The organism is Flavobacterium aquidurense, assembly GCF_031458035.1.
In the GTDB taxonomy this organism is placed as follows: domain Bacteria; phylum Bacteroidota; class Bacteroidia; order Flavobacteriales; family Flavobacteriaceae; genus Flavobacterium; species Flavobacterium aquidurense_C.
The window spans coordinates 115,344-173,014 of sequence record NZ_JAVDXR010000009.1 but is presented as its reverse complement, the minus strand read 5'-3'; the positions used below and the strand labels follow the sequence as shown (position 1 = coordinate 173,014).

Sequence of the window (57,671 nt, the reverse complement as noted above, 5' to 3'; positions counted from 1 at the left end):
TTTATTGGCTTCAAGCGGTTTATCAGTACGGCGAAAGTCATCTCTAAAAAAAGTGATGTCTAAATATCCTAAAGAAATTTCCGGAGTCTGATATTCGTTTTCTAGTATTTGTTTTAAACGTTCCGCTAAAAAAACGCCTCTTGGCTGAATTCCGACTAAAATAGTATCAGAGAAATCAAGATGTTTTTCGATTAACTGACAAGCCAAACGATGGAGTATGATAGTAACTTCTTTTGAATTAAGTAATACTTTTTGGCTCATAATTAAGTGTGATGTTTGGTTGGGCAAATATACGAAATCAGAATTTATTTGTTGGGGTGTTGGGGATAGAAATATTTCTTTTGAATTTAGCAGAGGAATCTTGATTTGGAATACGTTTATTTTCAATATTACATAATGCTTTTAGAAAATAAAATCTTACTCTTTATAAGTATATTTACTTTAAAAAATATACTTTAGCAAAGTAAGCTTTTTTTTTGCAATTATAGAGAATTGTTTTAATTAACAAGATAGATATTATTTCTTAAAACTATACAATCAAGAACCATAATTAAATGTAAATCATATTAACAAACTCTATGATAGAAGATTTTAAAGAGGAACTGTTATCAAACCCAACTTCATTTATTTGTTCAAAGTGGATATTGGATAGGGTTCCATTTATTTTCAATAACGATCGTATTGCGTATATAAAATGGAAAGAAGAACTTGCGTCTAAATTAGGTATAGATAGTAAAGCTATTTCACTAACTGGCAGTTCAAGTTGTGGTTTTAGTTTAAGTCCAACAAAGTTATTCCGAAATTTTAATAAGCATTCAGACATCGATATTGCCATTATTTCTGAATTACATTTTAATATAGCTTGGAGTGAATTACGTAATTTAGGATCAAAGCAATTAAGTTTGACTTCAAAGCAAAAAAACAGTTATCACGATCATAAAACTAGATTAATTTATTGGGGAACAATTGCTACGGATCAAATTTTGGAAATTCTTCCTTTTGGAGTATCTTGGTCATTAAATTTACTGGAAATGTCTAACTTAGCTCCTGCAAATGGGAGAACGATCAACATTAGACTTTACAAAGATTACGAAGCATTAAGAGCATATCAAGTAGCTAATTTAGATAAAATTAGAATTTCACTTTTGGAAAAAATACAAACATTATGATTAATTATTTAACTACAACAATTAGAAATGTCGCTTGGTTTAAGGGTGCCCTTGATCGTGGAGAGCTTGACATGAAACCTCCTTTCCAACGAAATCCTGTATGGGTTACAAGGCAAAAAAGTTATTTAATTGATACTATATTAAACAGTTATCCGATTCCTGAAATTTATATGCAAGAAACTGTAGATGAAAGCGGGAAAGCTAAATACATAATTGTTGATGGACAACAAAGATCAAGAGCCGTTCTGGAATATTTGGAAGGGAAATTTTGCATCGACGCCAAAGAAAGCCCAGCTTTTGCAGATCTTTATTTTAACAATCTATCTGCAGAACAAAAGAAAACATTTTATCAGTATAATTTTGTTATAAGACTTTTACCTGATGTTCCTGATGTTGAATTAAGAACAATTTTTCAAAGGCTTAATAAAAACGTTGTTTCTCTAAATAAACAAGAATTACGACAAGCAACTTATTGGGGACCATTTATCAAAACTATGAATCATATTTCTGATAGAGAATATTGGACAAAAATTGGATTATATACTCCCAATGATATACGCAGAATGTTAGACGTAGAATATATAAGTGAATTAGCAATATATGCTCTTCATGGAGTTCAAAACAAGAAAGATAATCTAGATAAATATTATGAATTGTATGAAGAAGAATTTGACAGAGAAAGAGAACTTAGCGAAAGTTTCGATACTGTTGTTGGAGAAATATTAAAGATTATTCCAGAAATATCTTATACAAGATGGAGCAAAAAATCTGATTTTTACACTCTTTTTGGCGTCTTTGTAAAACACAAAAAAAATCTACCATTATCAAAAGATAAAAGAGAGCTTGCAAAAAAACAATTGTTACAATTTGCAGAAGAAATTGATTATTTTGTAAAAACAGACAAAGGCGATCATCTCGTTGCTATTGACGAAGCAACAAAAGAGTACGGAAAAGGAATTAGAGCTACAACAGATCTTGGAAGTAGAAAAGTTAGAGAAACTGGTTTAGAAACAAAACTTGAAGGAATTTGGTCATAAGCGATATAATAAAACCTACAAACTAGGACCTTTAAAATATAAAGCCACAGCATAAGGAGACAATAACCATTTTTCTTATATTTAATAAACAAAAAACCAAACATCATGAGAAAAATAATCGTCATAACCATGATTACAATCGATGGCGTAATGCAGGCGCCTGGTGGTCCTGAAGAAGATACTTCGGGCGGTTTTAAATACGGAGGATGGGTGGCGCCTTTTGGAGATGAAGAATACGGCAATGTTATGCAGGAACAAATGAAACCTGCAGATATTCTTTTGGGCAGAAAAACATTTGATATTTTTGAAGATTATTGGCCCAAACATGCAGAAGGCTGGCCGGGAATTAATGAGGTTACCAAATACGTTTTGTCCTCCACCAGAAATAACTCTGATTGGGAAAATACCGAATTCCTTTCCACTGTAGAAGACATTAAAAAACTCAAAAATTCAGAAGGCGGAGACATTAAAGTTTGGGGCAGCGCAACACTAGTTCAGCTTTTGCTGCAACATGATTTAGTTGATGAACTTGGACTTTTAATTTATCCTGTAATTTTGGGTAGAGGCAAAAAATTATTTGATGATAGTTCGACTCCGTCAGGATTTACTTTAATAGAAAGTACAGTTACGCCTAAAGGTGTTATTTCTGTGAGTTATAAACGAGATGGAGATGTTAAAACAGGGACTATTGGCGAATAAAAATAGCGACAACACTAAGTCCCAGCGGGACACTATATTTATAGGAAAATATAAACCGGATTTATAAAAACCCCATCGGGGTGATATTTTTGGTATTTGATAAAAGACTGCATATCGCTCCTCCGGAGCTTTGTTTTTGACAGAATAAATTAGCTACAAATATTTTGCTCCTCCGGAGCTTTAAAATATAAATACCTTAAATTACTAACTTACTTAAAAAAAACACCAATCTCTAAATCATAGAACTTTTCAACCAAATTATGTAAGACGCTTTTTTGCTGATTGAAGTAATTTTATTCTACGCTAATTAGAATACTAGATTCTTTTTAAATCATTTAAAACAGCAAAATCATGCAAAAGAACATTACACGTTTGTTAATGGTATTCGTAATACTATTTTCATTTACCAGCTGCGAAGTTATTGGAGACATTTTTAAAGCCGGAATGGGATTCGGGATATTTATTGTAGTGTTTATTATTGCAATAATTATTTTCATTTTCGCTAAGCTTTTCGGCAGAAAATAAAACATAAAAAAATCCCAAATTTCACTTTTAATTGGAATTTGGGATTTTTAATATTGTAATTTATATACTAAAGATTGTACATTTTCTTTCTTTGTTCCTGAATTTTTTCATCATCAAGATATTCATCAAACGTCATGTAACGATCGATAACTCCATTTGGCGTTAACTCCACTACTCTATTACCAACAGTTTGGGCAAACTCGTGATCATGCGTTGTAAAAATCACAGAACCTTTAAAGTTTTTAAGAGAGTTGTTGAAAGCTGTAATCGACTCCAAATCCAGGTGATTCGTTGGCTCATCAAGCATCAAAATATTAGCGCGTTCCATCATCATTCTTGACAACATACAACGTACTTTTTCTCCCCCTGATAATACACGGCTTGTTTTTAAAGCTTCTTCTCCAGAGAAAATCATTTTCCCCAAGAAACCTCTAATGAAAACCTCATCACGCTCTTCTTCTGTTTTTGCGTATTGACGTAACCAGTCTACCAATGTTAAATCATTTTCAAAGAAAGAGTGGTTTTCTGCCGGTAAATACGCTTGGTTTGTTGTAATTCCCCAATCGAAAGTTCCAGAATCTGCTTTTTGATTGTTGTTCAAAATTTCGTAGAAAGCTGTTGTAGCACGAGAATCTTTAGAGAAAAGAACGATTTTATCGCCTTTTGCCATATTCAAATCAACATCTTTAAACAAAACATCACCATCGATTGAAGCTGCTAAACCTTCAACATTCAAAATCTGATCTCCTGCTTCACGATCCTGATCAAAAATAATCGCAGGATAACGACGGCTGGAAGGTTTGATTTCAGAAATATTCAATTTAGAAATCATTTTTTTACGAGATGTTGCTTGTTTAGACTTCGCAACGTTCGCACTAAAACGACGAATAAATTCTTCAAGCTCTTGTTTCTTCTCTTCTGCTTTTTTGTTTTGCTGTGCACGTTGTTTCGCCGCTAATTGACTAGACTCGTACCAGAAAGTATAGTTTCCTGAGTAATGATTGATTTTTCCAAAATCGATATCAGAAATATGTGTACAAACCGCATCTAAAAAGTGACGGTCGTGAGATACTACGATTACAGTATTTTCATAATTTGCCAGGAAGTTTTCTAACCAGGCAATTGTCTCGAAATCCAAGTCGTTGGTCGGCTCATCCATAATAAGCAAATCCGGGTTTCCAAAAAGTGCCTGTGCCAAAAGCACACGAACTTTAATTTTCCCCTCTAAATCGCCCATTAAAGTATAATGATGCTCTTCGTTGATTCCTAAGTTCGATAACATCGCAGCAGCGTCAGAATCAGCATTCCAACCGTTCATTTCTTCGAACTGAACCTGAAGCTCTCCAATTCTGTCCGCGTTTTTATCGTTGTAATCTAAGTAAAGTTCATCCATTTCTTTTTTAACAGCGTACAATACTTTATTCCCCATCAAAACGGTTTCCAAAACAGTATGCTCATCGAACATGTTGTGATTTTGGTTCAAAACCGACATACGTTTTCCCGGTTCTAAATGAATGTGGCCAGAAGTTGGGTCGATATCGCCCGAAATGATTTTAAGAAAAGTAGATTTTCCAGCACCATTGGCTCCAATAACGCCGTAAATATTTCCGTGTGTGAATGTGGTATTTACTTCGTCAAACAAAATTCGTTTGCCAAATTGAACTGATAAATTATTGACTGTTAACATGAATGTCTTTTTAATTAATTTGGTGCAAAAGTACGGAAAAAGGTTCTAAGTTGCAAAGGTGCTAATGTGCTAAGTTTTTTTATTCTGCGCTTATATTTTTCCACCATATAAGTGATGTAAGTTCATTTAAACTAAGCTTGTAATTGCAGTACGACTTTAGTACATATAAACTTTATATATATTTAAGCTAGACTTACATTTCTTATAATACTTATATGGTTAAAAAAACTACAGTTTACTTTCTTTTGCCAGCGCCACTTCAAGACTTTCAAAATTGGGCAAAACTTTCGCAATCAAACCTTCTTTGTTTAGAATGAAATGTGTTGGGAAAGCATTTAAATCCAGTGTTTCATTCATATAAATTTTCATGTCTGGAATTACGGAATATAACAATGGTTTTCTCGCTAAAAAAACCTTCAATTGTTCTGCAGAATCTTCAGCTAAACTTACAAAGAGAATGTCTTTTCTGTCTTTATATTCTTCCACTAAACGATTTACCTGCGGGAATTCTTTTATACACGGCGTGCAGTGAATGTACCAGCATTTAATCACAATAATTTTTCCTTTCATGGTTTCGTTTGAAACTTCATTTCCGTCCAAATCTTTAAATGAAAATTTCGGAAAAGCTGTGCCTTCCTTTTTATAGTTTTTTAGTGCATCAAAACCTATTTGATTGATGGTTGCCTTTATACTTGAATCGGAATCTTTTTGAATCGCAAACAATTTGTAATAATAAATTGAATCATCTGATTTTAATCGCAACGGAATAAAATTCCCGTTTGTCAATTGCTCTAAAAATGATTCTTTTGAGATTTCTTTTGATAAAACATCCAAAGCAATAAAATCTCTCGAAAGCATTATTTTTTCACTTTGATATACTGACCACTCACTAAAATTTCTCTGAATTTGAAAGGGATCAACTTCTGGTTTTCCGAATTTGGTTTGACCAAAAGTTGACGTAAAAATTAAAAATGTTATAATAAAGATGATTGACTTTTTCATGAAGTTTAAAGCGATAATTGGAAATCAAAATTAGTCAAAAATTAATTTTAAAAATTCTTTTAATTTTACTTATATTCGCAAAAAAATTCTGACTAAAATGATATTCCCTTTTCAATTTGAAATCTTTGGAAAAACTTTTTACTGGCATTTCATATTTGAAACTTTAGCTTTTTTTATTGGGATAAGAGTTTATTACTTTCGAAGAAAAAGGGTTCAGGATCCAATATCGGATACTAATCGTTTAATCATTATGATTGGAGCAATGATTGGAGCTTTAATAGGATCAAGATTTATTGCTTTATTAGAAACTCCATCAGCAATTACGCATCAGACTTTTTTAACCTTATATCAAAACAAAACAGTTGCCGGAGGATTCTTGGGAGGATTATTTGGTGTTGAACTTATTAAAAAAGTTATTGGAGTAAAAATAGCTTCGGGAGATTTATATGTAATTCCACTTATTACAGCTTTGTTTATTGGCAGAATCGGTTGTTTTTCGATGGGAATTGCCGAGCCAACTTATGGTATTGAAACTACTTTTTTTACCGGAATGAATTTAGGCGACGGCCTGAAAAGACATCCTGTTTCTTTGTATGAAATGCTATTTATGATTTTACTTTTTGTTTTATTTCAAAGTATAAAAAACAAAAGTTTAATTAATGGAGATCGATTTAAACTCTTTATGGTTTTATATTTTTTATTTCGATTTTTAGTAGAATTTCTAAAACCGTACCAACCCATATTTCTTAATTTAAGCAGTATACAATGGAGTTCAATTTTAATTTTTATTTATTATTGGAAGTTCCTCCGCAGAATATTTAGCTGTAAAAACATATAAAATCTTATTTTCACTTTAAAAATATCATAATGAAAACTCGTGATTACATATTTTACGATTACACCAAAAGTTTATGCCATCATTGTTTGGCTCTTGTAGACACAAAAATAGTCTTTCAGGATGATAAGGTCTGGATGCTGAAACATTGCAAAACGCATGGTGAAATGAAATCGATGATTGCAGATGATGTCAATTATTACAAGCAGTTACGAAATTATAATAAGCAATCTGAAATGCCTTTAAAATTCAACACAAAAGTGCATTATGGTTGTCCTTACGATTGCGGATTATGCACAGATCATGAACAGCATTCGTGCTTGACGATTGTAGAAGTAACAGATCGATGCAATTTAGCCTGCCCAACTTGTTATGCCAATTCAGCTCCAAATTATGGCAGGCATCGCACATTGGAAGAGATTGAAAATATGTTTGACACCGTTGTTGCTAATGAAGGAGAGCCTGATGTTGTTCAGATTTCGGGATGAGAACCAACTGTGCATCCTGAGTTTTTCAAAATACTAGATATTGCCAAAAGCAAACCAATCAAGCATTTGATGCTCAATACAAACGGTATCAGAATTGCAAAAGACATCAAATTTGTGGAGACTCTTGCTACGTATATGCCTGATTTTGAAATTTATTTGCAATTCGACAGTTTTAGACCTGAAGTATTGGAAAAATTGCGTGGCGAAGATTTAACGGAAGTACGCAAAAAAGCGATCGAACATTTGAATCAATTTAATATTTCGACAACCTTGGTTATCACACTTCAAAAAGGAGAAAATGACGATGAAATTGGTAAAATAATAGAGTATGCTTTACAGCAAAAATGCGTTCGTGGTGTAACTTTTCAGCCAACACAAGTAGCCGGTAGAAATGATAATTACGATGATTTTTCAGGAAGAATAACGCTTACGGAAGTACGCAGAAAAATTTACGAGCAATATCCACTTTTCACACCACAGGATTTAATTCCTGTACCATGTAATCCAGATGCATTATGTATGGCTTATGCACTGAAAATTGACGGCGAAGTTTTTCCAATGACCCATTTGATTAATCCGGAAGATCTATTAAATAACTCGAAAAACACGATCGTCTTTGAACATGATGAGAAACTAAAAACACATATGCTTAATTTATTCAGTACCGGTATTTCTGTAGATTGTGCTGAAGATGAATTTAGCGAATTAATGTGCTGTTTGCCAAGAGTTCAGTCGGACACCTTAAATTACAATAACCTGTTCCGAATTTTGATTATGAATTTTATGGATGCACACGATTTTGATGTTAGAGCGGTTAAAAAATCCTGCGTTCATATTGTAAGCGATAAGATGAAAATTATTCCTTTTGAGACGATGAATCTTTTCTACCGCGATAATAAAATCGATCAGATACGACAAAAACTAAATGTTTAATTTTTAAAATAAATTTAAGAGATGGAACTTCTTATATTATTGGGATTTATTTTGTTTGTAATGTTTCTAATTGGCTTTTTTGGTTTAATTTTTAGCAAAGAAAACAAAAAGACTTTTTTAACACTTTTATTGATTCCTATAATTGTTGTTGTTATAGGATTTGGAACATGTGTAGCTATTTTAAGTAATTCATAATTCGAAAAAATTCATAAAAAAATGGAAGATTTTTTAGTTGTAATTGGAGGTTTAGCAGCTTTTATAAGTGTTATCGCTTTTTTAGTTGGAGTATTACGTTTAATATTTATATCTGATGATAAAAAAACTTCATTGAAAATTATCCTCTTTTCAATAATAGCTTTTGTAATTGGATTTGGAACATGTGCCGCAAATTTTTCATTGGGCAATATGCACTAAATAAAAAACCTGGCAATAAAATTACCAGGTTCATAATGCTCTCCTTTTGATGAAAACCAAATAACAAATCATCTCAATTCGATACATTTATTTCGAAATAAAAATTCAGATTAAAAAATAAATAACCAAACTCAATTTTAACCGTCCCAATATTCTATTTCTAATTTTTATTGCTTCTTTAATTTGAAAACTTGAAACTTTACTATAATTACCTCTACCGGAAAATATCTGGTAGAGATAATTAAACTTCAAATAATGGTAACTTCAACATACTAAACACTAATTCAAATTAAATTCAATTATATTAATTTTTTTAAGCCAGCATAAACTGCGAGTTCAACATCTGCGTGGTCTTTTGTATTGCATTCTTCGATTAATTTCCTCAAATCATCAGCTTTTAAAGTCGATTTATTGTTTAGAGCCAAAAGTATTTGTTCTGATGCATCACTTAATTTTTTTGCCAAAGGAAGAACTGGCTGAACCAATGGAGCACTTGCGCTTAATTCATTCAATCCTCTATTTACGGCAATCCATTTATTTAGAAATGACTCTACTTTAGCTTTATTTTCCGGCGATTTATTACTGATATATTGATTCACCGCATCATTAAAAACTAAAGCATCTTTAGCATCGGCAGTACAAGCGTCTGCGAAAAGCGTTAACGGAGAATACATTTGGTATTCAGTTCCGCCACTATTTCGCGTATATCCTTTTAAAGGCTCACAAACATTCGAAAATTCGTTTAATGATTTGATGTTTTGATTGTTGGCAATGTTTCTTAAAATGACCGCTCTGTTGCGAATGTGTGTCAATCCAAGTTCTTCTAATCTAAATGAAACAACATCCAAGCGCTTGCGCATGCTTGCCACATCCGTAATATCTTCTGCTGACCAAAGTCTCTCAGCAATTGCAGCAGTTCTTGGCCAAACTCTCGAATCTATTGTTGTTGACGACACGAGTTCTGTCCACATTGTTGCTTCTCCACCCAAAATTCTTGCTTTTTCTTCAGTTGATAAATTCACGCCTTTTGGCATTGGATCATTCAAATAATGACTTTCAACCGGATACATCAAATCGAGATAATATCCGTTTGATAAAACTGTCTTATATCCTTTTTTTACAGCATCTACCAATGATTGACCGGCAGCCATTCCTTCATTGGCGCCTCTCCAAGAATGAATAATCGCTTCTTTAGACATGTTTTTTGTGAGGATTTCTTCCCATCCCATCAATTGTTTACCGTGTTTCTTTAACATCGGAACTAATTGCATGGTAAAATACGTCTGCAATTCGTGGTTGGTAGCCAAATTGTTTTTCTTTTTAAACTCCTGAATTTTAGGATTTGCATCCCAGTCCTTCCCTTCATTTTCATCTCCTCCAATATGGAAATAAGCACCCGAAAATAATGGGCAAACCTCATCAAATATTTCACTTAATATTTGGTATGTTTTAGGATTTGAAGGATCTAATGTTGGCGAAAAAATACCTGCATTTCTTTCAACTCCGTAGGTTGCAATTGCGGTTCCCTGAATATTTTTTTCTGAAATTCCGCCGTTCAATGTAATCACTTTACTTCCAATTTCTGGGAAAGCCGTCAGTATTGCAGATCCGTGCCCGGGAACATCTATTTCCGGAACTACCAAAATACCGCGCTCATCAGCATATTTTACGATATTTTTGATTTCTTCCTGTGTATAATATTGCCCATCCGAAGCTAATTCGATTAGCTTTTTATTCTTTTTCATTTCGATTCTCCAACCCTGATCATCAACTAAATGCCAGTGAAAGACATTCATTTTCATCGCAGCTAATCCGTCAATATTTCTTTTGATTACATCAATAGGCTGAAAATGTCTTGAAGCGTCAATCATTAAGCCTCTCCATGTAAATCTCGGAAAATCTGAAATTTGTGAGTTCGGAAAATAAAATGATGTGTTGTTGTTTTGCAACAGCTGCAATAAGGTTTCAAGACCATGTAAAGCACCTAAATCGCTGGTTGCGTTTATTGTAATTTTGTTTTGTTTGATATCTAAATGGTAACTTTCATCCTCATACAAACCAATTTTTCCTCCAGTAGTACAATTTATCTGAAGTTCAGCATTAGGAACTTCATTTAACTTTGTAATAAAACCCTGCTCGAAAAAAATACCGGCTCTACCATCTAATCGTCGTAAAAAACGCGTAACACCTCCAAAAATTCTTGGATTAGGATTCCCGGTAATGTTTACTTTAAAATTTTTAGTTAAAGTAAAATTCCCGTCATTTAAAACAACACTTTGAGGCCAGGGCATAAGATTTAGCTGCTCTTTCTGAATTTGAGCAGTAGACGTTAAACCCGCTAATAGTAGGACTAGTAAATATTTCATTCTATTGTGTTTAATAAAGATGTTACACTAAGATAACATTAATAAATTGATAAAGGCAAAACTCAGAGTGACTTCTATTGACCCCCACAAATCGCTATAAAATCAAACTGAATTGCAACTTGGTTCTGTTACGAACCTTAAACTAAATTTTAGTAATCAAAACGTTTAAAAGCTTCAATCGCTTCATATTCAGCCAATCCTAATTCATCATATAAAATGGCTGTATTTTTATTACGGTCTTCGGCTCTCACCCAAAACTCTCTCGAATCATTTCCTTGAAACATCACTCTGTCTTTTTGAGATTGATGGTATAAAATCGCATGGCGTTTAAGCAATACTTCAGATGGAGAAAGCGGAACGGCCATATCAATTTCGTGAATATCCCATTCGTGCCAAGCTCCTCTGTACAGCCATAACCAACAATCATCCATGTATTTTTCCGGTTTTAATTCCTTCATCGCAGCAAATACGGCATTTAAGCAAACTTCATGAGTTCCGTGCGGATCAGCAAGATCTCCGGCAGCAAATACCTGATGCGGTTTTATTTTGGCAATAATATCTTTTACGATTGCAATATCTTCCGGACCTAACGGATTTTTCTTAACCTGTCCCGTTTCATAAAAAGGAAGATCTAAGAAATGTGTGTTTTCATCTTTTAGTCCGATGTACCTTGTTGCTGCGTAAGATTCTCTTCTTCTGATAAGTCCTTTTAATTTTCGAACTTCCAAAGAATCAATTTGATTTTCTGATTTATTATTCAAAAATTCAATTACAGATTTGAAATTGATTTTTGTGTTTTCATCCGTTACAAAATCACTACAAACTTCTGCAAATTTCAATGCTTCATCGTCTGTAACAGCTATATTTCCAGAGGTTTGATATACTACGTGTACATCGTGGCCTTGTTTTATCAATTTTGAAAAAGTTCCTCCCATAGAAATCACATCATCATCAGGATGCGGACTAAAAAGAATCACTCGTTTTTTTGCAGGATTTGCTCTTTCCGGGCGATGAGAATCGTCGGTATTTGGCTTTCCGCCTGGCCACCCTGTAATGGTGTGCTGCAACACATTAAACATATTGATGTTCAAATCGTAAGCAGAACCTTCTTGCGCCAAAAGATCAGACATTCCGTTATTATTATAATCACGGTCTGTTAATTTTAAAATAGATTGTTTTGTTTTTTGGCATAACCAAACAATCGCTTTGCTTTTTAATTCTTGTGTCCAGATGCATTCACCAACTAACCAAGGTGTTTTGAAACGTGTTAATTCTGAAGCTGCAGACTGATCCAAAACGAAAGTTGCGTTTGGATGATTTTGTAAAAAGGTTGCAGGAACTTCTGAAGTGATATCACCCTGAACTGTTCTTTTGATGATATCGGCTTTGTTTTGTCCCCAAGCCATTAATACGATTCTTTTAGATCTCATAATGGTAGAAACCCCCATTGTAATAGCTCTTTTCGGAACATTATCAATACCATTAAAGTCAGATGAAGCATCTACTCTTGTAATATGATCTAAAGTAATAATTCTGGTACCAGAGTTGATGTGCGATCCCGGTTCATTGAAACCTACGTGACCTGTACGACCAATACCTAATAATTGAAAATCAAGACCTCCTGCGTTTTTGATATTCATTTCATAATCGATACAGTATTGATTTAATTCATCAATCGCTACAGTACCATCAGGAATATTTACATTTTCAGGCTTGATATCAATATGATTAAAAAGATGCTGATGCATGAAATAATGATAGCTCTGATTGTTTTCCTTTGTCATCGGATAATATTCATCCAGATTAAAAGTGATTACATTGCTAAAACTTAGGCCTTCTTCTTTGTGCATTCTCACTAATTCCTCATAAACTTTTATAGGAGAAGAACCTGTTGCCAAACCTAGTACACAAGATTTATTTTTTTCTTGTTTAGATCTAATTAACTGAGCGATTTCCTGCGCTACAATTACTGAAGCTTCTGCAGAACTTTTGAAGATTTCATTATGGATTTTTTCAAATCTTGTCTCTTCAAATTTTCCTGCACTTTTATAGCTGATATCAGGTTTTATTTCTAAAGCACTTTTCATTTTTTTCTTTTTTGGAAATTATTAAGTTGGTTTTAAAATGGTATAAGCAATTTGCATCGCTTATACCATCTACTAACCCAACTAAAATTCTATTTAATCTTTATTTTCTTAGAAGTTTGCTTTGTTAACATCCCACCAAACTCTGGTTCCTCCATTATCAGGACCGCCAAGTTTTGAAACTCCAGTAGCAACACCGCCAGCATTAGCGGCTTTCTCAGATGTAACATAATTAATTCTTCTTACACCAAATTCAGTAGTAATTGTTCCTCCACTATAGTTTTTAAGTACAGGAAATAATTTAGGATATCCAGTTCTTCTATAATCAGACCATGCTTCTTGTCCTTCAGGAAAGCCGGCAATCCATTTTTGAGTAATAATTTTCTGCAATTTAACTTCATTGGTAGCAGCTGCATCCCAAGCAACGGTTACATTATTTACAGCTGTTGCATTGTTTACAGGGAAATTTGGATCTTTATAGTCAATAGGTTTTTTTGTATTATCAGCAATATAAGCGGCTGCACCTGAGGCGCCTCTTTGCTCAAATGAAACGGCAATACCTGATTCATACAATGCTTTAGCATCACCACCCATATTCCAACCTCTTAAAGCACCTTCAGCTCTTAAGAAATAAGCTTCAGCAGTAGTCATTAAGACAGTTTCTTTAGATCTTACAACCGCACCAATTCCAGAAAAATCCTGATGGTCTCCTTTACCAGAAATTTCAATACCAGTACGAACTCCTTTATATTCATTAGGAAACTGTGTAGAAGTATCAAAATAAGTGGCAATTCTAGGATCTTCGTATCCTTTTAAGATAGATTCCATATCAGCAGACATACGAATATCTAACCATGAACCACTAATTGTTGCAATTGGATTAGTATATACAGGAGATACAATTTTAAATAAATCAGCATTTGTAGTAAATACACCAAATTTTTGTGCTACTGCCTTTTCAGCTTGTGTTTTAGCTAGGGCAGGATCAATTTTAACAATACGCATTGCTAATCTTAAACGTAAAGTATTTGCAAATTTAACCCAAGCTTTATAATCTCCTTTGTACCCAGATAAATCTGTTGAAGTAAAAACACTTGCTTCACCTGAATCTACTCTTTTTGTCAATTCAGCAACAGCAAAATCTAATTCACTGAACATTTGCGTATAGATTTCTTGCTGTGAGTCATAAGCAATAGTAGTTTCCGGCGAACCAAATTTAGAATAAATAATTGGCCCCCATGTATCAGTTACCCTATGCATTCCTTCTACTTTTAATATCAATGACAAAGCATAGAACTGATCATATTTGCCTTTAGATTTATTTGCGATATCGAAGGCATTAAACATCACATTTGAATAAGCATAATCCCAACCATAAACATTCCAGTTATCAACTAATGCATAAGTAGTATTATTTATACCTCCGGCAAAACCAGTTGGAGTAGCCATGTAACCTGACCAAATATCACCACTTAACCCTTGTTGCAATTGGTAAACCCATTCTGGGGTTAATACTTGAATATTATTAAACATTGGTGCGAATCCACCTTTAATATGATTAAAATCCTGCTCCAATAATTCTGGTGTAATACCGTTCGGGTTGGTATTTATTTCATCAAAATTACTTGTACAGCTTACGGCCGCTAATAACGACATACAAAAAGCCGCTTTTGTTATTTTATTTAGTTTCATGATTTTTAGTATTAGAAAGTTACATTTAAATTAAGACCGATACTTCTGGTAGATGGTAAACCATAAATATCTACGCCTTGTAAACCTTGACCAGTACTTAATGCAATATTTGGATCAAATGGAGCGTCTTTGTAAATAAAGAATAAGTTTCTAGCAATTAGCGAAACGCTAGCTGTATTGATGAAAGGTATTGTTTTAGGATTAAAATTATATCCTATAGAAACTTCTCTAACACTTACATTTGTTGCAGAATAAACGTATTCTCCTGTGATTCCAGCTCTTCCACCAACTTGAGTATAATAAGATTTTGCATCCATAGTTGTAACTGGTGTTCCATCACTTGCTCTAACGGCATTAATAGCTACACCACCAGCATTTCTAGCATCACCAGTAGCTTTAGAAACTCCAAAAGAGTCATTTTGAGCTTCTGTTAAACTCATTACATCACCGCCAAAACGACCGTCAAGTAATACTGTTGCAAAGAAAGAACCTAGTTTAAATGTGTTAGAAAAACCTAACATAAAATCTGGATTTGAATTTCCAATTTCTTCAAAATCAGTTCTTTGAATTGTTCCATCATCATTCAGTAAAATGCGTCCTTGTTCATCTTTTTTAAAGTTTATTCCTTCAATAACTCCATAAGGTCTTCCTTCAATCAAAGCATATCTGTAGCCATTTACTCCAGCTTCAGTCAAATTAACCCTATTTCCAATGTTACTTGGAAGTTCTTTTACTTTATTTTTATTTTGTGAGAAGTTAACAGATGAGTCCCATGAGAATTTATCTCCTCTTATAATACCAGCATTTAACACTACCTCGATACCTTTATTTTCAATACTTCCAGCATTAAATCCATAGTATTTCACTCCTTCTGCATTTCCAACTGGTGCGATAACTTGTAAGTATTGATTTTTTGTTTCTGAATTATAGTATGAAATTTCAAAACCAAGTCTGTTATTAAACATTCTCCATTCTGTACCAAATTCAAATTCAGATTTTAATTCTGGTTTTAAAGTAGTTCCCGTTTTTGGTCCCGCATTTGGTTTAGGATCTGTAACGCCAGGAGCATAGCTGTACGTTGGATTTGTGATAAAAGGATAAATATCATTACCTACTTCTGCATAAGTTCCACGTACTTTACCAAAATTAATCCATTCCGGTAACGTTGTCATTTCACTTATAAGAGCAGTTACTCCGACAGATGGATAGAAATATGAATCTGAAACTGTAGATGACCAGTCATTACGTCCAGCCAAATCTAAGAACAACATATCTTTGTAACCAAATGTTGTAGCTGCAAATACAGATTGAACTTCTCTTCTTGAATCTAATGTTTGATAATTTCCTGAATTATTTACAAAGTTAGCTAATGTAAACCAGTTAGCATAAGTTAAACCTGAACTAATACCTGAATCCAAAATTGTTTTTTGATTGGTTAAAGTATTTGTAACACTTGTTCCAATGTTTGCAGTGAAATTAAAATTATCTCCAATTTTTGTGTTGATTGTGGCAATTAAGTCAGCATAACGTTGTGTACTTAACGAATTCTCACTTATATATCTACCATTAATATTTGAAAGAGTTCCCTGAGTTGTAGCATATATTTTTTTATCATATAAACTTGTAATTCTGTTATAACTATATCTAGATGCAATAGTTAACCAATTATTTGCTTTGTATGATAAAGATAATGCTCCATTAAAAAAGTCATTTTTATCTTCAGACTTATTTCTGTTAATTGCCCAATATGGATTTTGCATAATATCTCTATTTGTCATCCAGTTTTGTGCCATTAAATTTCTTGTTGGATCAAAAACTTCAAAGGTATCTTTGTAAGCATTAAAATCATTTCCTCTTGGCATTAAATAAACACCAGTAAGAGGATTAAAATAAAATCCGTTTACCGGTTTATTATTAATTGTTTGAGATGTATAATTTGCATTTGCTGCAAAAGTTAATTTGTTGTCAAAAAATTTAGCCGTTTGACGAACTCCAAAGTTATTTTTCTTTAAGCTATTACCTGGAATAATACCACTCGCAGAAGTATTAGCATAAGAAAATGCTGTTGAAGAATTTTCAGATCCTAAAGAATATCCAACTGAAGTAATTTGAGTTGTACCTGTAGTAAAGAAATCCTCTACATGATCTGGTGATTTTTGTTTAGCTCCCCAAGATTCATCAGCGCCCGGAGCAGCAATATAATCCGTTTGAAATTTAGGCAGGTAAGCAGCAGTTTCAAAAGTAGTTACAGATGATGCGGCGATGTTTGCTTTTCCTTCCTTAGCTTTTTTAGAAGATAATAAAATTACACCATTAGCACCTTGAGAACCATATAATACTGAAGCGGCAGCACCTTTAAGAACTGTCATTCCTTCATAATCATCAGGATTTACTAAAGATATTACGTCGCCCCCATCACGGTTACCTCCTGATAAACTTCCAAATGTATCATTAGGTTGACCTGAACCTGAATTTAACATCGGAATTCCATCAATAACATATAAAGGCTGGCTATTAGAAACAGACGAGTTACCACGAATAAGAACTTTTGTTGATCCACCTGTTCCACCCGAACTTTTTGTTACTGCAACACCGGCAATTTTACCGGCAATTGTATTGATAACGTTAGCATCCTTTACACGAGTCAACTCCTCACCTTTAAGCTCTTGAGCTGCATAAGTTAAAGATTTTCTAGTCTTCTTAATACCTAATGAAGTTACAACAACTTCACTTAATGCATTAGTTGATGCAGTATTCATTTTTACATTAATTGTAGCAGCATCTCCTACAACTATACTTTGCGTTTCAAGACCAACATAGCTAAAAACTAAAGTTTGCCCTTTTTGCGCTTCAATTGAGTACAAACCGTCAAAATCAGTAGTAGTACCTTTTTGACTTCCTTGTACTGCAACAGATGCCCCTGGTAACGGCATCCCTTCAGAATCAGTAATCACACCTTTGACACTTTTTACCTGAGCAAGCGAAACTTGCGCTGTAAAAACAATCATAAAGATTAAGAAAATTTTTTTCATGTTTATTTATTTTGTTAGTTATGATGTAAATTTATTCTTAACGTATTGTTAAAAAAAATAAATTATACGAACAGCAATAAATTTTAAACCAACGACATAAAACAATCAATAATACGTTTTTCGAAATCGTTTTCTTATAAAAATATTTACCAATTTTAGGTTTTTATTGATTTTTTCTTCAAAAGAATTGCGTTTTACCAACTAATTGTTTAAAGTTGCAGAATAATACGGTACTTTACCAAACATCTCTAATCCCCTATAAATTAAGTTGAACGAAATTCGAAAACTAAACTTTGACATAAAACTTCAAAATCATATTTGGTTTTGGGGGACTTATTTTACTTTGAATTTTTTAAGATGGGGCGCTTACTTTAATGATTACCCGTATTCATTCAAATCGAATTTAATAGAGTTTTCATTACACATTCCTCTCGTTTATTTTAATCTTTTCGTTTTAGTTCCTCGTTATGTTCTGAAACAGAAATACATAAATTACACATTCTCTCTTTTAGCGAGTCTATTTGCTATTTATTTACTCAAAACAGCACTTACCTATTATATAATATCTGAAAATATATGGCCCGAAGCCAACCGGGAATATCACCCCTTCGAGATCAATCATATTGTGGCCGTTTGTATTGGCGAATTATATGTTCTTGCAATGGCCTCGTCAGTTTATTTAACTCTTACATGGTTACGCGAGCGCGAAAGAAACAGGTCACTAAGAGAAAATCAGTTTAAAATCAAATTGAAATATCTCGAAAATCAGATTCAGCCACATTTTTTCTTTAATACCTTAAATAATTTGTATGCGCTGTCATTAGAATCTTCAGACAAGGTTCCGAATGTCATCATCAAATTATCTGATTTAATGGAATATGTACTGTATGATGTAAAAGGAACCAAATTTGTGCCCTTAATAAAAGAAATCAATTATATTCAAAATTATATCGAAATTGAGAAACTTCGTTTTGAAAATGTAGAAGTAACTATTAATCTTGAATCTGATATTGAAGATATTGATGTGCCTCCTTTAATATTTATCTCATTAGTCGAAAATGCCTTTAAACACGGATCTTTAAACAATCGAAACTTAAAAATTAAGATCAATTGTAAAGTTGTCGACAATAAATTGTTAGATTTTGAAATCATAAATAATTTTGTAATTTCACAAAATCTTAACTCAAAAGGAGGAATTGGCCTGACTAATACCAAGAAGAGACTAAAGTTAATTTACAAAAACAATTTTAGTTTAAAACAAACAACAAAACTAAATTACTATATAATCCGTCTGCAAATACCTATTCACGATGAAGATTAAATGCGTGTTGATTGATGATGAACCACTAGCTATCAAAGTTCTGCAAAATTACTTTACTAATTTTCCTGATTTTGAAGTTATTGCAACCTTCAATAATTCTCTTGAAGCACTTGATTTCATAAACAGCACACCAGTCGACGCCGTATTTCTAGATATTAATATGCCTATGATGACGGGGTTTGAACTTATTAGTTTAATCGAAAATAAAACCAAAGTAATCATAACAACGGCATTTAGGGAATTCGCTGCCGAAAGCTACGATCTGGATGTTTTAGATTATTTAGTAAAACCTATTCCGCTGCCGAGATTTATAAAATGCATCAATAAAATATCGACCGAATTCAATTTAAAAAATAATATCAAGGTAGAAACTGTAAAAAGTGATGCTCATATTTTCATCAAAGTTGATAAAAAAATGATGAAAATTAATATTGATGAAATTCTATTCATTGAAGGAATGAAAGAATATATTAAAGTGGTAACTCCGGACAAAACCTACATTACTCATAAATCTTTGACTTCATTATCTGAAGAATTACCTGCAGAACGCTTTCTTCGCATACATAAATCCTATGTTATTGCACTTAATAAGGTAAAATCTATTGAAGGAAACAGAGTTCAGATCCAATCCTACACCATTCCTATTGGCAGAAACTATAGTAAAGATGTAAAAAGCAAAATTCTGGCATAAACTCCAAATTATCATTTCGTTTTCTAACTCAATATAAATTAACACATTGTTGAAAAAATAGTGCTGTTGGTTTAAATTTAACATTATTTGTACCTTTTTATTTTTTTTTGATAATTGTAACAAATATATTTACGGTCTTCAAAAAACAATAAATTAAAAAATTAACCTTATCACATTATGAGTTCAGAAAATGTACAAACCAAATGGGGACAGTTTATCCCATTAGTTATCGTATTCTTCTTTTGGGGCTTTGTTGCTGCCAGTAACGACATTCTAATTCCTGTTTTCAAAACAGCATTTAGTTTATCTCAAGGAGAAAGTCAATTAGTATCACTTGCTTTTTATATAGCATATACAGTAGGATCGCTAATTTATATGGGAATTTCCGTTTTGATTAAAGAAGATTTAGTTAACAGAATCGGATATAAAAATGGTTTATCATTAGGTTTGTTAATTTCTGCACTTGGAACTTTATTATTTTATCCTGCTGCCAATACAGGTTCATTTCCTTTGATGTTATCCGGACTATTCATTGTTGCATTAGGTTTTTCATTACAACAGACTGTAGCAAATCCTTTAGCGATTGCTTTAGGCCCTATTACTACAGGATCTCAACGTTTAACTTTAGCAGGAGGAATTAATAATTTAGGTACTACGATAGGACCACTAATTGTAAGTTTTGCAATTTTTGGATCAAGCACAGGTTCATCTACTTTAAGTATCGAGAGTGTGAAAATTCCGTATTTAATCTTAGGACTAGCGTTTTTATTGGTAGCGATTTTATTAAAATTCTCTTCGTTACCTGATAGACCAGCCTTAATTGAAGAAGAAATCGCTCACGACGGAGCTACTGCAAAAAAATCTGCATTGCAATATCCACAATTAGTTATGGGGATGATTGCTATATTCTTATACGTAGGAGTTGAAGTTTCTACTGCCAGTAATTTACCTGCTTACATGGAAAGTAAATTAGGATTTTTAACTCAGGAAGTAGCACCTTATATCTCATTATATTGGGCGAGTTTAATGATTGGTCGTTGGACAGGAGCTATCGAAGCTTTTACTGATAAAGCAAGCTTACAACAAATCTTGCGTTTTGTGGCACCATATTTAGCTTTTGGAGTATTTTTAGCTGTAAATGCAATTGCAAAACATGATTTAACTCCATTTTATATCTACGGATTAATTATATTAGTATTAATTGCGGCTGACATTGCAAGTAAAGGAAATCCTGCCAGAATGTTGCTTATATTTTCTGCATTAGGAATTGTTGCGTTATTAATCGGAATGTCAACTAGTGGAATTGTGAGTGTTTATGCATTTACTAGTGTTGGTTTATTCTGTAGTACGCTTTGGCCATGTATTTTCACGTTAGCAGTAAGCGGATTAGGGAAAAACACCAGCCAGGGAAGTAGTTTCTTAATCATGATGATTATGGGTGGTGGAGTTATCAGCTGGTTACAAGGTTTTGTATCAGAATTCATAGGTATTCAATCTAGTTATATCGTTGGTGTCTTATGTTTTGCATACTTAGCATTTTATGCTTGGAGCGTAAGCGGAATCCTGAAAAAACAAGGAATAAATTTTGACAAAAAACTATCTGGAGGTCACTAAAACCTAAAAATAAAACAATAAAAAATCCCAAATTCCAATCTTATCAATTGGGATTTGGGATTTTTTTATTGTTATTAATTACCTTATTTAGCAGTAATAATATTATTCAGGTTTTTCTTAAAAACAGCTTTATTTTGTTCAGTTAATGTATAAACAACATCTTTATCACCATGAACTATAACCTTAGCAATATTGGCAGCTAAAAGTGCTTTCGGGTCTTTAATTTTTAAGGTGCAGGCACCATCAAAAAAACCATCTTCCTCAATTGTTGGCCTGGCATCAATTACAGTTCCGTCAGTTAAGACAGCAGAAATAGTCATTTCACTATTTAATGTTTTCGAATAAAATCCATCCATAACTAACAACAAACGGTAGATATTTTTCAATTCAGGGCCTTTAAATTCATGGCGCGTAATATTGTAGCGCAAACCTTTGGCAAGCGTCTGAAACTTGGTTGTACAATCTAATTCAAAAGTGGCGACATCGCCCGCTTCATTTACTGATTTTAAAACTCTAGCCTGTGCATTTACCTGCAACCCAGCTACTAAAAACACAAACATTACTAGTACTTTTTTCATATGTAGGTTAATTTTATGAATAAAAATAATAAAAAAAGCGTCATCTTTACAAGAAAAGATGACGCTTACAAAAAATAATGTTTAAATCTATTATTTATTCCCTTTTTCGAAATCAGCCACAAACTGCGCTAATCCGATATCAGTTAAAGGATGTTTCAACAATCCTGCAATAGCAGAAAGCGGTCCTGTCATAACATCAGCACCAATTTTAGCACAGTTTACAATATGCATTGTATGACGCACAGAAGCAGCTAAAATTTGAGTTTCATATCCGTAATTATCGTAAATCAATCTAATTTCCTCAATTAGATTCAAACCATCTGTCGAAATATCATCTAAACGACCAATAAAAGGAGAAACATAAGTTGCGCCAGCTTTTGCAGCCAATAAAGCCTGACCAGCAGAAAATACAAGCGTAACATTTGTTTTGATTCCTTTATCAGAAAAATATTTTGCTGCCATTACACCTTCTTTTGTCATAGGTAACTTCACAACAATTTGATCATGCAATTCAGCTAATTCCTCACCTTCCTTAATCATTCCATCATAATCCAACGCATTTACCTCAGCACTTACATCACCTTCCACAAGATTACAGATGTCAACATAATGCTTCAAAATGTTATTTTTTCCAGTAATACCTTCTTTCGCCATCAACGATGGGTTCGTTGTTACACCATCTAAAACACCTAATGCCTGTGCTTCCTTAATTTGTGCTAAATTAGCTGTGTCAATAAAAAATTTCATAATATATTTAAATTAATTGTGTTGATTATATGGGCGTGTTCGCCACTGCGAACGGGCTTTCAGCTTTATCTTTTGTTCCGTTCCGTTCCACTTCACAAAAGAATACCGCCTCAAATATATTCACTGAACTCCTATAACTAATAAAAGTTTAGTGAAGTAATCCCTCACGCAAAATTCGGTGCAAAATTACAACTTATAATGATTCATTAACATTTTTTCATAAACTTTATCCGGAAGCGCACGTTTAAGCACAATCGAGAACTTTTGCATAAAAGCCCCTACTTTATAATGCACTTTTGGACTTTTTTGCTGCATTATTTTAAAAATTGCCTCCGCCATTTCATTCGGATTACCTCCTGCATCAACATGTTCGTTCATTGTTGCAAGCGTATCGCCATAAACTTTTTCATAAGCAGAACCCTGAATTACAGGCGCATGAAAACGTCCTGAAGCAATATTGGTCGCAAAATCTCCAGGAGCTACATTGGTAATCTCAATACCAAATGGCTTCACTTCCATTCTTAACGCTTCAGTAATCAATTCCAAAGCTCCTTTGGAAGCCGAATAAACACTTCGGTAAGGCAACCCCATATAACCAGCAATAGAAGTTATATTGATAATCAAACCTGATTTTTGCGCACGCATTTGTGGCAAAACAGCTTTCATTACTTCAATTGGACCAAAAAAATTAGTTTCGAAGTTGTTTTTGATTTCCTCCATCGGAATTTCTTCTAACGGTCCGGTAATTCCAACACCAGCATTATTAATCACAACATCAAGTCGTCCTGAAACCTCGATCACTTTTGCTATCGCAGATTGAATCGATTCCGCATTTCTAACATCTAAAGCTAAAAGAGGAAAAATAGAATTCAATACTTTTTCAGGATTTCTACTCGTTCCGTAAACAACGAAACCTCTTTTATGTAAAAATTCTCCAATCGATTTTCCGATCCCTGAAGATCCTCCGGTAATTAAGACTACTTTATTCATTTTTCTGGTTAGATGTTAAATGTTATAGGTTAAATGCGATTGTCTGCGTGTAGAATTTGATGTTTCAGGTAAAAACTTATAACCTATCACATATAACTTCTAAAATACGACAGGTCCAAAAATAAAAAAATCCTCCCGAAGGAAGACTACTTTTGTATTAATTCTAAAAAATAAAAAATGGCAAGCGACCTACATCGCACCGCTCAACCACGTACCCTTGCTATGTTCCCATCCTGGGGGAGTCTGCAGGAGCTGGTCGTGTAGGACTTGCCGGTGCAAATATACAATCTTTTTATATTTTTGCAAGAGCTTTGTTGCTATAAAAATATCGTCGTATATTGGCTTATTCAAATTTTAAACTATGAAAAAACATAACTTCCTAACTGCCATTTTATTAGGAATCACATTAATTGGATGTGGAGATAAAAATAAAGGTGAAAATTCTTTTTTTACTATCGATGATTCTGCTTTTCCGGCTCATTTTTCGTCTCAGGAATCGGTTTCGATCGGAATTTTAAACCAAAATAATAAAAGAATTGACAGCATTATCTTCTTTGTTAATGATAAAAAAGTAGGTGCTGTAAATGGAATTGCTCCACTTAAATTTGAATTAAAAAATCAAAAATTAGGGTATCAATACCTAAAAGCAGCAGTTTATTTTGATGGAAACTCGAATCCATCTGATGCTGCTAAACGAATTGAATTAACTTCAAACGTTGAACCAAAATTATTAAAATATAAAATTGTAAATACTTATCCACACGATACAAAAGCTTTCACCGAAGGTTTAGAATTTCACGAAGGTGTTTTATTTGAAAGTACAGGTCAAAAAGCAGATTCTTATTTTAGATCTGTTGATTATAAAACCGGAAAAGTGATTAAACAGGTTAATCTTCCTAAAGAATATTTTGGTGAAGGAATTACTTTTATCAACGGTAAAATTTATCAATTAACATGGCAGGAAAAAACAGGTTTTATCTATGATGCAAAAACATTAAAACTGGAAAAAAAGTTTACCTACGATAAAGAAATTGAAGGATGGGGAATGACACATGACAATAAATATATCTATCGCTCTGACGGAACAGAGAAAATCTGGAAAATGGATCCTGAAACCCAAAAAATGATTGATTATATTAATGTTTATTCGGGAACTTCAAAAATTAAGGTTCTGAATGAATTGGAATATATTAATGGAAAAATTTATGCTAATGTTTGGCAAAAAGATGCTATTGCAGTTGTAAATCCAACTTCTGGTGCTGTTGAAGGAATTTTAAATATGTCAGGATTACGTAAATTCATCAAACATCCTGAAGCAGAGGTTTTAAACGGAATTGCCTATAATCCGTCAACTAAAACCATATTTGTAACTGGAAAATACTGGGAAAAAATGTTTGAAATAACAGTTTCCGAATAATTTAGACAAAACTCTAATATTTTAAATTCCAAATTCCAATATTAAACACGAATTTCACAGATTTCACGAATTGTTTAGTGATAATTTGTGAAATTTGTGTTTTATAGCATTACTTAAAATAACTAAATCAATTTTAATGATCACATTAATTACCAATATAAAAGAACTGCTTCAGGTTCGCGAAACTTCACTTTCTAAAGTTTCCGGAGCTGAAATGGCCATTCTTCCAACTATTAAAAATGCGTTTTTAATTTTAAAAGACAATTTGATTGAAGATTTCGGAGCAATGGAAAATCTCCCTGAAATCAAAGCAGATACAATTATTGATGCAACAGGGCGAATTATTTTACCTTCTTGGTGTGACAGTCATACACACATTGTATACGCGGGAAATCGCGAACAGGAATTTGTCGACAGAATCAACGGATTTACATACGAAGAAATTGCTAATCGTGGTGGTGGAATCTTAAATTCGGCTAAAAAACTAAATGAAACATCTGAAGAAGATATTTACGAGCAGTCAAAATTTCGACTAGAAGAAGTTATGCATTTAGGAACCGGAGCTGTCGAAATAAAATCGGGTTACGGATTAACAATTGAAGGAGAACTAAAAATGCTTCGTGTTATTAAAAAACTGGCAGAAAATTATCCAATTTCTATTAAAGCCACTTTTTTGGGCGCACATGCTTTTCCATTCCATTACAAAGAAAACAAAGCAGGTTATATTGACGAAATCATCACTAAAATGCTGCCTGAAATAGCCAAAAACAAACTGGCCGATTATATAGATATTTTCTGTGAAACCGGTTATTTTTCAACTGAAGAAACGGAGAAAATTATGGAAGCGGGAATTGAATTTGGCTTAAAACCAAAAATTCACGTGAATCAATTTAACTCTATTGGCGGAATTCAGTCTGGAATCAAATTTAAAGCGCTTTCTGTAGATCATCTCGAAATTATGAACCCTGAAGACATTGAAGCTTTAAAAGACACGGAAACGATGCCTGTTGCGTTACCGTCTTGTTCTTATTTTTTAAGCATTCCCTACACACCTGCCCGTGAAATGATAAAAGCAGGACTTCCTTTAGCTTTAGCAACAGATTTTAACCCTGGCTCTACTCCGTCGGGAAATATGAATTTTGTCGTTGCAACAGCCTGCATTAAAATGAAAATGACTCCGGAAGAAGCCATCAATGCTGCCACTATAAACGGCGCTTACGCAATGGGACTTTCCGAAACTCACGGAAGCATTACAAAGGGTAAAAAGGCTAATTTAATCCTAACCAAACCTATTTCTTCTTATTATCAGATACCTTATGCTTTTGGAAGTAATTTAATTGAAAGCGTTTTTCTGGAAGGAAAAATTATCTAAAAAATTTATTCTAAATTAAACAATAAAAAAAGGTCTGTGAGAACTCACAGACCTTTAATATTTTAGTGGTATTATTACCCTCTGGCAATTATTATCTTAATGTAAAACTAGTTTTAGAAACTAACTCATTATTATCAAAAACATTAATAAAATAAGCTCCTTTTTCGAAATCTTTACCTATTAAGTCTTCAGAAACATTTACTGTTTTATTTTCATATTTCACAGTAGTTTTGAAACTGTAAGTTAAACTTTGATCCCCAAAACTTTCTGTTTTTTTCTCTCCTAAAACATTGTTTTTACTATCGATAACTTGTACGTAATACGTTTTATCTCCAGATTTAGCAATTTGGTTTTCAGCAATTGTAAAACTTACTTTTAAAACGTCTGCACGACTTGCTTTATCCGTTTCAATTTGTTTACCAGAACCTTTTACTTTGTAGGCAATTGTTTTAGTATTTAAAACTGATAATTTAGCACCTTTTTCAACAGTTTTAGCCAATTCTTCGTTTTGACCAACTAATACTTCATTATATTTTTTAGATTCTCCTAAAACTACGATTGTACTATCTCTCTGAACTGTTAAAACACCATTTTGCTTTTTCAATTCATCATTCTCAGCTACAAGAGTTTTCATTTTACCTTGCATTGCCTGAACTTGAGATCTGTATTTAGACACATCTCCCTTAGATTTATTCAAATCATCCATCAAAGCTACTACTTTGTCTCTTTCCTGAATTAACTCTTCAGACATTGAAGTGTTTTCAGCAATTGCAGCATCGTAAGTTGATTTTAATTCTTGTAAATCTTTCATAACAGATTCTTTCTCTGTTAGAGTCGTTGTGAGCTCAGTTTTAACTACCTCTGTATCAGAAGATAATTTAAAAATATACACTAAGCTACCGATCAGTAGGACTGCTAAAACTGCGATTACCGCTTTTAGACTTGAGTTGTTGTTTTTTGGGTTTTCCATATTTAATAATTTTCTTTAAAAACAAATTTAAGAATTAATATATCCTAATAACGTAAGTTAATACAATTATATTATTTTTGGACAATAATTTTTTTTTATGGAGAAATTAATCCCTTTTACTGTTAATGATTTAGCAAAAGTCACAAATCACCGAAGTGGCGAAATTAAGTTTGGAGAAAAGATGATTGTCATTCCGAAAGGAACAGACAAGATTACTTTTCTAAAAGAAAGTGAGGCTAAATATGTGCTTTTGGGAATTCCTGAAGATATTGGCGTGCGTGCAAACTACGGTAGACCCGGAGCGGCATCAGCATGGCAATGCGCCATAAAAAGTATTGCAAACATTCAGCATAATCGTTTTTGCAAAGGGAGTCAAATTATAATTTTGGGTCAAATAAATGTTAAAGACGAAATGCGTGATGTTGAAAATCTGGATTTTAACGACATCGACGACCGATCTAAATTGAGCCAGTTAGTAGAAAAAATTGATAAAGAAGTTTCTCATATTATTTTTAATATAGTTAAAGCAGGGAAAATTCCAATTATAATTGGCGGAGGCCACAACAATGCCTACGGAAATATAAAAGGTTCGGCTTTAGCCAAAGGGAAACCTATAAATGCCATTAATTTTGATGCGCATTCTGATTTTAGAATTTTAGAAGGCCGTCATAGCGGAAATGGTTTCTCATACGCTTATGAAGAAGGTTTCCTGAAAAAGTATTTTATCTTCGGTTTACACGAAAATTATACTTCAAAAAGCGTTCTGGACATTATTAAAAAATTAGAAGATCGTGTACGTTATAATACGTACGACAGTGTAAATATTCGAAAAGAAAAGGAATTCAACAAGGAAATGATCATGGCCTTAGAATTCATAAAAAATGATTCATTTGGTATCGAAATTGATTTGGATGCGATTCCGAATATTGCCAGCAGTGCCATGACCATCAGCGGATTTTCTGTAGAAGAATTGCGCCAATTCGTTTCATTTTTTGGACAACACAAAAATGCAGCCTACTTACATATTTGCGAAGGCGCACCAGATTTAGACGGCAACCCGAACAATAATTTAATCGGAAAATTAATCGGATACCTGATAACTGATTTCATTAAGGCAAACAACGAAAAAATATAATTTCATTTAAAAGTTCAAAGGCTAAAAATTAGCTCATTTTCTAAATAAACCCCAATTCAATCAAAGGATTGACTGAATAAACCTATCTTTGCACAGAATTTTAGTACTTAATACTAAGTTCTTTAATACCTAAGATATGTTATTCGAAGATTTATCACTTTCAAAAAGTATACAAAAAGCCGTATTTGAAGAAGGCTACCTTAACCCCACCCCCATTCAGGAACAATCTATTCCCATCGTTTTAGCCGGAAGAGATTTGATTGGCTGTGCACAGACTGGTACCGGAAAAACGGCTGCATTTGCTATTCCAATTATACATCAGTTACACCGAATTGTTGGTTCATCAAAAAAAGCCAAACAAATTCGTGCTCTTATAGTTACACCAACACGTGAATTAGCAGTTCAGATTGGACAAAGTTTTGACACTTACGCCAAATATACCAACTTAACACAATTGACCATTTTTGGTGGAGTTTCTCAAAATCCACAAGTTGATACATTAAAACAGGGTGTTGACATTTTAGTGGCAACGCCGGGAAGATTACTGGATTTACAAAAACAAGGGTTTCTTGATCTGGATCATTTACACACATTGGTTTTAGATGAAGCCGATCAAATGTTAGACATGGGTTTTATAAACGATGTAAAAAAAATCGTAAAACTAACACCTAAAAACCGTCAGACTTTATTATTCTCCGCTACAATGCCAATTGCGATTCGCGAGCTGGCAGAAATGTTCCTGCAAGATCCTGCAAAAGTAGAAGTTTCTCCTGTTTCATCAACTGCAGAAACTGTGGAGCAACGTGTTTATTTTGTTGAAAAAACAGAGAAAAGAAATTTACTATATCATTTAATAAAAAATGAAAATTTATCCAATGTACTTGTTTTTTCAAGAACTAAACATGGTGCGGACAATGTAGTAAAAGCTCTTCGTAAAAAAGATATTCCTGCAGAAGCAATTCACGGTGATAAATCTCAAAATGCGAGACAACGTGTTCTGGATGCTTTTAAAAACAAAGAAGTTGGCGTTCTGGTTGCAACCGATATTGCAGCAAGAGGAATCGATATTGACCAATTACCATTTGTAATTAATTTTGATTTACCAAATATTCCGGAAACCTATGTCCACCGAATCGGTAGAACAGGTCGTGCTGGAAATGGCGGAATTGCGATTTCATTTTGTGGAAAAGACGAACATCCGTATTGGAAAGACATTCAGAAATTAATAAAAGTGGATGTAAAAACAATTACAGATCACCCTTATCCCTGGCATTCAGGAAGTCCGGAAGCAACGGAAGAGAAACCTAAAAATTCAAACCGAAGCGGGGGCGCTCATAAATCAAGAAAATCTAATGCTTCTAAGCAAAACAAAAAACGCTGGTACTAACCAGCGTTTTCTGCTTCTTGTATTAAGTAGTTTATAATTTTAAATAACTTTAAAGGCTCAAACGGCTTCACGATAATATCATTTATTCCAGATGAAATAGCTTCATCCGTTATCTCATCTTTATCAAAAGCTGTCAAAGCTACAATAGGCGTTTTGATTTGTTTTAACCGAATTCGTTTTGTCGTTTCAAATCCATTCATTAAAGGCATATTAATATCCATTAAAATCAGGTCAAAACTTTCTTTTTCAATAATATCAAGAGCAGCAAAACCATCGTCCACAACTTTACAAACGTAATTATTTTTCTCAATAATCTTTTTTGTAACAAGCTGATTGATGAGATTATCTTCAACAATTAAAATTTTATAGACTTCATTTGAGGTTAGATCAACTTCAATTTCATCAATAATTTTCTTTGTTTTCTGAGGATCATATTCAAACGGAATCATAAATGAAAATGAAGTTCCCTGGCCAATATCACTTTCTAAGGTGATTGTGCTGCCAAAAAGCCCTAACAATCGTTTTACAATACTCAGCCCTAATCCGGTTCCCTGGTAATCTTCATCTTTTCTTCCAACCTGAACAAATTTCTCAAAAATTTTCCCCTGATCCACACTTGCGATTCCAACACCATTATCTTTTATCAGAAAATCTAAAAAATAATTTTTTCCTTCAATTTTACACAAATCCACCTTGATTTCAACTTCTCCATCTTTAGTGAATTTTAAGGCGTTGCTCACTAAATTCATTAGTATTTGTGCTAACCTAAGCTTATCTCCAATTAAATATTCCGGAATATCGGCATCAATATAAACACTGATTTTATTATTATTTTTTTGAGATAAAAAAGAAAGCGAATTTTTAATCATTGTTATTTCGTCTGAAATATTAAATGTCAAATTCTCCAAAATAACTTTGTTCTCTTCAATTTTATTAATTTGTAAAATATCATTTACTAAAGACAATAAATATCTGGCAGAAAATTTTAAGGAACTCAAATGTTTGCTGTGCGATAATTCTTTATGTTCTTCAAGAAGCATATTTGTAATTCCAACCACACCATACAAAGGAGTACGTAATTCGTGACTTATAGTCGAAATAAATTGAGTTTTAAGCAAAGAGGCTTCCTCAGCAATTTCTTTTGCTTTTAAGAGCTCTAAATTATGTTGTTTCTTAAATCTTATGTTTTTAATCAGGGTGATAATCAAAACAAGTAAAATAAGAGAAACCAAAATAAACAGAATTACAATAATTCGGGATTTTTTTAAACTTTGATATTGAGAAATCTTTTCGTTTTCAATTTTATCAATTTGCCTTTTATATTCATCAAGTTCAAGATTAAATCCTGCGATAGAAGCCTTTTTAAGTTTTTCCTGATTATAAAGTTCTTCCGTAATTTGATTGTATGCTGTCAGATGTTCGTAAGCTTCTTTATATTTTTTAATTTTGGTTAAGAATTTCGAATATTCCAAATGTGCATACGATAAGTCTGATTGTTCTTCGCCATTTTCACCTGCTTTTATTGCACTTAAAAAATAGGCATTTGCTGCATCATTTTCATTTCGGTAATTTGCATACATACCAGTAAGCATATTAACAACAATTTCTGTGGATTGATCACCGTACTTTTCAATATTATTCTCAATAAACTTTAAATAAGGATAGCCTTCTTTAAATTTTCCAATATCAAAATAGGCCCAGGCAATATTCAGATTTGTAAAATAAACATGACTTACGTTATTTATTTTCAAACCATACGCTATGGATTTTTTATAATAATTAATCCCTTTATCAAATTGTTTTTTTTCGAAACAATATACATTCCCTAAATTATTATAAAGGTTATGTTTTAAAGAATCATTATCAGCTTTATAGGCATAATATAAACTTTTATTATAGAAAAAAATCGCTTTATCAAACTCCGATAATTCATTATAGTTTCCTGCGATTATCTTATAAGACTTTGCAATTAGATCGTTATTTTTTGAGGCAGTAGCATAATTTAAAGCTACACGGGAAGTAATTAATGATTTTTCGAAGTTCGAGTATTTAAAATCTTCCCAGGCTTGTTTGACGAGTTTATCAATTTTAGCATCCGGAATAGTTTCAGATTGCGCATTTACTGTATTGACAAAGCAATTCAGAAGAAATATTAGTAGAAAAAAAATCCGCATACGGGGCATAAATCGGCTAATTTTCTCAAATATACACTTTAAAATAAAAAAAAGCTGTATTTTAGTTAAAAATACAACTTTTTCTTAATTTATTTATCTGTTTAATCTTATTTAAATCAGATAAATGAATAAATATTTTCTGATTTAATTTTCTAAATCTGCTTGTTCTTTATTATCTTCCCATTGTCCAACAACTGAAGTTGCCAGCGCATTTCCTAAAACATTAGTTGCACTTCGGAACATATCACAAAAGTGATCAATTGGCAAAATAAGAGCTATTCCTTCAACTGGAATATCAAACATTCCGCAAGTTGCCGCAACCACAACCAAACTTGCTCTTGGTACACCTGCAATACCTTTACTGGTTAACATTAAAACCAAAAGCATTACCATTTGAGTCCCTAAATCTAAGTGAACGCCATAAAATTGAGCAATAAAAATACTGGCAAAAGTCATATACATCATACTACCATCCAGATTAAAGGAATATCCAAGCGGCAGCATAAATGAAACAATTTTGTTTTTTACTCCAAATGCCTCTAATTCTTCCGTTAATTTAGGAAAAACAGCTTCACTGCTGGTTGTTCCAAAAGCAATTGCTACTGGCCCAATTATACGCCTTAATAACTCCGTCATTCTTCCCTTTAGAAAAACATAGCCGATCAGAATTAAAAGCACCCACAAAGTGCTTATTCCGATTAAAAACGATCCGAAGAATTTAAAATAAGTAATCAATAATTCCTCTGCATCTCTAATAGCAAATACACCTGCAATGGCTCCAAAAACTCCAATTGGAGCGAAGTTCATAACATAATTCACCATCTTTAAAACAATATGCGAAGCTTTATCTAAAGCATTGATAACTGGTTTTACTGTACTTCCCAAAGAAGCCGCTGCCAAACCAAAAAAGATAGAGAAAATTACGATCTGCAAAATCTCATTGGTAGCCATTGCCTCAAAAAGACTTTTAGGAACAATATGTTCTACGAAATTATCAAACGAAAGTGTTTGTGTTTTAGCTGTTACTTCCGTCGCTGCAGCCATGTCAACATGTCCCAGTTTCAGACCTACACCCGGCTCTAAGATATTTACATAAAATAATCCAATTAATAAAGATATAAAAGAAGCCGTAAAAAACCATCCAAGTGCTTTTCCTCCAATTCTGCCAACCGTTTTTATATCTCCCAATTTCGCAATTCCTACTACTAAAGTGGTAAATACTAAAGGAGCAATAATCATTTGTACCAATCGGATAAAAATGGTAGCCAGCATTTTTATTTTACCACTAAAAGATTGTGCTGCTTCAGGAGAAATAGAATTGTGCAATATAATTCCTAAAGTAGCTCCAAGAACCATTGCAATAATAATTTGTCCTGTTAATCCTTTAAGAAATGATTTTTTCTTAGTTTCTGTAACTTCTTGCATTAAATTGTTTTTTTTAAATTAAAATATTAAGACCCTCACTGTCTTAACTTTTATTAATATGTTTTGTTGATTAAATAAAAATCCGCCAAAACTATCGCCGCCATTGCTTCTACAATTGGCACTGCGCGAGGTACTACGCACGGATCATGACGGCCTTTCCCGGTCATTGGCGTAATATTTCCTTTATTATCTAATGAATCCTGAGTCTGCATGATAGTCGCAACAGGTTTGAAAGCTACTCTGAAATAAATATCCATTCCGTTGCTGATTCCTCCCTGAATTCCACCAGAAAGGTTTGTTTTTGTAGTTCCGTCAGGATTGTATAAATCGTTATGTTCGCTTCCTTTCATTTCTGATCCTGAAAAACCACTTCCGTATTCAAAGCCTTTCACTGCATTGATTGAAAGCATTGCTTTTCCTAATTCTGCATGTAATTTATCAAAAACAGGCTCACCTAAACCAACCGGAACGTTCTGAATAACACATGAAACCACACCTCCGACAGTGTCACCTTGTTTACGAATATCACGAATATATTCTTCCATAATCGCTGCCGATTTTTCATCAGGACAACGAACAGGGTTACTTTCAATTTTAGAAAAATCCAAATCCTGATAAGGCGTATCCAAATGAATTGGCCCAACAGATGAAACGTAAGCATTAATCTTAATTTGAGGCAGCATCTGTTTCGCAATTGCTCCTGCTACCACTCTGCTGGCTGTTTCACGCGCAGAACTTCTTCCACCTCCGCGGTAGTCACGAAAACCATACTTTTGATCGTACACATAATCGGCGTGGCTTGGTCTGTAATTATCTTTTATATGAGAGTAATCGTCTGATTTTTGATTGGTATTTGGAATGATAAAACCAATTGGAGTCCCGGTAGTTTTTCCTTCAAAAATTCCTGATAAAAACTGAACAGCATCCGGTTCTTTTCGTTGGGTCACGATTGCCGACTGACCTGGTTTTCGTCGGGACATTTCAAATTCAATCGCTTCTAAATCAAGTTGTATTCCTGATGGACATCCATCTATAATTCCGCCTAAAGCTTCGCCATGAGATTCTCCAAATGTTGTTACTTTATATAGGTTGCCGTAGCTATTTCCTGCCATTGTAATTAGTTTTGAGCAAATGTAAGTTTTATGAATTAAATTAAAAAATTTAAAATTGGTATTATTAACTAAAGGTTAAGTAGTTTAAAATCACAATTTGTTAAAATTGTAGCCAAATTGGTAACCTTTTGATAAAATAAATTCATTGAGAGATTCTTTTATTTGCTAAACTTCAAATCAAGAAAAATTGAAAAAAAGAAATGTTGAATTGGTAATCCTTTCTGATGTTCACTTAGGGACTTATGGAAGTCATGCCAAAGAATTAAACAACTATCTATCAAGCATTAAACCTAAAACTTTAGTTTTAAACGGAGATATTATCGATGCTTGGCAATTCCGAAAATCGTATTTTCCAAAAGCACACCTTAGAGTTATTCAAAGAATAATCGGAATGGCATCTAAAGGCACAAAAGTCTATTACATAACTGGAAATCACGATGAAATTCTTCGCAAATTCAGCGATATGAATATGGGAAATTTTGCGCTTCTGGATAAACTGGTATTAAATCTGGATGATAAAAAAGCATGGATTTTTCACGGAGATGTTTTTGATGCTTCTGTGCAGCACTCAAAATGGATTGCAAAACTAGGTGGATTGGGATATGATTATTTAATTCTGAGCAATCGATTTGCCAATTGGTGTTTGGCTAAATTAGGGCGCGAGCCTTATTCATTTTCTAAAAAAATAAAAGCTAGTGTAAAGAAAGCCGTCAAGTTTATCTCCGATTTCGAAACCACAGCAACCGATTTGGCAATCGAAAAAAAATACGACTATGTGATTTGCGGACATATTCATGAACCAAAAATTATTACCAAAGAAAATAAACACGGATCCACTTTATATTTAAACTCCGGTGACTGGGTCGAAAACCTGACTGCATTAGAATATCACAAAAAAAGATGGAAGCTATTTTCTTATGCCGAGTCGAATTTATCTGAAGAAGAGGAAGAAAATTTATTCGAAATGGAAGATATCATAACTACGCAGTTAGTGGCTTCAATGATTATTAAAAAATAAACACCTAACAATAAGAAAGTTACGCTCTCACTGACTTCTCCGGATAATTAGAACAGCTATAAATTACCAAAAATGCGAATTATATAACAATTTTCGAGAATTTTATACGTTCAACATTGGACTGTAATAATACATTTGAAAAAAAATTAATATTCACATTTTATGAAAAAAGTTCTTTTATCTGCCATTATGCTATTAGGTTTAGCGTTCACGGCCCAATCACAGGAAATTGCTAAAAATGCTCTTGGTCTACGTTTAGGAGATAATAACGGATTTGGGGGTGAGATATCATACCAAAGAGGTTTAAACCAAAAAAACAGATTAGAATTCGATTTGGGTTGGAGAAACAGCAGCGATGTTGATGCCGTAAAAGCAGTTGCTCTTTATCAATGGGTTTGGAACATCGACGGTGGTTTTAACTGGTACGCTGGTGTTGGAGGTGGTTTAGCTGCCTGGGATCATGATTATTATAACAACAATACAAAATATAATGATAGCGGAACTTATGTTTTTGCTGCCGGAGATATTGGTATCGAATATGGTTTTGATGAAGTGCCAATTTTATTGTCATTAGACGTTAGACCAGAAATTGGTTCAGGATACTATGACGACGACAATTTTGGATTTGATGTTGGTTTAGGAATCAAATTCAAATTCTAAATAAAAACTAAAAAATAATTGTAAAAGAAAACCTGTCGCTTTAAGTACGACAGGTTTTTTTTTGTTTGTCACACTGAACGAAGTCGAAGTGCTATAGATTCTAGAGACTTCAACTTCGCTCAGTCTGACATATAATTATTTGATAATAATTTCTTTCTTAGAACGAACTTTTACAACTGTATATGGATAAGTAATCACCTGCATTGTCATGGCATCAGGAGCCGGACTATTTTCTTTAACCGTAATGATAATATTTTTATCAGTTTCCTCTACTTTTTCAACTCCTATAGAATATCCTCCGGTGTTTTTCTCTCCCATATTGAGAATAACATAATTGGAATTATTTATATCACCCTGTACCATTTTATCTTTCAAAAGAGGATCATTTTCCAGCATTTTGATTTCGTTAGGCTCTGTCAAAATCTCAAAAAACTTAATATTTCCGCCACCGTCAGATTGCTCTGTTAAAATTTCATACAGTGCTTTTGAATCTGATGTTTTTTTTGCTCCACAGGAAATCAAAACAAAAATTGCCAAAACCGAAATTACTTTTTTCATTTACGCTTATTTTTTTTAAGATTTAATGCTTCTCATATTTATAATCATCAATTGCTCTTTGATATAAAGCTTCGTATTTAGGCAAGATGTTCTTGATATCAAACTTTTTCGCTACTTCTAAAGCGTTTATTTTAAATTGATTTAAAACTTCATCATCTTTTAGGATTTTAATTGCATTTGCAGCCATTTCCTCAACATCTCCCACATTGCTCAAATATCCTGAAACTCCATCAAAATTAACTTCCGGCAAACCTCCTGAATTACTTGAAATTACCGGCACACCACAAGCCATTGCCTCTAAAGCTGCCAAACCAAAACTTTCTGTTTCGGACGGAAGTAAAAACAAATCTGTAAAACATAAGATTTTATCGATTTCATTACTGTTTCCAAAGAAAATTACTTTGTCGTAAATTCCCAATTCCATACATAAGACTTCCGCTTTTTCTTTTTCAGGACCATCACCAACCATCATTAATTTGGCCGGCATTACTTTTTGAATATTGTAGAAAATCTTAATAATATCCGGAATACGTTTTACCTTTCTAAAATTACTAATGTGCGTAATAATACGCTCATTTTCCTTCGCCATAACATAACGATGACAAGGTACTGTAGGATCTTTAACCACTTTATCTAACTCGATAAAATTCGGGATCACTTTGATTTTATTCTTTATTTTGAATAATTTCAGTGTATCATCTTTCAAACTCTGCGAAACCGAAGTTACATAATCAGATTTATTGATACTGAAAGTCACCGCCGGTTTATAAAACGGATGATTTCCTACCAAAGTAATATCTGTTCCGTGCAGCGTCGTAATCATCGGAAGATTAATTCCTTCATTCTTCAGCATTTGCTTTGCCATATAGCCCGCATACGCGTGTGGAATGGCATAATGTACATGAAGTACTTCGATTTTAAATAATTTCACCATATCAACCAATTTGCTGGACAAAGCCAACTCATAAGGCTGATAATGAAAAAGAGGATATTCAGGAACGTTTACTTCGTGATAATGAACATTTGGATTTAAAAGTGCCAGCCTAACCGGTTGACTGTAGGTAATAAAATGGATTTCGTGGCCGCGTCTGGCAAGTTCAAGGCCTAATTCAGTGGCTACTACCCCACTACCGCCAAAAGTCGGATAACAAACTATTGCTATTTTCATGTAATAAATTTAGTACTACGAAAGTACTCAAAAATCACGTTTAATTGCCGTTTTCAATTGTTAGATTTTTGTGAATTATTGATTTATCAGATTATTAGATAAATAAATCGTTAGATTTTTAGACTTCCTTAAATCGTTAGATTCTTAAATATCAGTAGCGTTATCAAATCATAATTCAAAACTATTAACTCATGTTTTTTATGAGAAGCAGATAAATTCATTTTCAAAAGAACCATCAGTCCCGCTGTCCGTTATATCTTTTCCCGGCTAAAGAAGCCAGAAAAAGGATATCACTCCCATCGGGGCTAGATTAGAGGTTTTTGTTTTTATAAGAACTATATATTTCGAAGCCCGACAGTCCCGAAACCTCAGGATAAAAACCTGTCGGGTTTCTCGTAATCTATATAACATTTCCACAAACTTTGGCAAAACTTGAAACTTCAAACCTGAAACCTGAAACTTTAAAAAAAAGAAACTCCCCTCATTTAACTCCACAAAAAAAGGCACGAAATCTAAATTTCATGCCTTTCAAATATGTTGTAAATTGCTTTTAGAAAAATCTGCTATGCCAGCTATCGGCAGCAGGAACTTCCCAGGATTCATTGAACTCTTCTATATTGTTTACCAAATTATTAAACACAATTGTATTCTCAGAAACTGACTTATCTTTAACCATTTTCTTGAAATCAATCAATGTTTTGTGTGCAATATGTTCGCCATTTTTAAAAGTCACGTTCATTTTATCTAACAAATCAACGCTGTACTTTTTTTCCAAACTCTGGATAAATTCAACAGAACTATCAATAGAACAACCCGTAGCCGCCTGTACTTCCTGATTTACAGCCAAAATAATAAATCGGTTGTATTTCAGTAAATACGAAGCTTCCAAACTTGTTCCGTGCGCTGCCCATTCTTCAATAAAAGCTTTCAGGTCAGTCTCAATTTCAGAAAATTCTTCCTCAGAAAATTTTCTGTTTGATTGATAAATCCAAACTCGGGATTCACCAGGTAAATTTTCAAAAGGTATATACATTTTAATTTTAGATTTTAGATTTTAGATTTTAGATTTCTGGAAAACTTTCAGTCTCAAGTTTCTAGTTAAAAAACTTAGAACCTTAGAACCTCAGTATCTCAGAACCTTTGTTAAAGATCCTGCGCATTAGCAATTAACTCCGCAATATCCATTACTTTAACTTGTCCTTCTTTCTCCTGATGTTTGATACCATCCGTTAACATTGTATTACAAAACGGGCATCCCGCCGCAATAATATCCGGTCTAGTCTCTAAAGCATCTTCTGTTCTCTCCACATTGATTTCTTTGTTTCCTGGCTCAGCATCTTTAAACATTTGCGCTCCACCTGCTCCACAACATAAACCATTTGCTTTAGAACGTTTCATTTCGACTAATTCAACATCTAATTTCTGAATTAAATCTCTTGGTGCTTCGTACACTTTATTCGCTCTTCCTAAATAACAAGGATCGTGAAACGTAATACGTTTTCCTTTAAACTGTCCACCTTCAACAGTTAATCTTCCTTCATCAATTAATGATTTTAAAAACTCAGTATGATGTATAACTTCATATTGACCTCCTAATTCAGGATATTCATTTTTTAAAGTATTAAAACAATGCGGACAAGCTGTAACGATCTTTTTTGCTTCGTATGCATTTAAAACCTCGATATTCATCATGGCCTGCATCTGAAACAAAAATTCATTTCCGGCACGTTTTGCAGGATCTCCTGTACAACTTTCTTCAGTACCCAATACAGCAAAAGAAACGTTTGTACGATTTAAAATTCGCACAAATGCTTTTGTAATCTTCTTTGCCCTATCATCAAAACTACCTGCACAACCCACCCAAAATAAAACTTCTGGTTGTTTTCCTTCGGCTAGCATTTCTGCCATTGTTGGTACTACTAAACTTTCTGACATTTCTTTTTGTTTAATCGTTGATTTGTTTAATTGTTTAATCGGAGGTTTGTCGAATCCAGTGGGATTAAACGAACTAACGATTAACCGATTAAACTATATTTTTAATTTTCGTTTTTCCAATTCAATCTGTCCTGCTGATTGTATTGCCATGGTGCACCATTATTCTCAATATTTGTCATCATAGCATTCAATGACATTGGCGCAGCACTTTGTTCCATCACTAAATAACGACGCATATCCATAATAATAGACAACGGACTAATATTTACCGGACATTCTTCCACACAAGCATTACAAGATGTACACGCCCACAATTCTTCCGGTGTGATATAATCATTTAATAATGTTTTGTTATCTGGAACAAAAACGCCTTTATTCGCATCGATATTTTTTCCTACCTCCTGTAAACGATCTCTTGTATCCATCATGATCTTACGAGGAGATAATTTTTTACCTGTTTGATTTGCCGGACAAGACGAAGTACAACGTCCACATTCTGTACAAGTGTAAGCGTTTAACAACTGAACCCAGTTTAAATCCTGAACATCGCTCGCACCAAATTTACTTGGAGCTGCATTTTCATCAACCGGGGCTGCTGCAAACGGATCGGCATTTGGATCCATCATCAACTTCACTTCTTTTGTAACCGATTCCAGATTATCAAATTGTCCTTCCGGTTTTAAATTTGCAAAATAGGTGTTCGGGAACGCTAAAAGAATATGCAAGTGTTTTGAGAAGTATAGATAGTTCATAAAAACCAAAATCCCTGCAATATGCAACCACCAAAATACTTCAGTCAACAACATCACTAATTCATTTGACATTCCGTTGAAAATCGGTGCAATAAACTGACTTACCGGAAAACTTCCAGCTTTATGAAAATGTGAAAATCCACCAGGAACATTCTGCAAATGCAGGTCAGAAGCATTCATTAATAAAAACAATGTCATCAAAACCATCTCGAAATATAAGATGTAATTAGCATCGCTTTTGGGAAATCCATTCAAATCAGGATTAATGAAACGTTTCAACCTTACCACATTCCTTCTAATCCAAAATACTGAAACAGCAACCAGAACCAAAAGTGCCAATATTTCAAAAGAACCAATTAAAACATCATAAGCAGTACCTAAGAATGCAAAAATTCTATGCGTACCAAATAAACCATCAATGATGATTTCAAGTAACTCGATATTGATAATAATAAATCCAAGATACACTACAATGTGCAATATACCAGCAACTGGACGTTTCACCATTTTAGATTGTCCAAGAGCAATCATCGCCATGTTAGCCCAACGTGCTTTCGGATTGTCTTTTCGATCTACATCTACTCCTAAATTTATGTTTCTGATGATTTTTTTTACGCTTGATGCAAAAAACCCAAAACCAGCTATCAGAAGTATAGCAAATAAAATATTATCTAAATAACTCATTCTTATTATTTTTTGTCAGTTGAATTTGCATCTTCCGTAGGTGCCACGTATGGTTTATTTTTCTTTCCAAAAAGAGAAACATTTACATAACGTGTTGGATAAAGACGAACATCTTGTAATAATAATTCAAGCTCTTTTGAAGTTTTAGCTAAATTATTATACAAAGCATCATCATTCAGTAATTTGCCGGCAGAACCTTTTCCTGAATTCAGGTTAGTCATAATACCATCCATTTTAGCTAAAGTCTGGTTTAATGTTCTAACTGTTTTTCCTAAATCGGCTTTCTTTAATGAATCTGATATACTATTGAAGTTAGAAGACATTTTATTTAAGTTCGTAACAGCTCCGTTAATCTGAGCTTTGTTAGTATCTAAAATAGAATTGATACTTCCTGATGCTTTATGAAATTGCTCCATTGTCTGACTTAATTCGGCCAAAGACTTTTTAAGGTCTTCCTGTCCTTTTTTGTCTAAAACATTATTTAATCCACTAACCAGAGTATTTATGTTAGCAAGCATTAAATTTAATTTTTGCTGAATTGGTTCAATTTTACCTCCCAAAGATTCGGTTAATCCTAATTCTACTGTTGATGCTAAAGTTTGCCCGTCAACAGCTAAATCCTTATCTGCAAGATTTGGAATAATTTTAATCTGTTTTCCACCAATTAAACTTGGTGAATATAAAGATGCTGTACTTCTTTTAGAAATTGGAAAATCAGTTTTTAACTGAAGTTCAACTAATAATTTACCTGTAGTTTCATTGAGCGTAATTTTATTTACTTTACCAATTCCCAGACCGTTTAAAGTTACAGGTGCTGATTGTGCCAAATCTTCAACATTATCATATTCTACATATAATGTTTTATAATTTGCAAAAAGGTCTTTGCCTTTTAAAAAACTGTAGCCCCAAATAAATAATAAAATTGACGCGATGACTAAAATAGCCGTTTTAATTTCTCTTGTTAGTTTCAAAATTCTAAGTGTTTGTACAAAATTAATATAAATATTCGAACTTGTGATTATTATTTGATCGCGTCCTGAATATTGATTTTTTCTCCGTCTCTGTAAGCAATTAAAAAAGAAGCGCCATATCCTTTACTCTTAGCTTCTTGCAAATATTTTTGCGCTGCTTGGTAATCTGAAGTTTCCTGATAGAAATATTTATAAATATTATTTTCATACACCATTGTTACATTTTTCAGCCCTTTAAAGTTTTTAGGATCTAAAGGCGTTTTCTTGATACTTGCGATCAACTGTACTTTAAAAACAGTTCCCTTTGGCGTGTTTTTGTTCGCTGGAGGAGTTGCAACTGTTTTTGGTTTAGCTGTATCTTTCGCCGGCTTAGCGTCTGCCATTTCAGGTACACCAGAACCAAAATATTCTCTTTTATAACTTAATATAGCGTCAGCAATAGCTTTAGCAATATCATTTTGTCCTTCTTCTGAATTCAGAATATTACCTTCTGTCGGATTAGAAACAAAACCTGTTTCAACTAAAACTCTAGGCATATAAGCTTTATGCAGTACCATAAACGGAGCTTGTTTTACACCGCCTTGACGAATTTTCTTTCCAAGCCTGTCAAAATTATCTTCAATTTTACTGGCTAATGAAATACTATTATCTAAATATTCTTCCTGCATTAAGGTCATTCCAATCATTGACTCTGGTGAATTAGGATCAAAGCCTTCATATTTACGTTTATAATCTTTCTCTAACGTAATTACCGAGTTCTCTTTTTTCGCAGCTTCAAGATTCGATGCAACTTTACTCAAACCCATTACATAGGTTTCGGTTCCGTCTGCAGCAGTGTTTTTGTTTGCATTACAGTGTATCGAAACAAAAATATTCGAGTTGGCTCTGTTCGCAATATTGGCTCTTTCAACCAAATCAATAAAAACATCCGTTTTACGGGTATAAATGACATTCACATTTGGGCTATCTTCCAATATTTTCCCAACTTTTAACACAATGGCCAAAGCAATATTTTTTTCAATTCTTCCGCTATAAACAGCTCCAAAGTCATGATCTCCGTGTCCGGCGTCAAGTGTTACTTTAAAAACATTTGCCTGAGAGTATGCGCAAAATGAAATTATAGTTAGAAAAAAACTAAATATTAGCCTAGTTTTGTTAAAAATATTCATAAATCTAAAAGTTAATTTTAATAAAATGCAACTGCCATAATTTTTGCAATTGATTATTTTTGCCAAAAAATTATATGTAAGTTTGACATGTCAAAAAACAAGCCATACTTTTACAAAAATAGCATTTAAACCTTTGCATACAAACTTATTTAATATCGTTTTATTATCATTTTTCCTAACACTAGGATGTGGTAAATTATATTCACAGGAGATAAAAACCAAAAAAGATACATTACCAACTGTAAAACAAACAGATAAACCTGAAATTACCGTACAGGACACCATAAAACTGGATACTGTTAAACCTAAAAAGACTTTTCTTGACGGAAAAGTAAAGTATAAGGCCAAGGATTACGCAAAAAACGACTACAAAAGAAAACGAATTACCCTATATAATGAAGCAGAATTATACTACAAAGATGTAGAGTTAAAATCTGGTATCATTGTTTTAGATTATGAAAAAGATGAAGTCTATGCCGGAAGAATTAAAGATTCATCAGGAGTTCTTACCCAATATCCTAATTTCAAACAGGGATCAAGCGAGGTTCAGCCGGATTCTATTCGCTTTAATTTCAAAACAAAAAAGGCCTTAATCTTTAATTCCAGAACGGAGCAAGGTGAATTTAAAATAAAAGCTGCCGTTACTAAAAAAGAAAATGACTCTGTTTATTTCCTAAAAGGTGCCCGTTTTACCACTTCAACAGATGTTGACAATCCTGAATATTATTTCCAAACGAATAAAGTAAAATTTATTCCCGGAAAAAAGGTAATTACAGGCTTAACAAATATGGTTATTGCTGATGTTCCTACTCCGCTGGCCCTGCCTTTTGCGTACTTTCCAATGACTGAGGAGAAAAGTGTTTCTGGAATTATCATCCCAAGTTATAACGATTCAAACACAAGAGGTTTCTCCCTGCAAAACGGTGGTTATTATTTTGCGTTAAGTGATAATTACGACCTGACCGTTTTAGGAGATTATTATACGAATGGAAGTTATGCAATGCGTTTTGAGTCATCTTATGCCAAAAGATATAAATATCGAGGAAATGTAAATGTACGTTTTGAAAACCTGATCAACAGCGAAAGAGGTTATCCAGACTACTCCAAACAAAATATATACAATATTCAGTGGTCACATTCTAAAGACACAAAATCAAGTCCAAATTCAAGTTTTTCTGCATCTGTAAACATGGGAAGCAGTAAGTATTTTAAACAATCCATCAATCAGGCAAACGTCGGATCAAATCTAAATAACACCTTAAGTTCCTCTATTTCTTATAATAAAACTTTCAACACAGTTCCTCAAGCCCGTATTTCGCTAACCGCAACACATCAGCAAAATACACAAACAGAAGAGATTCAAATGACATTACCTTCCTTACAAGGTAGTATCGATCGTATTTATCCTTTCGTGGGTAAAGATGGAATAAAAAAAGGTCTTATTAAAAACATCAATTTACAATACAATTTAACCGGACAAAACAGATTCGTAACCACAGATTCACTGTTTTTTAAACCGCAAATGTTTAAAGATGCGCAAATAGGAATGCAACACTCGATTCCGATTAGCACAAACTTCAAGATCTTCAAATATTTTAGTGCCGGAGCTTCTACAAACTATCAGGAAACCTGGGTTACCAAAACAATTGAAAAAAATTATGACCCAAATCAAAACAAAGTTGTAGATCAGACAATAAATGGTTTTGATGCTTATAGAACCTATAATTTTAGTTCAAACTTAGGAACAACTATTTATGGTACTTTTAATTTTGGCGCAGACAAAAGAATTCAATCTATTCGTCACGTCATGAGACCTTCTGTAACATATTCCTATACACCTAGTTTCGAAAGATATTATGATAATTATTACGTAGATGCTTCCGGAAGAATCCAAAATTCGTATTCTCGCTTTGAAGGAGGTGTTTACGGTGCTCCAAGTAAAGAAAATTCAAACATTGTAGGTTTAGCTGTAAGTAATACTTTTGAAGCCAAAGTAAGAGATCGTGACAGTACAAAGACAGAACCTAAAAAAATAATGCTGTTAAACAACTTAAATCTAAGTACCAGCTATAATTTCAATGCTAATGGAAAAGAAATCCTGGCATGGCAACCTGTTCTTGTTAGTGGTGGAACACAACTTTTCGACAATAAGATGAATGTCAATTTTGGAGCCACTTTAGACCCATATGCAATTGACAATTCCGGAAACAGAATGAATATGTATAACATTGAAAATGGCGGAAGTTTATTCAGAATGACAAGCGCCAATTTAACTTTCAACTATTCGTTTACTAATAAAGGAACCAAAGAAGAAAAAAACACGCAAAGCCAGCGTAATGGAGGTCGTAGCGATGATTTATTTGGTACCAATACCGATTTGAATGATAGCCGTAACAGCCAATTCGCAAAAGAAAAAGATGATGAAAAAGATGTAATCACTGAATTCTTTAATTCGAAACTACCGTGGGATATGACAATGGCATATTCATTAACCTATTCCAACGTTAACAGAGAAAGTAAAATCACAGGAAACTCGATTATGGTTTCCATCAATATGGACATTACACCTAAATGGAAAGGTGGTATTTCGACAGGTTACGATTTTGTTCAAAAAGGAGTCACTTTTACACAATTTCGTTTCGAAAGAGATTTGTTAAGTTGGAGAATGGCTTTTAACTATACTCCACTTGGGCCAAACGCAAACTGGAATTTCTTCATCGGCATTAAATCTGGAGTTCTTAGTGATATTAAATTTAACAAACGAAGTTCTTCAAACCGATAAATCATTATCGATTAAAAAACAACTATCATGAAAAAAATCATCTTTACTGAAAAAGCCCCTGCTCCAATCGGACCATACAATCAGGCAGTATTATCCGGAAACACATTGTATGCTTCTGGTCAGATTGCTATAAATCCAGCTTCAGGAGAACTTGTTACCGACAACATCAATGATGAAACAAAACAAGTTATGAAAAACATTGCAGCAATTTTAGAAGCTGCAGATATGACTTTTGAAAACGTAGTTAAAGCCACAATTTTCATCATGGATATGAATAATTTTGGGGCAATAAATACGGTTTACGGATCTTATTTTAACGAAAAAACCGCTCCAGCTCGTGAAACGGTTCAAGTGGCATGTTTGCCAAAAAATGTAAATGTTGAAATTTCTATAATTGCAGTGCAATAGCATCTAATAATAATTGTGCCGTTGCTTCATTTGTTGCCAGCGGCACATTATGTACATCGCAAACGCGAATCAACATATTGATATCTGCCTCATGCGGATGACTCGATAAAGGATCTTTAAAAAAGAACACCATTTGAGTAATTCCTTCTGCAACTCTACCTGCAATTTGTGCATCACCACCTAAAGGTCCGGAAAGCATTCTTTGCGTCTTAAAACCTGCCGCTTCCGCTTTTCCTCCAGTAGTTCCTGTACCAATCAGTTTTATTTTTTCATGATGTAAAACGTCTGAATTTTTAATTAAGAAATTAATCAAATCAGCTTTTTTTCCATCGTGAGCAATAATCGCAATTTCCATAAAACCCGAACTATTGATTAGCAACGTGGTACGCAATTAATCCATCAATTGGCCTTCTCAAAACATTACCTAATTGAAGTTCATATTTATCAAATGTTTCCTGCAATTCGTCTTTTAAGTAGAAAGCAATAGAACCAACGAAATGCACAGGCACTTCTTTACAATTTTCAAATTGCTTGATGTAATTCTTAACGAAAGACTTCATTCCCTTGAAAATGATTTTTCTGCAAAATTCAGTGTCTTTATGTTTGATTAAGAACTTAGCAAAAGTCGCTAAATAAGCATTTGGATTTGGTTCTTTATAAAGTTTATTTTTAATAAAATCAGCGTCCATGTTGTATTCTTTTTCAAATTCAACAGCCAATTCTTTTGGCATTTTATTGAAATAATACTTTCTGATTAATTCTTTTCCAAAAACATTTCCACTACAATCATCCATAGCAATATAACCCAATGATTGTACTTTTTGATGCAATACTTTTCCATCAAAATAACTACAGTTCGAACCTGTTCCTAAGATACTAACAATTGCTGATTCTCCTTTTGGAGTTGTTGCATAAACTGCTGCATAAGTATCTTCGTGAACCTCTACAATTGCATTAGAAAAATATTCCTGAAAGATTTGCGACAAAGCTTCTTTCATTCTGTCAGTTCCACAGCCTGCTCCGTAAAAGAACAAATGTGAAGCTTCTTTTTTATTTTGCAAAATATCAAAACGATCATTTAATCTTGTAATAATTTCCGGACCGTCAAGAATTTCAGGGTTTAACCCTAAAGTTTGTGTTGTGAATAATACTTTTCCATTGTCATCAATTGCAATCCAATCGGCTTTAGTAGATCCACTATCAACTATTAATTTCATTTTATTTAGTTTTTGGATTAGTTTTTCTTTAATCAATCAAAAGTGTATTTTTTACATTAATTAAAGACATAACAAAATAAGAAAATCCCGTTACGATGAAGTAACGGGATTTTGCAAAAATATATAATATTATTTTAAACCAGCAATATGTACTGATAAATCAATTAATTTACTAGAGTATCCGTACTCATTATCATACCAGGATACTAATTTGAAGAAAGTTGAATTCAATCCAATTCCTGCAGTCGCATCAACGATTGAAGTTCTTTTGTCAGAGATAAAATCCTGAGATACAACCGCATCTTCAGTATACCCTAAAATACCTTTCATTGTAGTTTCAGAAGCCGTTTTTAAAACTTTCATGATTTCTTCATAAGAAGTTTCTTTTGCTACTTTTACCGTTAAATCTACTGTAGAAACGTCAGCAGTAGGAACACGGAATGCCATACCAGTTAATTTCCCATTCAATTCCGGAATAACTTTTCCAACAGCTTTTGCAGCACCTGTAGATGATGGAATGATGTTTATGCTTGCAGCACGTCCACCTCTCCAGTCTTTTCTAGAAGGACCATCAGCTGTCATTTGAGTTGAAGTTGTAGCGTGAACAGTTGTCATTAAAGCTTCTACAATTCCGAAGTTATCGTGAATAACTTTAGCTAAAGGAGCTAAACAGTTTGTAGTACAAGAAGCATTAGAAACTACTAAATCTGTAGCTTTTGCTGTCTCGTGGTTTACTCCCATTACAAACATTGGAGCATCTGCAGACGGAGCAGAAATAATTACTTTTTTAGCACCACCTTTAATGTGCTCATTTGCAGTTTCGATAGTTGTGAAAATACCAGTACATTCAGCAACTACGTCAACATCTACTTCGTTCCATTTTAAGTCAGCAGGGTTTCTTTCTGCAGTGATACGGATATTTCTTCCGTTTACATACAGTTTCCCTTCTTTCACTTCAACAGTTCCGTTGAAACGACCGTGAACTGAATCATATTTTAATAAGTAAGCTAAGTGATCAACATCTAATAAGTCGTTGATTGCTACTACTTCTACATTATCTCTATTGAAAGTTTCTCTAAAAACGATTCTTCCGATACGTCCAAATCCGTTTATTCCTAATTTTACTTTTGACATTTTACTTAATTTTTGCTTTTGTTTTTATTACACTAATTTAAAGTCTAATTTCCTCACAATAAACTTCTTTCCTTTTTAAACTTTGTTTTTTATTTTTTATGTCGACATGATGTCAGACACTCTTAATAATTCTCTGTCGATTTCCGATTTTCCTTTAATTGCCTGCTCTAACGGAGTTAAAGCAACTTTATCTTCACGAAGACCAACCATATAATTTGATTTCCCTTCGATTAAAGATTCAACAGCTTTTACACCTAAACGACTTGCCAGAACACGGTCAAAACAAGATGGAGAACCACCACGCTGCATGTGTCCTAACACAGAAACTCTTACGTCATATTCCGGTAAATTAGCTTCAACGTAATCTTTTAATTCGAAAACGTTTTTACCAATTTTATCACCTTCGGCAATGACCACTATACTTGATGATTTTCCTGAAGCTTTACTTTTTTGAAGAGAGTCTAGCAATCTTTCTAAACCTAAATCTTCTTCAGGAATAAGGATTTCTTCGGCACCAGCTCCAATTCCGGCATTAAGAGCGATATGCCCTGCATCTCTCCCCATAACCTCTACAAAAAACAAACGGTTATGCGAACTTGCAGTATCTCTAATTTTATCGATACAATCTACTACTGTATTTAAGGCTGTATCATAACCTAATGTATGACTTGTACCAAAAATATCATTATCGATTGTACCCGGAATTCCCATTACAGGAAAACCATATTCTGAGTTAAAAATTAAACCTCCGGTAAAACTTCCATCTCCACCGATTACAACCAAAGCATCAACTCCGGCTTTTACTAGGTTTTCATGAGCTTTTTTTCTACCTTCAGGGGTTCTAAACTCAACCGAACGAGCCGATTTTAAGATCGTTCCGCCTTTATTTACAATATTATTTACGCTACGAGGGCCCATTTCTTTGAAATCTCCTTCGATCATTCCCTGATACCCTCTATAAATTCCGATGCATTCTATATTATGATAAGCACATGTTCGAACAACTGATCGTATTGCGGCATTCATTCCAGGTGAATCTCCTCCTGATGTCAGAACACCAACTTTTTTTATTGTTTTTGGCATTATTTAAGTATTAAAGTGTAAAATTAGCAAACATTCACCACTTTTCAGGTTATGATTGTAATAAATTAATAAAATCTGTTAAATTCAAACGTTTTCGTTAATAAGTTTTTTGATATGAAAAAATTCATTTAAAATAATAAAAGGCGCTTATTTTAATTAAATCCTTAAAATTAACAATCTATAAATGAAGTGTTATAAAATTGTGAGGCTTCCTTCACCTGGCAAAAAAAATTTGGGCATCTAAAATTAGCACAAAAAAACCATTCGTTGGTGCGAATGGCTTTTTTATTATACTTTTTTAACAAAAGCTTAAAAATCGTCGTTATCAGGAATCAACCCTTGATTATTATTTTGCGGCTCTTTTGGCTTCTCTTCTTCTTTTTTATCGGATTTAGTTTTATTTGTTTCAGAGTCTTTTTTAGTCGGGAAATTAATATAATCAGGATTCAGATTGGAATCCTGCAAATCATCTGTAGAATTTTTTAGAGTTCGTTCCAGCTTATGGCTTTTAAATAATTTATTCACCAATTCGCTAAAAGTATCAAAATCAACCTCATACGAAATACCTACTCCTTGCGTATATCCTACTCCCTGTCCTATATAATTAATATCATTTTCTTTATTAAACAAACGAAGATTCATAGATCCGTCTTCATTAACTCTGTAAAGTATTTCAATATCTCCTACAATAGCTGATTCATTCACGCCTCCAACAGGCACTCCGACTTTACCGTTAATAGATATTTTTTCATTAATCTGAGATGAAATATTTGCCACAAACTGACCGTCCGCTTCCTGTCCAATTCGTTTATCTGCAGATATAAAATTCAGATCGATATTAAACTTATCACTATCCGATTTTATAATTCCACCCAATAAACTTGCTGCGGTTTCTGCAAAAGTCCCTGATAAATCACTTTGATTAAATCCGTCCGGGCTCATAAATGAACCTGTCGATAATAAATATAAAGCTTGGGTCTGTCTGACATCTTTATCATCTAATTTATATTGTATTTCAGATTTCAAAACACTACTCACTGAAGGAAACTGGATATCAAAATTAGGTTCCGGACTTGCCAAATCTCCTCGTAAACCAATCACAACTTCTACAGGAACTTTTTTATTGAAAGAAGAATTCTCTAATAATACAGCAGGATTCGCAGCTGTTTTATAAACCGCTTCTAAGTTCAATTGCGCTTTCATCGGGTTTCCTTCCCAAATAATAGAACCTCCTTTTTTTACTGCGAATTTTTTATCGATTAATCCACCGTATTTAAAATTATAAGTTCCTTCGTATGCCTGGAAATCTCCCCACATATTAAATTTCCCGAGTGTATTAATTTTAAACAATAAAGATCCGTATCCTTTACCTTTCATACCGTGACCGGAATTTCTGTCCAGAATAACTTCTACTTCAGCATCCGGCGTAATATCAAAATCAAACTCTAATTCAAGACCGCCATAGTTTCTGGTTTTTTCCACAATACCATTTGCTAAATTGTATTTTTCTTTTGGAGTCACAAAATGTATCCAGCTGCTTTCACCTACACTTTGCACATTATTTATAGGTATTTTGACTTCGGTTCCTTTTTCAGATTTGGCAGCTACTTTTATAAATAAACTTTCTGTTGGTCCGGTAATACTTGCCGTTCCGTTGATAAATGCCGTACCAAAATAAGCTGCATCATCGCTATCTTTAGTGTCAAGAGCTACTAATCGTTTTGATGAAATGTTCAGATCTAATTTCCAGTCACCAAAATTATGATGTTCAATACTACCGTTCAATAATCCTTTAGTACCGTATTTTGTATCTGTTAATTGATTATTCCTAAACAAAAACTTCTCATCTGTTAAATCAATAACGGTACGATCGCTCAATTCATAATCTACATTCAAATACGGAATAGTCATACCCGCTTTTTCAACATAAAGCCTACCGTTGATTTCTGGCTTTTTTATATTTCCAACAACAGCCGCATTTCCAGAGACAGAGCCACGTACATTAGACAAAACATCTTTACCAACCGTTCCTAAGGTTGCTAAATTAAATCCTTCTAGTCTAAGCTTTAAATCCAGTACAGTTTCCTTGTTTTCAATTGCAAAATTTCCACTGGCATTAAACGATTCTGTAAAACCATTATGTATTGACGAATTTATCGTGAATCTTTTTAGACTTTCATCTCCGGAAATATCAAAATCTAATGTTCCTAATTCTGTATTATTCAAATTAAGATGATCGATGACAATAGAAGCCGTGGGCTGATAAACATCTTTATTCTGCTTGAAATTGACATTCCCATTTAAATTACCATTAAAGACAAATTTTGAAGTTAGAGGTGTTATTTTATTAATGTCTACGTCTTCAAAATTCAGAACTAAATCTTTATAATCAGTACCTTTTAAAACTCCATTTAAATCAATTTTTTGATCTTCGTGCGACAGTACTATATTATCAATTGTGAAATTTTTAAAATATTTATCAAAAACAATCTGATTATCTTGGCCTTCATCTTCATTTAAATACCACAAATAATCTTTAAATTTCATCTCAGATTTTTTGATTCCGACGATATTATTTTTGTTTTTATCGATGGTATGATACAAGTTCATATTGAAATAATCCTGCCCCTTATCCCCGCCCTTAAATTCTGAACGAACAAACAAAGTATCTTTTGAAGTCACATTTATCAAATTGAAATCACGTATTTTATAATACGGAGTTTTAATACTGTCTAACTCAATAAATGCGTTATAAAGCGGGTTTTTATTATCAATATTAATTCGGATATTATCGAATGTATTTTTTGCGGCCGTTATTTTTTGCGATTTAAATCGGAATTTAAATTCGTTCAAATCAGCATCAATTTTACCACGAACAACGGTAGAAGAATCAACATTTATTTCCGGATATAACATTTCGACCACTTTGTCGTACACATGAAAATTGAAACGCAAAAATTGCCCCTTTTTTACTTTATACGGCTTGTAATTAGTATAAAGACTTCCAACCGAATTCATAACCAACTCATCTAATTGCGCAAACTGAAATTTACCCACAATTTTCCCATTAATAACATCAGTAGAATTAATAGTTATGGTTCTCAATCTGTCAGCATCAAAACTAGAGTTTATAGTTAATTCGTCAAATTCATAAGTTGATTTTGGATTTTGATAAATAGCGTCCTTTATAAAAATATTTCCATGAAGATTTTCAATTGAATTTCCTGAAACCTGCACAATAGCATCACCACTAAAATGCGAAATGCTATCGTTTATAAATTTCAGTTTACGCAAGTCGGCATTTTCAATATTGATATGGAAATCATATTTATTTTCACGTGTACTTAAATCGACTAAACCATCAAATGTCAACGATAAATTTGGATCATTGACCGAAATTTGTCCTTTATAATATGGCAATTTAAAGTTACCATTTACTACGATATTATTGTAGGTATATTTATTATAATCTAACTTAGCTATATCTCCTTTTATAATAGTGTTGAGATATTTTTGTGTAAAACCAACGCCATCAACATCCAGATTTAAAGTTGTTCTCCCAACGTCTTTTCTGTCTAACAAAGCGCCAACATCAAAATTTTCCAGAACAATATTACCAGAATAAGATGCTTTATCAATAAAATCCATGTTATTTAAATGCAGGTCAACCTTACCTCCGCCTATATCAGTAACCATTTTAAAATTAGCTTCCAGAGCAGTTGTGGAGACTTTTGCTTTTCCTATAATTGTAAATTTACCAATTCTTTTGAGCTCTTTTGGCAACTTCTTCCCTAAAACATTTGGAAGCAATGTGACCAAATTATCATAGCTCGAAACAAGCCTGTCAAACTTGCCGTCCATAGAAAACTTTTGTTCTTTCGTACCCAGAAGATTCTTAAAATTAATTGTGCCAACAATTCGTGAGCCATTATTATCAGTCAATCTAAGATGTCTTAAATTCAAATTATTAAGTGGTCCGTTTAATTTAGTTTTAAGTTTAAAATGCTGATTTTTACCTAATCCATCATAAAAATAACGGATATCATTTGTCGCAATTAAGGAAGAATCTATAGTAACATCAAACTTCACTTTATCTGTAAATTCTAAAAAATCCCCCACTTTATAGTTTAAAATTGCTAAACCGTAAATAGATGATCTTTTGGTTTTTATCGCCAGATTTTCAACTCTTATTTGTTTTTTTGAATAACTGAATTTTCCGGCAAAATTAGAAACGTAAAGGCCGCGGTGATCCAAAAACGAAAATCGGTGAATTGTAGTATTTACCTCAGGTCCATACAATTTAAAATCACTGATGTATGCGTTAAGTTTTGTAAAAGAAAGAAACTTTGACGTTTTTTTATTTTCGTCAACCACAGAAAAAATTCCTTTAGAAATATACGCGTTTTTAGCCGTCAATAAAAAATGTTTATTTGTTTTCGAAGGTTTATCAGAATCGAAAAGTCTTATAAACTTATTGATATTGTTTTCGTTTTCGTTTTTATACGTTTTCAGATTAAAAATCAAACCGGTCAAACGCAAATCTCCAAAAATCAAATCTCCATCAAGCAATCTTTTAACACTTAAAATATCGGTAGAAATAATATCAGAGTAGATCAAAACTTTTTTATGATGATCATAAATCAGCACTTTTTTTAGTTTTACGCCGCCAAAAATATTGACAGCCACTTTATCAACATGAATATCTGTTTTAAAATCTTCGTTTAGCGAATTGGTAATATATTGTGCTATTTTAGTCTGAACTACAGGCAAAGACAGTGTGATAGCCAGTGCCAACAAAAGTAAAATTAACCCAATTAGGGTTCTGGATATTATTTTCTTTACTTTTTTGATAGCTTCTTAATTTTTAGTTTTCTTTTAAATTCACTTTGAACAGACAAAGAACGACTGTTTGATAAAAATTCTTTAATTTTGGCTTCTGCTTTAATCAAAGAAATTAAAAATTTGATTTGTCAAATATAATTCAAAATTCGCGCCTTTATATGCAAAATTCAGAGGTTTTTATTCTTGCCATCGAAAGTTCCTGCGATGATACTGCCGCTGCAGTTTTACATAACGACAAAGTACTCTCAAATGTTGTGGCCAATCAGCTTATTCACAATCAATATGGCGGTGTTGTACCGGAGCTGGCCTCAAGGGCACATCAACAAAATATTGTTCCTGTAATTGACGCTGCATTACGCAAAGCAAATGTACAAAAAGAACAATTAACAGCCATTGCATTTACGCAGGGTCCTGGTTTAATGGGTTCATTATTAGTCGGAAGTTCGTTTAGCAAATCATTGTCATTAGCATTAAAAATTCCGTTAATTGCTGTAAATCACATGCATGCACATATTTTAGCTCATTTTATTGATGAAGAAGGATTTGACAAACCTGAATTTCCTTTTTTAGCCTTAACCATTAGCGGAGGCCACACCCAAATCGTGAAAGTAAATGGCTTTTTTGATATGGAAATCATTGGTGAAACCACTGACGATGCGGTGGGAGAAGCTTTTGATAAAAGTGCCAAAATTTTAGGACTTCCCTACCCTGGCGGACCTTTAATCGACAAATATGCACAGTTAGGGAATCCGAAAGCTTTTCAGTTTACCAAACCAAAAGTTCCGGGACTAGATTTTAGTTTTTCCGGATTAAAAACGGCTATTTTATATTTTATTCAGAAGAAAAAATTAGAGAACCCGAATTTCATCGAAGAAAATCTGAATGATATTTGTGCTTCAATTCAATATACGATTATTGAAATTTTGATGGACAAATTAAAATTAGCGGTAAAAGAAACAGGAATCAAACAAATCGCGATTGGCGGAGGAGTTTCGGCAAATTCAGGAATCAGAACCCGATTGAAAGAAAGTGAAGGCAAATACGGCTGGAAAACTTTTGTTCCGAAATTCGAATACACAACAGATAATGCTGCAATGATTGGAATTGTAGGGTACCAAAAATATTTATCAAGTCGTTTTGAAACTTCAGCTGTGGTTTCGAAAGCGCGAATTCAATTTTAATTATGCAATTATTTTACAATCCTGATATTGACGAAACGACCGAAACTTTTTCTTTTGATAAAGAAGAAAGCCGTCATATTATAAAGGTTTTACGCAAAAAAGATTCGGATATTTTACATGTCACCAACGGTTTGGGTTTATTATTTGAAACTGAAATCACTTTAGCTTCAGACAATAAATGTATTGTTGAAGTGCTTTCTATAAAAAAATCTCCTAAACCGAAATTCCATTTGCATTTGGCTGTAGCACCTACCAAAATGAACGATCGTTTTGAATGGTTTTTAGAAAAAGCAACCGAAATTGGTATTCAGGAAATTACACCCGTTTTTTGTGATCGTTCTGAACGAAAAGTAATTAATTTAGAGCGCTTTGAGAAGATAATTCTGTCTGCAATGAAACAATCAAATGAAACTTATTTGCCGAAATTAAATGAGGCAATTTCATTTAAAGAATTCATCAAACAAAAAACTGATGGTTTACAATTAATAGCACATTGCGAAGAAACGGATAAAAAATCATTGAAAGAAGTTTTAAAGCCAAATGAAAATGTTACGATTCTGATTGGGCCTGAAGGGGATTTTTCCGAAAAAGAAATTGCATTGGCTTTAGAAAATAATTATCAGCCTGTTGCTTTAGGAAATACACGTTTGAGAACAGAAACTGCAGCGGTTGTTGCCTGTCATAGTGTTGTGTTTTTTAATGAAACAACAAATTAACTGATGCTAAATTAGTATGAAAAAAATATTCTTTTTGCTTTTATTGGTTTCTATTTCTTCCTTTTCTCAAGAAATTGCTTTGCTAAAATATAGCGGAGGCGGCGATTGGTATGCAAACCCGACTTCGTTGCCAAACCTGATTCGTTTTTGTAATTCGAACATCAATACGAGGATAAAAGCAAAACCATCAACCGTTGAGCCAAGTAATCCTGACTTGCTTTCTTATCCTTTTGTGCACATGACCGGACACGGAAATGTTGTTTTTAGCGATGCCGATGTGACTAATCTAAGAAATTATCTGACGGCCGGAGGTTTTCTTCATATTGATGACAATTACGGAATGGATCAATACATTCGAAAAGAAATAAAAAAGATATTCCCTAATAATAATTTAGTTGAAATTCCGGCGAATCACCCTATTTTTCAAAAGCCATTCCCTTTTCCTGGCGGACTACCAAAAATTCACGAACACGACGGAACCCGTCCTCAGGCTTTTG

General features: G+C 33.3%; 46 protein-coding genes, 1 other RNA gene and 1 pseudogene (2 of these 48 cut by a window edge). 20 read left to right on the top strand and 28 right to left on the bottom strand.

Features of this window, described 5'->3' with window-relative positions:
* Positions 1 to 261: the 5' portion of a bifunctional pyr operon transcriptional regulator/uracil phosphoribosyltransferase PyrR gene (gene pyrR, locus J2X17_RS15120; protein ID WP_310299722.1), read on the bottom strand. The gene continues 279 nt to the left of window position 1, outside the view; 261 of the gene's 540 nt are visible here — the first part of the coding sequence; it begins with the start codon at positions 259 to 261; its stop codon lies beyond the left edge, outside the window.
* A 317-nt stretch (positions 262 to 578) separates the two neighbouring features.
* On the opposite strand from pyrR, the gene J2X17_RS15115 reads away from it, so the two are divergent.
* The 3 genes from J2X17_RS15115 (at position 579) to J2X17_RS15105 (ending at position 2,905) form a co-directional block, all read left to right on the top strand.
* A complete protein-coding gene (locus J2X17_RS15115; protein WP_310299718.1) occupies positions 579 to 1,169 on the top strand; it encodes a hypothetical protein in 591 nt (196 codons plus the stop codon).
* Positions 1,166 to 2,206 carry a DUF262 domain-containing protein gene (locus J2X17_RS15110; RefSeq protein ID WP_310299715.1) on the top strand — a complete coding sequence of 347 codons (1,041 nt, stop codon included), beginning with the start codon at positions 1,166 to 1,168 and terminating at the stop codon, positions 2,204 to 2,206. The genes J2X17_RS15115 and J2X17_RS15110 overlap by 4 nt, the downstream gene beginning before the upstream one ends.
* Positions 2,207 to 2,311: 105 nt before the next feature.
* Complete coding sequence (locus J2X17_RS15105) at positions 2,312 to 2,905, top strand: dihydrofolate reductase family protein (RefSeq protein WP_310299712.1); 594 nt, start codon at positions 2,312 to 2,314, stop codon at positions 2,903 to 2,905.
* Between the two features lie 335 nt (positions 2,906 to 3,240).
* Here J2X17_RS15105 and J2X17_RS15100 read toward each other — a convergent pair whose 3' ends face one another.
* The 3 genes from J2X17_RS15100 to J2X17_RS15090 all read right to left on the bottom strand — a co-directional run bounded on the left by J2X17_RS15100 (position 3,241) and on the right by J2X17_RS15090 (position 6,119).
* Positions 3,241 to 3,402 carry a hypothetical protein gene (locus tag J2X17_RS15100; RefSeq protein WP_310299707.1) on the bottom strand — a complete coding sequence of 54 codons (162 nt, stop codon included), beginning with the start codon at positions 3,400 to 3,402 and terminating at the stop codon, positions 3,241 to 3,243.
* A 95-nt stretch (positions 3,403 to 3,497) separates the two neighbouring features.
* On the bottom strand, positions 3,498 to 5,117 hold the full coding sequence (locus tag J2X17_RS15095) for an ABC-F family ATP-binding cassette domain-containing protein (protein WP_310299704.1): 1,620 nt from the start codon (positions 5,115 to 5,117) through the stop codon (positions 3,498 to 3,500).
* Between the two features lie 228 nt (positions 5,118 to 5,345).
* Positions 5,346 to 6,119: a TlpA family protein disulfide reductase gene (locus tag J2X17_RS15090; RefSeq protein ID WP_310299702.1), complete on the bottom strand. Its 774-nt coding sequence runs from the start codon at positions 6,117 to 6,119 to the stop codon at positions 5,346 to 5,348.
* A 97-nt stretch (positions 6,120 to 6,216) separates the two neighbouring features.
* Between J2X17_RS15090 and J2X17_RS15085 the strand changes: the two genes are divergently transcribed.
* From J2X17_RS15085 to J2X17_RS15075, 3 genes and pseudogenes are all read left to right on the top strand, one after another.
* Positions 6,217 to 6,957 (top strand): prolipoprotein diacylglyceryl transferase, encoded by a 741-nt coding sequence (locus tag J2X17_RS15085; protein ID WP_310299699.1) that lies wholly within the window; start codon positions 6,217 to 6,219, stop codon positions 6,955 to 6,957.
* Positions 6,958 to 6,986: 29 nt separating this feature from the next.
* A pseudogene (locus J2X17_RS15080) lies at positions 6,987 to 8,375 on the top strand (radical SAM protein).
* Between the two features lie 216 nt (positions 8,376 to 8,591).
* Positions 8,592 to 8,789: a hypothetical protein gene (locus J2X17_RS15075; protein ID WP_310299697.1), complete on the top strand. Its 198-nt coding sequence runs from the start codon at positions 8,592 to 8,594 to the stop codon at positions 8,787 to 8,789.
* Between the two features lie 299 nt (positions 8,790 to 9,088).
* On the opposite strand, the gene J2X17_RS15070 is transcribed toward J2X17_RS15075, so the two are convergent.
* The 4 genes from J2X17_RS15070 to J2X17_RS15055 form a co-directional block, all read right to left on the bottom strand.
* Positions 9,089 to 11,155 (bottom strand): beta-N-acetylhexosaminidase, encoded by a 2,067-nt coding sequence (locus J2X17_RS15070; RefSeq protein WP_310299694.1) that lies wholly within the window; start codon positions 11,153 to 11,155, stop codon positions 9,089 to 9,091.
* Between the two features lie 149 nt (positions 11,156 to 11,304).
* Positions 11,305 to 13,242 (bottom strand): glucosamine-6-phosphate deaminase, encoded by a 1,938-nt coding sequence (gene nagB / locus J2X17_RS15065; protein WP_310299693.1) that lies wholly within the window; start codon positions 13,240 to 13,242, stop codon positions 11,305 to 11,307.
* A gap of 108 nt (positions 13,243 to 13,350) precedes the next feature.
* Positions 13,351 to 14,931, bottom strand: a complete 1,581-nt coding sequence (locus J2X17_RS15060) for a RagB/SusD family nutrient uptake outer membrane protein (protein ID WP_310299690.1) — start codon at positions 14,929 to 14,931, stop codon at positions 13,351 to 13,353.
* 11 nt (positions 14,932 to 14,942) lie between these two features.
* The gene (locus J2X17_RS15055) at positions 14,943 to 17,963 is read right to left on the bottom strand and encodes a SusC/RagA family TonB-linked outer membrane protein (RefSeq protein ID WP_310299687.1); all 3,021 of its coding nucleotides are present in this window, start codon (positions 17,961 to 17,963) and stop codon (positions 14,943 to 14,945) included.
* Between the two features lie 268 nt (positions 17,964 to 18,231).
* Between J2X17_RS15055 and J2X17_RS15050 the strand changes: the two genes are divergently transcribed.
* From J2X17_RS15050 to J2X17_RS15040, 3 genes are all read left to right on the top strand, one after another.
* Positions 18,232 to 19,284: a sensor histidine kinase gene (locus tag J2X17_RS15050; RefSeq protein WP_310299684.1), complete on the top strand. Its 1,053-nt coding sequence runs from the start codon at positions 18,232 to 18,234 to the stop codon at positions 19,282 to 19,284.
* Positions 19,274 to 19,975: a LytR/AlgR family response regulator transcription factor gene (locus tag J2X17_RS15045; RefSeq protein ID WP_310299680.1), complete on the top strand. Its 702-nt coding sequence runs from the start codon at positions 19,274 to 19,276 to the stop codon at positions 19,973 to 19,975. The genes J2X17_RS15050 and J2X17_RS15045 overlap by 11 nt, the downstream gene beginning before the upstream one ends.
* A 177-nt stretch (positions 19,976 to 20,152) precedes the next feature.
* A complete protein-coding gene (locus J2X17_RS15040) occupies positions 20,153 to 21,589 on the top strand; it encodes an MFS transporter (protein ID WP_310299677.1) in 1,437 nt (478 codons plus the stop codon).
* Positions 21,590 to 21,672: 83 nt separating this feature from the next.
* Here J2X17_RS15040 and J2X17_RS15035 read toward each other — a convergent pair whose 3' ends face one another.
* The 4 genes from J2X17_RS15035 to ffs form a co-directional block, all read right to left on the bottom strand.
* Entirely contained in the window at positions 21,673 to 22,167 is a 495-nt protein-coding gene (locus tag J2X17_RS15035) for a hypothetical protein (RefSeq protein WP_310299674.1), read from the bottom strand.
* Between the two features lie 90 nt (positions 22,168 to 22,257).
* Complete coding sequence (gene fsa / locus J2X17_RS15030; protein ID WP_029273133.1) at positions 22,258 to 22,914, bottom strand: fructose-6-phosphate aldolase; 657 nt, start codon at positions 22,912 to 22,914, stop codon at positions 22,258 to 22,260.
* A 186-nt stretch (positions 22,915 to 23,100) separates the two neighbouring features.
* A complete protein-coding gene (locus J2X17_RS15025) occupies positions 23,101 to 23,904 on the bottom strand; it encodes an SDR family oxidoreductase (protein WP_310299669.1) in 804 nt (267 codons plus the stop codon).
* Between the two features lie 175 nt (positions 23,905 to 24,079).
* Positions 24,080 to 24,177: signal recognition particle sRNA small type (ffs, locus tag J2X17_RS15020), an RNA gene on the bottom strand.
* Positions 24,178 to 24,265: 88 nt separating this feature from the next.
* On the opposite strand from ffs, the gene J2X17_RS15015 reads away from it, so the two are divergent.
* The gene (locus J2X17_RS15015; protein ID WP_310299666.1) at positions 24,266 to 25,321 is read left to right on the top strand and encodes a glutaminyl-peptide cyclotransferase; all 1,056 of its coding nucleotides are present in this window, start codon (positions 24,266 to 24,268) and stop codon (positions 25,319 to 25,321) included.
* Positions 25,322 to 25,457: 136 nt separating this feature from the next.
* Entirely contained in the window at positions 25,458 to 26,693 is a 1,236-nt protein-coding gene (gene hutI / locus J2X17_RS15010; protein ID WP_310299664.1) for an imidazolonepropionase, read from the top strand.
* Between the two features lie 91 nt (positions 26,694 to 26,784).
* Here hutI and J2X17_RS15005 read toward each other — a convergent pair whose 3' ends face one another.
* Positions 26,785 to 27,663 carry a hypothetical protein gene (locus J2X17_RS15005; protein ID WP_310299661.1) on the bottom strand — a complete coding sequence of 293 codons (879 nt, stop codon included), beginning with the start codon at positions 27,661 to 27,663 and terminating at the stop codon, positions 26,785 to 26,787.
* Between the two features lie 97 nt (positions 27,664 to 27,760).
* On the opposite strand from J2X17_RS15005, the gene J2X17_RS15000 reads away from it, so the two are divergent.
* Positions 27,761 to 28,798, top strand: coding sequence for a formimidoylglutamase (locus J2X17_RS15000; RefSeq protein ID WP_310299658.1), 1,038 nt, complete (start codon positions 27,761 to 27,763; stop codon positions 28,796 to 28,798).
* A gap of 136 nt (positions 28,799 to 28,934) precedes the next feature.
* Positions 28,935 to 30,185, top strand: coding sequence for a DEAD/DEAH box helicase (locus J2X17_RS14995; protein WP_310299655.1), 1,251 nt, complete (start codon positions 28,935 to 28,937; stop codon positions 30,183 to 30,185).
* On the opposite strand, the gene J2X17_RS14990 is transcribed toward J2X17_RS14995, so the two are convergent.
* From J2X17_RS14990 to aroC, 3 genes are all read right to left on the bottom strand, one after another.
* Positions 30,182 to 32,359 (bottom strand): response regulator, encoded by a 2,178-nt coding sequence (locus J2X17_RS14990; protein ID WP_310299652.1) that lies wholly within the window; start codon positions 32,357 to 32,359, stop codon positions 30,182 to 30,184. The two genes, J2X17_RS14995 and J2X17_RS14990, sit on opposite strands and share 4 nt — an antisense overlap.
* A 144-nt stretch (positions 32,360 to 32,503) precedes the next feature.
* On the bottom strand, positions 32,504 to 33,784 hold the full coding sequence (locus tag J2X17_RS14985) for a dicarboxylate/amino acid:cation symporter (RefSeq protein WP_310299648.1): 1,281 nt from the start codon (positions 33,782 to 33,784) through the stop codon (positions 32,504 to 32,506).
* 53 nt (positions 33,785 to 33,837) lie between these two features.
* Positions 33,838 to 34,896, bottom strand: coding sequence for a chorismate synthase (gene aroC / locus J2X17_RS14980; RefSeq protein ID WP_310299645.1), 1,059 nt, complete (start codon positions 34,894 to 34,896; stop codon positions 33,838 to 33,840).
* Positions 34,897 to 35,083: 187 nt separating this feature from the next.
* Between aroC and J2X17_RS14975 the strand changes: the two genes are divergently transcribed.
* Positions 35,084 to 35,914, top strand: coding sequence for a UDP-2,3-diacylglucosamine diphosphatase (locus tag J2X17_RS14975; RefSeq protein ID WP_310299643.1), 831 nt, complete (start codon positions 35,084 to 35,086; stop codon positions 35,912 to 35,914).
* Positions 35,915 to 36,076: 162 nt separating this feature from the next.
* Positions 36,077 to 36,574, top strand: coding sequence for a hypothetical protein (locus J2X17_RS14970; protein WP_310299640.1), 498 nt, complete (start codon positions 36,077 to 36,079; stop codon positions 36,572 to 36,574).
* A 135-nt stretch (positions 36,575 to 36,709) separates the two neighbouring features.
* Here J2X17_RS14970 and J2X17_RS14965 read toward each other — a convergent pair whose 3' ends face one another.
* From J2X17_RS14965 to J2X17_RS14935, 7 genes are all read right to left on the bottom strand, one after another.
* Complete coding sequence (locus tag J2X17_RS14965) at positions 36,710 to 37,132, bottom strand: protease complex subunit PrcB family protein (protein WP_310299637.1); 423 nt, start codon at positions 37,130 to 37,132, stop codon at positions 36,710 to 36,712.
* 22 nt (positions 37,133 to 37,154) lie between these two features.
* Positions 37,155 to 38,300, bottom strand: a complete 1,146-nt coding sequence (gene bshA, locus J2X17_RS14960) for an N-acetyl-alpha-D-glucosaminyl L-malate synthase BshA (protein ID WP_310299635.1) — start codon at positions 38,298 to 38,300, stop codon at positions 37,155 to 37,157.
* 550 nt (positions 38,301 to 38,850) lie between these two features.
* Positions 38,851 to 39,333, bottom strand: coding sequence for an ABC transporter ATPase (locus tag J2X17_RS14955; RefSeq protein ID WP_310299632.1), 483 nt, complete (start codon positions 39,331 to 39,333; stop codon positions 38,851 to 38,853).
* 110 nt (positions 39,334 to 39,443) lie between these two features.
* A complete protein-coding gene (locus tag J2X17_RS14950) occupies positions 39,444 to 40,235 on the bottom strand; it encodes a (Fe-S)-binding protein (protein ID WP_310299629.1) in 792 nt (263 codons plus the stop codon).
* Positions 40,236 to 40,336: 101 nt separating this feature from the next.
* On the bottom strand, positions 40,337 to 41,671 hold the full coding sequence (locus J2X17_RS14945; protein WP_310299627.1) for a 4Fe-4S dicluster domain-containing protein: 1,335 nt from the start codon (positions 41,669 to 41,671) through the stop codon (positions 40,337 to 40,339).
* A gap of 5 nt (positions 41,672 to 41,676) precedes the next feature.
* A complete protein-coding gene (locus J2X17_RS14940; protein WP_310299625.1) occupies positions 41,677 to 42,642 on the bottom strand; it encodes an MlaD family protein in 966 nt (321 codons plus the stop codon).
* Between the two features lie 50 nt (positions 42,643 to 42,692).
* Positions 42,693 to 43,811, bottom strand: coding sequence for an N-acetylmuramoyl-L-alanine amidase family protein (locus tag J2X17_RS14935; protein ID WP_310299622.1), 1,119 nt, complete (start codon positions 43,809 to 43,811; stop codon positions 42,693 to 42,695).
* 82 nt (positions 43,812 to 43,893) lie between these two features.
* Between J2X17_RS14935 and J2X17_RS14930 the strand changes: the two genes are divergently transcribed.
* Both J2X17_RS14930 and J2X17_RS14925 read left to right on the top strand, forming a co-directional pair.
* Positions 43,894 to 46,593 carry a putative LPS assembly protein LptD gene (locus tag J2X17_RS14930; protein WP_310299619.1) on the top strand — a complete coding sequence of 900 codons (2,700 nt, stop codon included), beginning with the start codon at positions 43,894 to 43,896 and terminating at the stop codon, positions 46,591 to 46,593.
* Positions 46,594 to 46,620: 27 nt separating this feature from the next.
* Positions 46,621 to 47,001, top strand: coding sequence for a RidA family protein (locus J2X17_RS14925; protein ID WP_310299617.1), 381 nt, complete (start codon positions 46,621 to 46,623; stop codon positions 46,999 to 47,001).
* Here the strand turns inward: J2X17_RS14925 and J2X17_RS14920 are convergent.
* The 5 genes from J2X17_RS14920 to J2X17_RS14900 all read right to left on the bottom strand — a co-directional run bounded on the left by J2X17_RS14920 (position 46,982) and on the right by J2X17_RS14900 (position 55,232).
* On the bottom strand, positions 46,982 to 47,356 hold the full coding sequence (locus tag J2X17_RS14920; protein WP_310299613.1) for a methylglyoxal synthase: 375 nt from the start codon (positions 47,354 to 47,356) through the stop codon (positions 46,982 to 46,984). The two genes, J2X17_RS14925 and J2X17_RS14920, sit on opposite strands and share 20 nt — an antisense overlap.
* A 10-nt stretch (positions 47,357 to 47,366) precedes the next feature.
* Positions 47,367 to 48,218, bottom strand: a complete 852-nt coding sequence (locus J2X17_RS14915) for an N-acetylglucosamine kinase (protein WP_310299610.1) — start codon at positions 48,216 to 48,218, stop codon at positions 47,367 to 47,369.
* A gap of 129 nt (positions 48,219 to 48,347) precedes the next feature.
* A complete protein-coding gene (gap, locus tag J2X17_RS14910; protein ID WP_310299607.1) occupies positions 48,348 to 49,352 on the bottom strand; it encodes a type I glyceraldehyde-3-phosphate dehydrogenase in 1,005 nt (334 codons plus the stop codon).
* A gap of 96 nt (positions 49,353 to 49,448) precedes the next feature.
* Positions 49,449 to 50,435: a 6-phosphofructokinase gene (pfkA, locus tag J2X17_RS14905; protein ID WP_310299604.1), complete on the bottom strand. Its 987-nt coding sequence runs from the start codon at positions 50,433 to 50,435 to the stop codon at positions 49,449 to 49,451.
* Positions 50,436 to 50,744: 309 nt separating this feature from the next.
* Entirely contained in the window at positions 50,745 to 55,232 is a 4,488-nt protein-coding gene (locus J2X17_RS14900) for a translocation/assembly module TamB domain-containing protein (protein ID WP_310299601.1), read from the bottom strand.
* Between the two features lie 203 nt (positions 55,233 to 55,435).
* Between J2X17_RS14900 and tsaD the strand changes: the two genes are divergently transcribed.
* The 3 genes in view from tsaD to J2X17_RS14885 are tightly spaced (at most 16 nt apart) and all read left to right on the top strand, a layout consistent with a single transcriptional unit that may run on beyond the window.
* On the top strand, positions 55,436 to 56,458 hold the full coding sequence (gene tsaD / locus J2X17_RS14895) for a tRNA (adenosine(37)-N6)-threonylcarbamoyltransferase complex transferase subunit TsaD (RefSeq protein WP_310299598.1): 1,023 nt from the start codon (positions 55,436 to 55,438) through the stop codon (positions 56,456 to 56,458).
* Between the two features lie 2 nt (positions 56,459 to 56,460).
* Entirely contained in the window at positions 56,461 to 57,174 is a 714-nt protein-coding gene (locus tag J2X17_RS14890) for a 16S rRNA (uracil(1498)-N(3))-methyltransferase (protein ID WP_310299595.1), read from the top strand.
* Positions 57,175 to 57,190: 16 nt separating this feature from the next.
* Positions 57,191 to 57,671: the 5' portion of a DUF4159 domain-containing protein gene (locus J2X17_RS14885; protein ID WP_310299593.1), read on the top strand. The gene runs 158 nt beyond the window's last position; the window shows 481 of its 639 coding nt (coding positions 1-481); the start codon lies at positions 57,191 to 57,193; its stop codon lies off the right edge, out of view.

What these genes read in the sequence shown, in the direction of transcription:
- J2X17_RS15115 (WP_310299718.1), top strand. Translation starts at nt 579, where the DNA reads ATGATAGAAGATTTTAAAGAGGAACTGTTATCAAACCCAACTTCATTT.
- J2X17_RS15110 (WP_310299715.1), top strand. Translation starts at nt 1,166, where the DNA reads ATGATTAATTATTTAACTACAACAATTAGAAATGTCGCTTGGTTTAAG.
- J2X17_RS15105 (WP_310299712.1), top strand. Translation starts at nt 2,312, where the DNA reads ATGAGAAAAATAATCGTCATAACCATGATTACAATCGATGGCGTAATG.
- J2X17_RS15100 (WP_310299707.1), bottom strand. Translation starts at nt 3,402, where the DNA reads ATGAAAATAATTATTGCAATAATAAACACTACAATAAATATCCCGAAT.
- J2X17_RS15095 (WP_310299704.1), bottom strand. Translation starts at nt 5,117, where the DNA reads ATGTTAACAGTCAATAATTTATCAGTTCAATTTGGCAAACGAATTTTG.
- J2X17_RS15090 (WP_310299702.1), bottom strand. Translation starts at nt 6,119, where the DNA reads ATGAAAAAGTCAATCATCTTTATTATAACATTTTTAATTTTTACGTCA.
- J2X17_RS15085 (WP_310299699.1), top strand. Translation starts at nt 6,217, where the DNA reads ATGATATTCCCTTTTCAATTTGAAATCTTTGGAAAAACTTTTTACTGG.
- J2X17_RS15075 (WP_310299697.1), top strand. Translation starts at nt 8,592, where the DNA reads ATGGAAGATTTTTTAGTTGTAATTGGAGGTTTAGCAGCTTTTATAAGT.
- J2X17_RS15070 (WP_310299694.1), bottom strand. Translation starts at nt 11,155, where the DNA reads ATGAAATATTTACTAGTCCTACTATTAGCGGGTTTAACGTCTACTGCT.
- nagB (WP_310299693.1), bottom strand. Translation starts at nt 13,242, where the DNA reads ATGAAAAGTGCTTTAGAAATAAAACCTGATATCAGCTATAAAAGTGCA.
- J2X17_RS15060 (WP_310299690.1), bottom strand. Translation starts at nt 14,931, where the DNA reads ATGAAACTAAATAAAATAACAAAAGCGGCTTTTTGTATGTCGTTATTA.
- J2X17_RS15055 (WP_310299687.1), bottom strand. Translation starts at nt 17,963, where the DNA reads ATGAAAAAAATTTTCTTAATCTTTATGATTGTTTTTACAGCGCAAGTT.
- J2X17_RS15045 (WP_310299680.1), top strand. Translation starts at nt 19,274, where the DNA reads ATGAAGATTAAATGCGTGTTGATTGATGATGAACCACTAGCTATCAAA.
- J2X17_RS15040 (WP_310299677.1), top strand. Translation starts at nt 20,153, where the DNA reads ATGAGTTCAGAAAATGTACAAACCAAATGGGGACAGTTTATCCCATTA.
- J2X17_RS15035 (WP_310299674.1), bottom strand. Translation starts at nt 22,167, where the DNA reads ATGAAAAAAGTACTAGTAATGTTTGTGTTTTTAGTAGCTGGGTTGCAG.
- fsa (WP_029273133.1), bottom strand. Translation starts at nt 22,914, where the DNA reads ATGAAATTTTTTATTGACACAGCTAATTTAGCACAAATTAAGGAAGCA.
- J2X17_RS15025 (WP_310299669.1), bottom strand. Translation starts at nt 23,904, where the DNA reads ATGAATAAAGTAGTCTTAATTACCGGAGGATCTTCAGGGATCGGAAAA.
- J2X17_RS15015 (WP_310299666.1), top strand. Translation starts at nt 24,266, where the DNA reads ATGAAAAAACATAACTTCCTAACTGCCATTTTATTAGGAATCACATTA.
- hutI (WP_310299664.1), top strand. Translation starts at nt 25,458, where the DNA reads ATGATCACATTAATTACCAATATAAAAGAACTGCTTCAGGTTCGCGAA.
- J2X17_RS15005 (WP_310299661.1), bottom strand. Translation starts at nt 27,663, where the DNA reads ATGGAAAACCCAAAAAACAACAACTCAAGTCTAAAAGCGGTAATCGCA.
- J2X17_RS15000 (WP_310299658.1), top strand. Translation starts at nt 27,761, where the DNA reads ATGGAGAAATTAATCCCTTTTACTGTTAATGATTTAGCAAAAGTCACA.
- J2X17_RS14995 (WP_310299655.1), top strand. Translation starts at nt 28,935, where the DNA reads ATGTTATTCGAAGATTTATCACTTTCAAAAAGTATACAAAAAGCCGTA.
- J2X17_RS14990 (WP_310299652.1), bottom strand. Translation starts at nt 32,359, where the DNA reads ATGCGGATTTTTTTTCTACTAATATTTCTTCTGAATTGCTTTGTCAAT.
- J2X17_RS14985 (WP_310299648.1), bottom strand. Translation starts at nt 33,784, where the DNA reads ATGCAAGAAGTTACAGAAACTAAGAAAAAATCATTTCTTAAAGGATTA.
- aroC (WP_310299645.1), bottom strand. Translation starts at nt 34,896, where the DNA reads ATGGCAGGAAATAGCTACGGCAACCTATATAAAGTAACAACATTTGGA.
- J2X17_RS14970 (WP_310299640.1), top strand. Translation starts at nt 36,077, where the DNA reads ATGAAAAAAGTTCTTTTATCTGCCATTATGCTATTAGGTTTAGCGTTC.
- J2X17_RS14965 (WP_310299637.1), bottom strand. Translation starts at nt 37,132, where the DNA reads ATGAAAAAAGTAATTTCGGTTTTGGCAATTTTTGTTTTGATTTCCTGT.
- bshA (WP_310299635.1), bottom strand. Translation starts at nt 38,300, where the DNA reads ATGAAAATAGCAATAGTTTGTTATCCGACTTTTGGCGGTAGTGGGGTA.
- J2X17_RS14955 (WP_310299632.1), bottom strand. Translation starts at nt 39,333, where the DNA reads ATGTATATACCTTTTGAAAATTTACCTGGTGAATCCCGAGTTTGGATT.
- J2X17_RS14950 (WP_310299629.1), bottom strand. Translation starts at nt 40,235, where the DNA reads ATGTCAGAAAGTTTAGTAGTACCAACAATGGCAGAAATGCTAGCCGAA.
- J2X17_RS14945 (WP_310299627.1), bottom strand. Translation starts at nt 41,671, where the DNA reads ATGAGTTATTTAGATAATATTTTATTTGCTATACTTCTGATAGCTGGT.
- J2X17_RS14935 (WP_310299622.1), bottom strand. Translation starts at nt 43,811, where the DNA reads ATGAATATTTTTAACAAAACTAGGCTAATATTTAGTTTTTTTCTAACT.
- J2X17_RS14925 (WP_310299617.1), top strand. Translation starts at nt 46,621, where the DNA reads ATGAAAAAAATCATCTTTACTGAAAAAGCCCCTGCTCCAATCGGACCA.
- J2X17_RS14920 (WP_310299613.1), bottom strand. Translation starts at nt 47,356, where the DNA reads ATGGAAATTGCGATTATTGCTCACGATGGAAAAAAAGCTGATTTGATT.
- J2X17_RS14915 (WP_310299610.1), bottom strand. Translation starts at nt 48,218, where the DNA reads ATGAAATTAATAGTTGATAGTGGATCTACTAAAGCCGATTGGATTGCA.
- gap (WP_310299607.1), bottom strand. Translation starts at nt 49,352, where the DNA reads ATGTCAAAAGTAAAATTAGGAATAAACGGATTTGGACGTATCGGAAGA.
- pfkA (WP_310299604.1), bottom strand. Translation starts at nt 50,435, where the DNA reads ATGCCAAAAACAATAAAAAAAGTTGGTGTTCTGACATCAGGAGGAGAT.
- tsaD (WP_310299598.1), top strand. Translation starts at nt 55,436, where the DNA reads ATGCAAAATTCAGAGGTTTTTATTCTTGCCATCGAAAGTTCCTGCGAT.
- J2X17_RS14890 (WP_310299595.1), top strand. Translation starts at nt 56,461, where the DNA reads ATGCAATTATTTTACAATCCTGATATTGACGAAACGACCGAAACTTTT.